Source organism: Candidatus Neomarinimicrobiota bacterium (genome assembly GCA_016784545.1).
Classification (GTDB): domain Bacteria; phylum Fidelibacterota; class UBA8477; order UBA8477; family JABMPR01; genus JABMPR01.
Map to the genome: position 1 here is coordinate 1 of JADHUM010000012.1, position 57,671 is coordinate 57,671.

The following is a 57,671-nucleotide window of genomic DNA, read 5'->3' on the forward strand; positions in this document are numbered from 1 at the left end:
TAGGGCGCTATCCTTTTTATGGCAATACGAAGTACCCCCGTTTTTTGCAAAAACAAGCTCCACCACTTGCAGATTCCTGCAAGCCTTTACTCACCAATACTTTAGTGTCTTTTTAACTCAGTTTTCGGGGGAACTTCAAGCATTAAGAATACTTGCCAAGCTATGGTTCATCGACTATCCTGAACTCTTTGTCATTTTGACAGAGGTTTTTTAAGAATGTTTGCATTAATAATTGGCGCCGCTTGTTGGGGCGCGAAGGATATATATGAAAAGAAAAGCTTTAATACTTTCACCCCTGATTCTCCTCGTTGTTGGATTTATAATTATGAAAATTCTAGTTTCGTTTAAGGCAGAGAAGCCCAAGCGTAATTCTCAGGTCACCCCACGCGTCGTGGCCACATCTGTCGTGTCTCTGGGTGAGGTACCGGCAAAATTGACCACATATGGTACACTTGCAAGTAGTCAACCCGTATCATTAATCAGTGAGGTCTCAGGAACACTTCAAGCTGGTGATATTCCCTTTCAACCAGCACAATCCTTTAAAAAGGGTGAGTTATTATTAAAAGTGGATACGCGTCAGATAATACTGGAGCTAAACAGTACAAAGAGTGATTTATTAACGGCCTTGTCTTCGATCATGCCTGAGATAAAAGTCAGCTCTCCTGCTATATTTCAGGTCTGGCAACAATATTTTGACTCCATCAATTTTGATGATCCCATCGGTGTGCTACCTACTACAGAAGACCAAAGACTCAAGGCATTGCTGGCCAGGTACAATATTTTCAAACTTTACTTCGCCGTCCAGAATCTGGAAATCAGGGCTTCGAAACATTATTTCTATGCACCCTTTAATGGATCCATCATATCCACCCAACTTCGCGATGGCAGCACAGCCGCTCCTGGAAGCAGACTGGGAGAACTTATCAATCTTGATAAGCTGGAAGTTGAGATTCAGGTTCCAGCTAAGGATATTGGCTGGATTCATGTGGGTTCCCCTGTCGTGCTTGAGCCAGAAGAGAATGGTATCAAATGGAAGGGACATATTGAAAGAATCGGCAATATAATTGATGAACGCTCACAATCCGTATTGGCGTATATAAAACTGGATGATACAGGTGACGTGAACCCACTCGCTGGCGTATTTGTAAAGGCTGATATTGAAGCTCGTCTGATTCCTGAAGCAATCAAGGTGGGACGCCGGGCAGTATATGAAGAATCTTATGTGTTTCTTGTAAATGATGGATTCTTCGAAAAGCGGGATGTTGGAATAGCCTTTGATGAAGGCGACTATTATATCATCAATAAGGGACTGAGTCCTGGTGATACACTGGTCACAGATTTACTTCAAGGTGTTTCAGCTGGCATGCCAGCACAATCTCGTTCACGGCTGATTCCCGGGAATAATTGATTCCATGCGTCGCGTCATTGAATTCTTTGCCCGTTATCCAATCTGGACCAATGTTTTACTTGTTTCAGTTCTTCTTTTTGGAGGACTTGCACTGTCCAACCTGCGTTACTCCACCTTTCCTGAAATTGCACCAAACCGCATCATTATCCAGGTTCTATACCCGGGTGCTTCTCCTGAAGAGGTAGAAGAGGGGGTCATTCTCAAAATTGAGGAGAATCTTGATGGTCTGGATGGTATAGAGCGGGTAACCTCGACTTCTTCTGAAAATGTTGGAGTTGTCAACATTGAAGCCATTCGTGGTGCAGATATGGATAAAGTCCTCACCGATGTTAAAAATGCCGTCGATCGAATTGGCTCTTTTCCTGTAAGTGCTGAAAAGCCGGTGGTGTACCAACAAAAATTCAGATCAAGAGCTCTGTCTATTGTTCTTTTTGGCGAAACGGATTTAAAGACTATGAAAGTCTTTGCAGAGAACATGCGGGATGAGCTCCTTGCTTCCCCGGAAGTCTCACAAGTCGCCATACAGGGCTACCCTGGTCTTGAGATTTCTATCGAAGTATCTGAAGCCAACCTGAGACGTTATCAGTTGACTTTTGATGAGATATCAAGACGGGTCCAATCAGAGAACGTGAATCTATCTGGTGGAAAATTTGAGACCCGAGATGAAGAAATCCTCATACGGGCTTATGGACGAGAATATGAGGCTGCCGAGCTGGGGAACCTGGTCATCCGTGGCGATAGTGATGGTAATCTGATTTTCCTTAAAGATGTTGCCACCATTAGGGAAAGATGGGCTGATTCACCGGATAAGACCTATTACAATGGTCATACAGCGGTGGTCCTGAATATTAGTAAAACCCGTGAAGAAAATGTCATCACCGTTGCGGATTTATCAAAAGACATGGTTGAAAAGTTTAATTCTGAAAACTCTGTAATCCAGGCTTTGGTGCTGGCGGATAACACGATCAGTTTGCGCCAGAGGCTTGAACTCCTGATCAACAATGGATTTATCGGGCTGGTACTGGTAATTCTCAGTCTCAGTTTCTTTTTGAATTTGAGGATTTCCTTCTGGGTGGCTATTGGTATCCCATTCTCATTTGCAGGTATGTTTCTGGTCTTGAGTTTTACCGGAATAACCTTGAATGTCATCTCCCTTTTTGGGATGATCATAGTCATTGGTATACTTGTAGACGACGCCATCGTGGTTTCAGAAAGTATCTTCAGTGAGTTTGAGCGCGGGAAAAAGGGTCTTCAGGCGGCCATTGATGGTACCATCATCATGGTGGGCCCAGTAACCACCTCAGTCATGACCACCATACTTGTATTTCTGCCCTTCTTTTTTCTGGATGGATTTTTAGGCCGCTTCATCTGGAATTTGGCTGCAGTTGTGGTAGCCGCACTGATCTTTTCGCTTATAGAATCATTTCTCATTCTGCCAGCCCACCTGGCCCATTCCAAGGGCTTGCATGCCCACAGTAAAGATTCATGGATGCGCAAACGAATCGAGAAGATCATTCATTTTATGACCCACCGCATGTATGCGCCATCCCTGAGATATGCCTTACGCTATAAATGGATCACGGTAACCATGCCCCTGGTCTTTGTCTTTATAACTATCGGTCTCTTTGGTGGTGGATTTATAGGATTTACATTTTTCCCCTTTATTGATGGGGATACGCTACCCATTAATGTCAGTCTTGTGGCGGGAAGACAGGAAGCGGACATCGATAAATTTCTGGCTGAAATTGAAGATGTGGTCTGGTCCGTAAATGAAGAGATGAGTGCTGACAGGGAAGATGGGCTCCAATACATTTTGGGGATAAAAAGGGATATTGGCAGTAACGATTTTGGTGATGCGGGAAGCCATGCAGGTAAATTGACCCTTCAATTGCTGGATGGTGAATTGCGGGGCATGGACAGTTTCGTCTTTGCAAATCGTATCCGCAAGGCTGTTGGGCCAAGACCCGAAGCACAGAAGATTTCCTTCGGTAGAGCAAGCATGTTTGGAAAGCCTGTTTCAGTCAGTCTGCTGGGCAGCAATTTGGATGAACTGAAAAAAGCCAGTGATCTGCTAACCGCCGAACTGCAGCAATTTTCCACCCTGAGGGATGTCTCTCTGGGTTCCAAAGAAGGTCGCCGGGAGATTGATATTACTTTAAAACCACTGGCATATTCTCTTGGACTTACCCTGAGAGATGTTGCCGGACAGGTTCGTCAGGGCTTTTTTGGTCAGGAGGTCCAGCGGATTCAAAGAGGACGGGATGAAATTCGTGTCTGGGTACGCTACTCTCCTGAAGATCGCTCATCATTGGGTTATCTGGATCGTATGCTCATTCGAACCCAAAATGGTCAGGAATATCCCTTCGGTGAACTGGCAACTTACACATTGAAACGCGGGATAACTTCCATCAGCCATCTTGATAAAAAGCGTGAGCTCACCGTTGAGGCAGATCTGGCAGACGGTAGTCTGGATTTACCTCCCATTCTGGCAGAGATTCGGGAAGAGGTAATTCCCCGGGTTCTGGCACAGGTTCAAGGTGTTCATGTCTCGTATGAGGGACAATCCAGAGATCAGGCTAAAACGGGAGCAAGTTTCCGCAGGACTTTCCCACTGGCTTTTATGGGGATGTTTATTTTGTTGATCCTGGTTTTCAGATCCTATGTTCAGGCCATCCTTATTTTCGGACTGATACCATTTGGAGTAATTGGTGCCTTCTGGGGACATGGATTACATGGCATTCAGGTGAATACCCTATCCATCTATGGTATTCTCGCACTCACGGGTATTATTGTAAATGACAGTATTGTTCTGGTTGATAAGATCAACCGAAATTTTAAATCTGGGATGCTCCTCTATGATGCTGTCTTTGACGCTGGGGTGAGTCGTTTGCGTCCCATCCTGCTAACCACCTTCACAACGGCTTTTGGATTGGCACCATTAATATTTGAAACCAGTCGTCAGGCACAGTTTCTGATTCCCATGGCGATTTCCCTGGCCTATGGTTTACTCTTTGGAACCTTCCTTATTCTGGTTGTTTTACCTGCCAGCTACCTTGTGACAAATAGAGCACGAGTGGTATGGATGAAACTGTATCATGGGAAGATTGTGAGTCCAGAAGACGTTGAACCTGCCATGTTGGAATTGACATCAAATGGTTCTAAGCATCTTGAAGACCCGGTGAATTCATAATAGAAATTCGCCCTGAAATGTGAGGCTTACCTGGTCGTTAAACAATTTGACGGTCCGAGGTGAATTGCTGATTTAGTTGGTCATCATTAGCTTAACTCAACAAACATAGACTTTTAACAAAAGAAATAATCACGTCTAGGTGTGTAAGAATCCTTGCTATACATCAATCGTTTTCTATATTTGAAAAATATCAAACGCAGGATGTTATGAATGACAGATAAGATTAAACACGAATTTGTGAATCGCTTTGGCGATGCTTATAAGGATTTTGGACTCCCCATTCTCATGGGGCGAATTGTGGGATTGTTGCTGTACTGGGATAAGCCCATGTCTTTGGACACAATGACTGATGAGTTGCATGTAAGTAAGGGTCCCGTGAGCCAGATATTGCGACGCCTGAGAGATCATAATCTGGTGAAGCGGGTTTGGGTGGGGGGCGATCGCAAAGATTACTACCAGGTTGTGGATCACATCTTCCTCCAGGCATTTATCAATCAGGCCGAGCTATTGCGGAGAAACTTGAGCCTGGCCAAAGAATTTGAAAGAAAACTCCGGAACAATGATAAACCTGAAATGGCAAAATTTAAATCTCGCATGGAAGAAATGGTTCAATTCAACACACAGATGCAAGAATATCTGAACTCATTTATTGATACCTGGCGAGAAGAACAAACTGACACGTAGATCAGATTGAGGAAAGTATGAATAAACTTGAATCAAAAGTTGCAATTATTACCGGGGGAGCGGCTGGAATTGGCATGGCCACGGTTGAAAAGTTTTTAGCAGAAGGCGCCATCGTATCCGCCTGGGATATTAATCAGGAAATGGGTGATGCTCTCATGGCTGCGCTTCAAACTCCTGACAATAGACTTGAATTTCGAGCCGTGGATGTAACTGATGAAGATTCTGTCCATGGAGCCGTGACAGCCATCGTTGAGAAATATGGCCAGTTGGATATTCTGATCAACAATGCCGGTATCACCAGAGATGCGACACTCCTCAAGATGGAAAGCGCTGCTTTTGATCAGGTGATTGATGTGAATTTAAAGGCGGTCTTCATCTGTGGTCAAGCCGCTGCAAGACAAATGGTTTCCCAGGGCTCAGGTGTCATACTAAATGCCAGCTCAGTCGTCGGACTCTATGGAAATTTTGGACAGACTAACTATGTCGCTTCTAAAGCAGGTGTCATTGGAATGACCCAGGTCTGGGCCAGAGAGTTGGGACGCAAAGGCGTGCGCGTGAACGCCATCGCTCCAGGATTCATTGCCACTGAAATGGTCAAAAAGATGCCGGAGAAAGTCATCGAAATGATGGCGGGTAAAGCACCCCTGCAGCGTATTGGTGAACCCTCAGAAGTGGCGGCGGCCTATGCGTTTCTGGCTTCAGACGAAGCTTCATTTATCCATGGCACCACACTCTCAGTAGATGGAGGGTTGATTTCCTGATGGCTGAGCTCCGTAATGCACGTATTCTGTCAACAGGTATGGCGGTGCCTAATCGCATCGTCCCCAATTCATATTTTGATGAAATTCTGGGCGAGAATGTTTCGGAATGGTTGGAAGACAATCTCACCATAAAAGAGCGTCGTTGGCTATCTGAAGGCGAAAGTGTTGCGGATCTTATTGAATCAGCAGCACTCACCATTCTGGCAAAGGCCAAGGTGAAACCAGAAGAACTCGATCTCATTATTATTTCAACGGATACTCCAGAGTACATTTCACCATCGACTGCTTCAATCATTCAAGACCGTCTGAGCGCCACAGGAGCGGGAACCTTTGATTTGAATGCGGCCTGTGCAGGGTTTGTGACTTCAATTGACATGGGAGCCAAATATATCCAGGCTGATCCAAAATATAAATATATCCTGGTTATTGGTGCTTATGGGATGTCTCGCTATCTGGATTTATATGACAAAAAAACAGTGACCCTGTTCGCTGATGGCGCTTCTGGTGTGCTACTTGGTGCTGACCCTGAAGGTGTTGGACATCTACAGGGCTTGCTCTACACAGAGGGACAGTATGCGGACTGGATGGGGATTTATGCTGGTGGCGTGAAAACGCCTGTGACTCAAGAAGTGCTGGGTAACAAAGATCACCTCCTGAAATTTGTTAAAAAGTTCCCTAAAGAACTCAATCCCATCACCTGGGAAAGGATGATTCGCAAGGTTGTTGCCGATGGGGGGCACGATCTATCCAGTGTGAAGCAGGTCTTTTTTACCCAGATTAATATCAACAGCATCAGAGCAACCATGGAGGCTCTTCATCTGCCCATGGAAAAAGCTCAGACTATAATGTCTTATTATGGGTATACAGGATCGGCTTGTATTCCCATGGCACTCAATGAAGCCCACAATCAAGGCAAACTGGATCGAGGAGACCTCATCGTATTTATGGGTTCCGGTGGCGGTCTGGCTTTTGCGTGTTCCGCGTGGATCTGGTAGGGAGTTTAGCATGAATGCAAACACAGATATGGTTTTGTATAGTTGGATTCTAATGATTCTGCTGGCCAGCGGAATTCTTGTGCTGGTTGTTAGAGGGGCCCGAAAAACCAAAAGTATGCAGGACTATGCGCTGGGATCTTTTTTGTTTTCACCAGCTGCAGTGGGAATTTCATTGGCTGCGTCCATGACCAGTGCAGCTACCTTTATTATAAACCCCGGATTTATTGCCATTTATGGTATTTCGGCTGTGATATCCTACGCCGTAGTACTGCCCCTGGCGGCCATGGGGTCACTCGTGATCCTCAGCAAGGGCTTCCGGAAATTTGGTGCCACGGTTAAGGTGATTACCCTCTCACAATGGATGGGCGTACGCTATAACAGCAAAGCCTACCAAACTTTTTTTGCCATTTTGTCCCTGTTGCTCATCACATTCATCGTCCTTATCGTTGTGGGTCTGACAAAGGTGCTGTCAAGTACTTTGGCCATATCGGAAATGGCAGCGCTCCTGGGAATCGTCATCTTTATTTTTGGTTATATGATGTTCGGTGGTGCCAATTCCATGGTCTATACCAACACCATACAGGGATCCATCATGTTGGTGGTTGCATTCCTGCTCTTGGGCTCTGGATATGAACATTTCAGTGCCGGAATACACGGTTTCCTGGACAAGCTGTCCAGCATTGATCCTGATCTGGTGGGCACCACAAACACCAACAGCTTTCTATTTCGAGACTGGTTTGAAATTGGTGTCGTTCAAATAGTAGTGGGTGTCGCCATCGTCTGTCAACCGCATATCATTACAAAAAGTCTGCTCCTCAAAGATGAGAGGAGTGTTAATCGCTTTTTGGTTGTCGCCGTCATAACGGAGCTGATTTTCTTTAGCGTGGTCATCGCTGGATTGTATGCCAGAATTGCCTTCCCCGATCTCTCAGTTGGAGGCAGCGCTTTAAAGATGGATGGCATTATACCAGCCTATGTTCTGAATGAATTCCCAGTGTTTATTGGATTGTTTGTAGTTCTGGGATTGATAGCAGCCGGTTTGAGTACTCTGGAGGGACTGATCCAGAGTATATCAACAACGATGACAGAAGATTTGATAAAACCAGCCCTGATCAAATTCAGAGGGGATAGTCCTGCTGACAACTTAATGATAAAAATTAACCGTCTTGTCATTGTCTTGCTGGCTATCGTTGCCATCATCCTATCCAGGCAACAACTCCTATTTCCCAAGTTATCTGTAGCCATTTTTGCCCAGAATGGTGTTTATGCGTTCTTCGCAGCAGCCTTTTTCCCCATTCTGTTTGGCATGTTTTCGAAACGGACACCACCACTTGCCGCCATTGCTGCCAGTGTCACAGCGGTTGTTATTCACTTCACCATGTACTATGGCAAGATATCCGTCCCCTTTACCCTGGCAACCGGTGAAAACCCCGGAGTGGCCGCTGCTGTAGCCATTGTTCTATCACTGGTGGTGGGATCAATCATTTTCCAGCTAAAGAAGGAGCCCCTGTCTTGACACGACATGCACATGATTGGCTGGCGCGCTGGGCTTATTATACCCCAGATAAATTATTTCTTCGCGAACATGTCAGTGATCGTTCCTGGAGTTATGACCAATTCAATGAGGTGTCCAGGGCCTGTGCCAGATATCTGCAGCAGGAGATGAAGCTCACCAAAGGCGACCGGATGGCGATATACTCCCGCAATCGCATGGAATATTTCATGCTCTATTTTGCAGCCATCAAACTTGGGGTCATTGTAGTACCTCTGAATTTTCGATTAACCCCAGTTGAATTAGATGTTTTGCTCACAGATGCGGAACCCCAGCTTATGATTTTTGAGGAAGACTATTCTGAGCAAGTCAACATGCTGAAATCCCTGCCCGATAGCTGTCAGAGAATGAATATTGAATCGCTTGGTTCCTACCTTGACAGGGAAGAAAATGCTTCTGCAATTGAGTTCGCCAATACCCCGATTGATTCTGAGGATCTGGTCATGATTCTCTATACTTCTGGAACCACTGGCGTACCCAAAGGTGCTATGATCACCCATAAAATGCTTTTCTGGAACTCAGTGAATACATCGCTGCGTCTGGATATTAATTCAAGCGATCATACTCAGGCCTATGCACCCCTTTTTCACACGGGAGGCTGGAACGTTCTCTTTACGCCCTTCCTACACCATGGAGCCTCTCATACTATCCTGGAAGGCTTTGACCCAGATATCATTTTGGAGTTGATCGAAAAAGAGGGGTCAACGGTTCTATTCGGTGTTCCAACCATGATGCAAATGTTGGCAGATTCACCCAGATTCCATACCACTGATCTTTCCAGCTTGCGCTATGCAGTGGTGGGAGGCGCTCCAATGCCCATTCCACTGATTGAAATCTGGCATCAAAAGGATGTCCCCATCAGGCAGGGTTACGGTCTCACAGAGGTGGGCCCCAATTGCTTCTCATTGAATCAGGACGCAGCCATCAGCAAACAGGGGAGTATTGGATTCCCTAATTTCTACATGGATGCCCAGGTCTTGTCTGAATCTGGAGAAGAGGCAGGCATGGATGAACCAGGTGAACTCTGTTTACGCTCGCCAGTGGTCACATCGGGGTATTGGCGCAAACCGGAGGAGACCAGGAACGCTATTGATGATGGGTGGTTTCATACGGGTGACATGGCCCGAAAAGACAAAGATGGTTACTTTTATATCGTTGATCGCAAAAAGAACATGTTCATCAGCGGTGGTGAAAATGTGTATCCAGCTGAGGTTGAGGCAATCCTGATTCAACACCCCCATATCAAGGATGCCGCCGTAATTGGAATCCCAGATGAGCAATGGGGTGAAGTGGGTCTCGCCTTTCTTGTCGCAACAAGGGAAATTGAGATTGCAGAGGTCAGGGACTTCTGTCTGAAGTCGCTGGCAAAATATAAAACACCAAAACAGGTTTGTTTGATCGAAGCGCTACCATTGAATGACTCTGGTAAGCTGGATCGCAAACATTTAATAGAAATGTACAAACAACAAAAGGAGACAAGATGATGAAAAGATACACAATCCTGATGGTTCTGATTCTGGGACTACTGTTCGTGATGGGCTGTGAAGATGATTCAGGCACAGACGCCAATAACAATGATGTAGATGTATGGGTCGGCAATTGGTTAAGTGCCGGACCAAATGTGGCTGTGATCCTCTCCACATATTTTCAGTATGACAGCGTGAAAGTTGAGCTTGCTGAAGACAACACAGTAACACTTGAGACCCATGTTATTGGTGGCGCCTGGACATCTCAGGGAGGTACTTATGTACTCACTGAGTCAAGTGATTCTGAAATCGATGTCATTCAGCTCATTTATACAGCTTTTGAGCAAGAAGGTATCATCCAGATCAGTGGCGATACGCTAACACTGGAAGCCGTTCAGACGGTTCCAGATATTGCAGCAACGGTTCCAACACCTGCTGCAGGTTTTGGCGCAGACCCAACTCTGGGGACTTGGAATATTCAGACCTATATCCGTCAGGACTAAGGTTTTTTAATGTCGGGGTGTGATTTTTACACCCCGACAACATTTTAGGGAGAATGATATGCGCAAGATGCTTACGCGTGCATTGCTCGTGATGGTCCTTGCTCTGACCAGCTTCAGTCAGGCGCTTCCCATATGGACTGAGGGCAAGGAAACCATCAGAGATAAGAACGAATTGAGCTTTATCGGGTATTATCTCACTCGATATGAGGCTATTAATGTGGCTCCTACCAATGAGTTTCTTAAGGGTCAGGTTGTGGGACGTTTTTATGGCGGAAACACAACCAAAAGCTATTCCGATAGATATTCCAACTATGTTGAGCAACGCTTTTTAGGAATGTTGTCCTATTCACCACGCCTATTTGATGGCTGGGCACGTATGCGCATGTCATTTGAGCTGGATTGGACCTGGGGTGATGCCAATTATGGTGCGGGTGGAAATTTTGGAGGTGCTTTTGGTGCAGATTTTGTGAATCTGCAAACCCAAAACCTATTTATGGAATTCCATCCCAACAAAAAATGGTATGTGAATCTGGGACTGCTGCGTTTTTATGACAATACATCTGTTCCCTACTACACAGGTACCAGCGAGCTATTGACCACAGGGTATAGACTTTCTCTCTTTGCTTCCGATGCGACGGGTCTTTCGGCACATTATTCTCCCAATACCTATCAGCATTTCAAGGCTGGGGCCTATCAGCTATATGAAAACAATGTAGAACAGAATGATGATGTGTTTCTCTTTGAGTTTGATGCTGAACAGGATGTATCCATCAAAACCACACTTGGACTCACGGTTTATCATCTCAGGGATTATGGAAGTTCTCAGAATGGAGCTGGTGAAGGAGGTGTATCAATCCTGGGACAGGGGTTGAATTCATTGTTAGCGCCCTATAATGGTGTATTTCAATTCAATCTGGGGAATGAAACCTATACTGCAAATCTCTGGTGGATCGGGACACACTTTGATAGTGATCCCATGCTGGAGCAGGGGCGTTTTGGGATGAGTGGATTTGCTTATACCACACGTGGCCTGGTTAAAACTGATACTCGGGAAATCGACGTAGCTGGGTATGCGGCAAATCTTCGTCTTGCCTATAAATATGGAAAGACCAATCGGGACAATATTGTCCTGGATGGAATATTCTCAACAGGGGATACAGAAAACGTTGATGATGGGAAGTATACCGGCGTGCTCACGGGTAACAACTGGACCGCGCCTGGTGCTGTGTTCTTTGGGACTGGACTATACCTGTTGCTGCCTCACGGTGATGTGGTGAACCGCTACTATGCTTCAACCATCGATATCCAGAATATGGGTTATGGTCTCGTTGCTGGTGTGGGTCGACTCTCCTATGATGTCATCCCATACAAATTGAAAGTCGAAGGAAATCTAGGCTATGCCATTGCTCCAGTTGCTCCATTTGGTGGAGGCAACGCCATGGGTTTTGAGGCGAATATTGGTGTGACCTATACACCCAAAGTTTTCTTTGATATTGAGATGCATGCTGCTCATTTGAGTCTGGGAGATTTTTACGATTCTCCCTTGACCAATGGTGGTATTTCTGAGCGCCCCGCTGATCCCTGGACGCTAATTCTGCTCCTTAAATGGATCATGTTTTAGGAGGCATCATGAAGAAAATTATACAAATATTCGTTTTTATATCAGTGATTGGAACACTCATGGGTGCCGGAACAGGATCTTATTATAAACTTCCCAACCTTGAATTTGATGAGCTGGATTATGGTTTTCCTGTTAAGAATATTCAGATCGGGAATGTAGATCTGGCATATGTCGAACAAGGGGAAGGCCCCCAGACGATAATGCTGATTCATGGACTGGGGAGCTATGCCCGGGCCTGGACCAAGAACATTGAGGTGCTTGCCCAAACCCATAGAGTCATTGCTGTTGATTTACCTGGCTATGGACATTCCAGTAAGGGCTATTACGATTATTCCATGTCCTTTAATGCTGATGTGTTAAGACATTTTATTCAGAAATTGGGCTTGGGGACAGTGATCGTTGGAGGACATTCAATGGGTGGTCAAATTGCCATGACCCTGGCGCTTGAAAGTCCCGAGCTGGTGGAGAAATTGATTTTGATTTCCCCAGCTGGTTTTGAACGTTTTAATGAGGGCGAATCTGCCTGGATGAAGAACGTCATGACCCCTGAATTGGTGAGGGATACGCCCGTCCGAGCCATTGCCAAAAATGTCAGTATTAATTTTTATGACTTCCCTGAAGATGCAGCCTGGATGATTACTGATCGGATTCAGCTGCGAGGTGCTGCAGACTTTTATGACTATTGCTATGCTGTATCAAAGAATGTTGAGGGCATGTTGAGGGGTGTTGTGTGGGATAAGTTGGATCAAATCAAGCAGCCCACTCTGGTTCTGTTTGGTGCCAATGATGCACTCATTCCAAACCGATTTTTACATCCTGGCTGGACCAAAGAAATAGCTGAAATAGCCAATGAAATACCAAATAGCACGGTGACGGTTATTCCAAGGTGTGGACACTTTGTCCAATTGGATGCACCGGACGCTGCCAATAAGGCTATTTTAGAATTTATAAAATAAACAGTGCTATATCTGGAAATGGAGCCGCGTCGGTTTGCACTGACGTGGCTTTTTTTATTGGGGAGAGTTTGGCGGCCAGGGTCGCTGGCTTTCAGCATTGATCCAGGCTTTAACCCAGTCTGGTAATTCACCGGTCCAGGTATTATTCGGAAACTCCTTCATGACCTGCTCAGCTGGGACCAATCCATTGTTCGAAACAACCCCAGCCTTGATGAGGGCCGAAGAACAGATGGTTTCTCCCTGACACATTTTCTGGAGAAAATAGAACCAGCGCCCATCGTGACCAATGACCTCACTGTGTAATTGAAACTTTTTCCACAGGGTTATTCTGCGCCGGTAGCGAATACTGGAGCCGCCAACTGCAAAACCCCATTTCTTTTGTGAGATGAGCTTCATCAAGCCGCCTCTTACCCCAAGATCATAACGCCCCAGGTCCATAAGGGTCAGCTGTCTCCCATTATTGATTTCTCCATAGTGGTCAATATCAGAAAACCCCGCTCGAAGATTTAGAATACCGGTATCACCGAAATTCAGTGAGCTACGATGTTTGGCTGAGAGAATGGTTTTAATGGTTCTGAGATAGGGGTACATGGAGAATTCCTTAGAAATTTATTTAGTGACTCAGGCATGCTAACTCCTGGCAACTGCTTCCCAAGAAATAATTAGGATTAAAATTGATTAATTAGCGGGGATACAAACTCAAAAGGGAGAATTTTAAAAAAAGCAGCAGGAATATCAGTCTATATCATCGCCAACAGCTTATTCTTTTGTTTCTTGAACTCTTTTTCTGTGATGAGCTGTCTGGAGTGCATTTGATGCAGCGTTTCGATTTGCCCAATTAGATACTCAGTAGTTGCTTCCTGGGCATCTGGATTCAGAGACATTCCGATACGATTGAGTAGCGTCTTTTTGGCCCGTTCAAAATCCTTTTCAGTTATCAAACCACGTGTCATCAGGTCATTCAAGGCAGCAATGTCTTCTGCCACACTTTCGACTGTGATGGTGACCAGATTAGTCGGGTAAGTAGTGGTCGATTGGGTGGTGACCACGACAGGTCGATTATATCTATAATACCCATAATATCCATATGCTGAGTAGTAGTTATTGTAGTGGTGGGGGTAATAGGAGTGGTGATAGTTCCTCACAGGGTGATGATGATTTCTTCTTGATCGAGGACCAGCCTGCAACATGACCGAAAGGATGAGTAATAGGACAATAAGTTTGCTAAGTTTCATAATACACCTCTTTCTATGTAATCCCTTTGACCCCAGAAGTTCCTCATTGGTTAATTTGAGCGAGGCTCGAGACTGCTTTGATAAGCTCGACGGGCAATATGAGCACCCCCCAGTGCACCTACAGTTTGTGGGTTTTCGGGAATATTCAAGGTAAGTCCCAGCTTCTCTTCCAACAATTTTACCAGACCCTTATTATGGGCAACCCCTCCTGACAGGGTGACTTCGCCTTCAATACCAATCGAGGTGACCATGCTCCAAATCCGGTTCACAATAGACCGCTGCAAACCATGTACGATATCTTTTCGCGGGGTATTTTTGGCCAGGAGGGAGATGACCTCACTCTCAGCGAAGACCGTGCAGGTGCTACTAATTGGTGCAGATTCTCCCTCAATATTCAGAGGGCTGCTCAATTCATCCAGATCAAGATCCAGACGGTTGGCCATGACCTCGAGAAAACGACCTGTTCCAGCGGCACATTTATCGTTCATGGTAAAATCAAGCATACGACCCCGTGAATCTATCTGTATAACCTTGCTATCCTGACCACCAATATCAATGACAGTGCCTGTTTTTGGAAATAGTTGATGCGCACCGACTCCATGGCAACTGATTTCAGTGGTTTTTCCAGTGGCAAAAACCACTGAGGCACGTCCGTACCCTGTAGCAGTGATTCTTGTGATGCGATCCCGGGTGAGATCTGCCAATTTTAGAGCAGCGTCAAAGGCTTCTTCAGCTGCTGCGGACCCATTCACACCAGTGGGGATGACAATTTCAGAAAGAACTTTTCCTGAAAGATCAATGATGGATACATCAGTGCTGAGTGACCCTACATCCACGCCAGCGAAATAAAGATCAGCCATGTTTTGATCCTTCCAGGGTTTCACAAAAGGCTTCGAGCCGAGTGTGGATCTGCTGCTCGGACCATACCCGCTCATCTGCGATGTCTGCATCCAGAATAACAGCAGGTAGATCAAGATCAGCAGTGATGGCCTTACGCAGATCAAATTGACCTACCGAATAGGGTTTGCAGCTGCGTGTTGAATGCATGACCATCCCATCCACCGCATAGGTCTTGATCATCTTTTTCATCAAATCAAGACGGTGCTTCAAATTGTTGTTCAAAATGATTTGCCCATACGTTTTAGCCATGGAAGTCCAGGGGTCTTTCACATCAAGATATCCTGTTGTCTCAGCCCAGGCATTGGTATAGGTGGCAGTCACAAAATTCATTTTTCTCTCAGCAAAAAATGTAGCTAAAAACCGAACCTTATACCAGATGGCAATATTATCCCAGATCAAGCGATAACGTTCATTACTGATAGCGCCAATTCCCTGAGAAACTCGAGTGTCGATCTCCTCCATCAATATATGGTAGTAATCTTGTGCCACAGGCAAACCGCGCAGGGATACAATGGGAGCAAGATGACCAAAGGCGTCAAAGATGGTCATGGGCGCAGGTTGAGCCTTCATGGCATCCAGGATGGCACCCCAGGTCCTGGAGGTTTCCATGGAGCGTTTGAGGATATCCTCAAAAATATTTAGATAAAATACTCGTCCTGAAACCCGCTCAAGGATGGGGATCATATCCTGTAGTTGTTGAGCCATATAATTGATATCGGCTTCAGTCTGCTCCGTAGTAACAAAGGGAGCATCGAAATGAATCAGGGGAATGTCAAGTTCATGAGCAATGGCCTTATACCAGTAGAGGACGGTCTGACAGATGTTGTTTGAACAAAATAACAAATCCGGTTTGGGCAGTTTCCCGGCTGGTGTTTTACCGGACAGCATATGTCCCAGATCGATACGGGCATACGAACATAAATCTTGGCTAAATCCACTTCCTTCGGCGATTCCACAGTATTCAGCGCCCTGTTTTTTGGCTCCTACCAGTGCCGAATGGTTCTCAGGATAGATGGTATAGAAATCAAAAGCTCTCAGGAGTTCCACGGGAGCACCACTGGTGACCCAGGCGACTTTTTTTACGCCAGGAGCATATCTGGAGAGGAAATAATGGCGACTGAGAATCTCTTTCAGACGCTTATTGGATTCCAGGGGTGGTCCAAATGCCTTGGGGATGGGACGGGGTCTCCGCTTTCTGAATTCTTGAAGCGCCATGAGAGCGGGAGCTCCATAATCTTTCATGATTTTATATTTTAACTCTGCTCTGATACTCATGACGCAACCATCTCAAATAGAATTTCAGTAAACGCTTCGATACGGGTTTTGTCTTGACCTGAGATGTGGTTTTCCAATTCTGTTTCCAGGGTTAATACAGGGATATTTCTTTCTCTAAGTGTTTTCACCAGGAAACGATGATCGAATAGCTCAGGCTCACAGAATTTTACCATATCGAATAGTATGCCCTGAGCCTGACTTTCATTCATACGACTATTTAGATAGTGTAGCCTTTCATCCAGGTCACCTGCCCGCGTGGAACAGGGTGGCAAGATAAAGAAACGATCGGTTAAATATTCCAGAGGTGAACCTGGGGGATCCATGGCAAACGTTGGAAGGCGTCGACTGACGGCCAGTAAATCATCTGCAACAATACTCACACCCACTTCATCGAGAAAACCCAAAATTTCTGGGTTTGGTGGCAGGATTCCTGACACCATCATTCGTGCTTTTGAAGAATCAGCAGGCTGTTCCAGAATATCCACAAGCTCAAGCAGGGTCAAATAGTCAATGGGGAGCAGGTACTCCTGAGCTCGCATGAGCTTGAAATACTCCTGGTTATTCAAAGCCAGGCGATCCGTCATGCGGGCTTGTTGGATTGACAAGAGGTGTGTATCGATTTTATGACTCAGGACACAGGCAGCCAGCAGTTTTTCAGGATCGAGACGTCCATAGCTCGCCTCCAAGGTGGATTGGAAATTTTTGAGGATATCCTGGTAATATTTTGTCGTCGTATTGTTAAAACTGCCCTTGGGATTATAGAAGGTGTAAACCGGAAGGGAAACACCGATAAGATCTTTGACCTGAGTGCCCAGGTTTTGAAGAGAATCGCAGGTATGTGGAAAGAGGTATCCTGCATTGATGACATGAGGCTCTTTGAGGATAAATTCCAGGCTTTTTTTTACAATGGGGCAAATGGTAGTCTGTAGATGCGCGTTGGCGTGGAGTATTTCTCCTGGTGGATCCCAGATTTCAGCGGCATGAATATGGAATGCCCAGAGCAGCTCTCTGGGATAGAGGGCCGGCAGCACAGCCATGATTCTCTGACCTTTTTGGGCTAGTCCTTTGAGGTATTCTGATCGGGTTGGTATCATCATATATTGCAACTCATTCAAAATAACTACCAACTTCAGTTGGTAGTGGATAGATGTATTGGCTCACACCATAAAACCGTTTAAACGGTTTGTCAAAATGGGTGTCTCCTTAGTTCACCTGACTGAAGTCAGGTGATATTGATGAAACTTATTTCCTGAATTTACGGACAAAACCTTCCACCTCAGGAACGCCCCCCTGATAAACAAGATAGCCATTATAAGGCTCTCGTTCAGTAATATCATCATTGATTGGCGTGAGCATAATCTCTTTGATTTTAACTGGATCCTCGGTTTGTCCCAGTGCCCAGCCCAGTTTGACCCAGGCGACCTCTGGCAACATATTCCCCAGAGGGGTAACACCCAGGGCCATCATATCCCGACCAGTATCATAGACAAACATGTGAGCATATCCCCAGATTGTCTGAAGGGTCATAAAGACGGAGACACCCTTGTCTCTGGCTCTCTCCAGGGCAGGATATAATTCCCGATTAACATGTCCAAGACCGGTTCCTACAATAACAATTCCCTTGTACCCAGCAGCTACCAATGAATCCACAATGTCGCCCTTCATGTGAGGGTAGTAATAGAGCATGGTAACGTTCTCATTGAAGGTGGGAACAATTTTTACAGTCTTGTCCTTGCGCCGATGATTGTAGTCCGTTTTTATCATTTTGAGACCTTCACGGGTCACGGTGGCAGCTGGTGTATCACCTATGGTCCGAAATGTAGATCGATATGAACTATGCATTTTTCGGACCCGGGTACCACGATGCAGGAAGCCATATTCATCTGAGGTGGGTCCAAACATACACACCAGCGTCTCTGCAATGTCACCATGCCCGGCAGCGTAAGATGCGTGTATCAAATTAAGAGCCGCATCGGATGAAGGTCGATCCGATGAGCGTTGAGATCCCACAAGAATGATGGGAATGGGCGAATCCTGAACCATAAAGGAAAGTGCCGCCGCCGTGTGATGGAGGGTGTCCGTTCCGTGGCCGATGACAATACCATCCGTGCCGTTGGCGATTTCTTTGCCAATGCTTTCTGCCAGTATCTTGTACTGATCCGGCCCCATATTTTCGCTGAAAACAGCGAATAATTTTTCAGTATCAATATTGCAAATATCTGCCAATTCAGGGACAGCACCATATAATTCACCAGGCGAAAAGGCCGGGATAACTGCACCGGTTCGATAATCCAGTCGTGAGGCTATTGTCCCCCCGGTCCCAAAAAGTTTCACATTGGGTTTATCATCTGAATAGGGGAAGGCTTTTTCAGGAATTTTATAATTGGCTTTCTGATAACCCGTTTCAACCATTTTTTTAATGGTCACAATATCAATGCCAATATTATAGCCGGTTTTAATTTTCAGTACGATGTGCTGATCATCATCATTTTCAGAGCGGGGGAGCACAGTTCCATCAAAGGTGCCCCGGGTGGTGTGAATTTCAACCTGACCCCAGACGCGGACACTGAATTTCTGCAGTGTTGCTAGAGCATCGCCTTTATATCCTTGGAAAATGTCATCACTCATAGAATCATTTCTCTCTCTATTTAAACAATGAAAAGACTTTTTAACCGTCCATCTGCGCTCCAAGAGCTACGCCGGACAAGCAGAGATCTCGAAGAACGCAAAGGTTTTTGATAGGTCAGAATCAATAGTCTATCGTTTTCGCACAAAACATTCTTTGCGTACTCAGCGCCCTTTGCGGTTAGCCTGTTTATCATTTAATTATCGTCTCGATCTGTTGTCTCAGGGCAGCCATTGCCACATTCCCGATGGCTTGATGATGAACCTGACCCATAAGCCATTTTATATCCTCTCCTGATTTATCTTCTGATGTATTTGCCTGATACTTATCATACAGAAATTCTATTGGAGCGACAATTTCAGTCATGTCTCGTTGCTTGAAATGGATACTGGTAAGCACAGAACTGAATTGCATATCAGGAAATTCATAGATCACAGGCATCATGTATTTAGCGATTCCTGGTTCCAGCTGCTTCTCCTTGATATAGCGAAACAGCTCATAAATTTTCTCATAGAAGAAGTTTTTATGCACTTCGTATTTTCCCTCAATGTTTTTGAAGGTATGCCCCAGAAATGATCCAATGAATTTGTGCGAATACCCATAATCCTTACAAATCTGCTCGATGAGGGGGACCATGTTTTTGCTCAGGAGGTATTTCCAGGTGTCCTCAGGTATGCCCCACGCTTTCATCTGGGCATAGCGATCAGCAATGTCCGGAGGTAGATTTTTTCCAAGCCCGTCAATGAATTCTACGGTCAGGGGAATAGGTGCTGAATCCGTATCGGGATACATACGATCACTTCCCGGGAGAACTCTTTCAAAAATGGTGGTGCCATCTGGAAGCGATTTCCGAGTTTCTTCAGGAACACCTTCAAAGGACATTCGAATTCGTTCTTCCACGGTTTCCAGGGCCGTGGGGATGTCCTCTGCTGGTCCCCAGAGCACAATCTGTGCATCGTTTTTGTTAGCTCCCAGCCACTTTGAGATATTGCCTAACTCTTCATCACTCAGGAGTGGATCAAGGCTTTCAGAATGGGTCATATTGGGTCGTTCAATACAGGCGATGACCTTCAAGCGATGACTAATTTCATGGGCAAAATGGTGCCCGGGCTGTAAAAAGTGAGAGAGAATTCCCTTCAGTTTTGGAAGGTTTATGGCGATGACTTTCATTCTCTGATTCAGCTTTTCTCTCAGGGGAGATGCCAACAACTCTGGCATGGAATAGTCGATCTCTTTGTGGCTCATTTTCCATTTATTTTGTTGAATACCCCGATCATGGATGAGCGTCTTAATGTTGAGCAGCGCCCATTGGCGGAAGGCTTCATTGTGTGAAAGCTCTGGAATCCATTTGTTGTGGGCCACCCCTTTTATTTCGACCCTGCTGCCACCAGCACAACTCACATTGACATCTTCGCGCCCAGCACCCATTCCAGTACGGACTTTATCTGTGCTGCGATTCAAAAAACGGATGTACTCAGCTGCTTCAGCCAGCTCATCTGGTGTTTCCATATCGGGATGGGTCACGGTTTCGATGAGGGGCATACCGAGACGATCGGTTTTGTAAATCCGCTCATGACCAACATCAGAAATTTCACGGCATGAATCTTCTTCGATGCTGAGCTGGATGAGACGCACTTTCTTATTTTTTAGTTGAATCTCTCCCTCGACGCCAAGAATGGCCGTTCGCTGGAAACCGGTTGGGATACTGCCGTCCAGGTACTGTTTTCGGGTGATGTGGACTTCACCCACAATATTCAGTTTGGAGAGGAGTGATATTTTTATGGCAATTTCCAAAGCCTCTGGATCAATGTGGAAGGGGGGTGTATCATCAACTTCATAGGTACAGGCATTCCTGTTGTTGAGACGATAGGTGATGTTTTTACGGGTCTTGAATTCCATAAGGGCCGTACCATCATATTCACCTAATTCACTCAGGGTGGGACGCATGTGGCGGATAACTTCAGCATCAAAATCATCATCAGAATGGTAGATACCAGCTGGACAGCGGCAGAACAGCTTACTTTTTGTTTTGAGTTGTTGATGAACTTCCAACCCTGATTTAAAACCAATCCGTTTATAGTCTTTTGGTTTGGCTTTTTGGCGCTCCACATAACCAATGGCTTTACGGGTCGCCTCATAATTTTTTAATGCTTCAGTTTGTTTCATTATCATCAATTATCCTATTACCAGACTATTCTCGAACGGTATCAATCAAAGCATGGATAGTGCCATTTTCACTGATTCATGAAGGGAAAGAAGATAAAGGGGGACGCGAGTGATTCAATAAGATGTTATCAGATGTTTTTGAAAGTTCAGCAGGCCGATCTGGGCTCACGGCGATTATCCGATAACCCAGTGCAATCATCTCAGCCTCTATTTCTAACAGGTGACCCAACTGTAAATTGCAGTATGGTCACCAGCCCCCGCGATAATAAATCAATAAGATCGGTTGGTTTTGGAGGAAGTTGTATAAATCTATGGATTGGTGTTCTGTGTCGGTTAGCTGAAAGTGGGGGAATGGATCGCCGATAGCAGGTGATTCGTTGATTTCCGATACAGATTCTTGAGCACAGACACAGGTGGCCATAAAAGCAGTCAACAGAACTGAGAGGATGTAAGATTTTGGAATTTTAAACATGGGGTCTCCGTTATTTATAGCTATCCTAAAATAGGTGGTCCCCGAATTGAAAATGTATTCTACGCGACATTTCTAATAAGACAAAGGGGATGTCTCAGAGCCTTCGATGGCCCCCTATTTTGTTTTTTCTCCGGTATACACCCGTCTCTGCTTGTTGAGCTACACCGGGCAGGCGGATTTTCACCGATAGGAACAGTCAATGGTTACCCAAACAGATGTGTTTTGGATTGTATCTTGCTGAATTGTCTGCATCTCAACATAGACCCGGTTTACTCTATACCTCTATACCTTCGACCCTACAAGAAGAGGCCGCCCCTTTGGGACAGCCTCTTTGATAAAAAAATGAACGACTCGTGAATATTTAAGCGTTTTTCAGTTGCTTCCTTTGTGCCCGTCGAATTCCTAGGTCTGCAAGGAGACTGTAAAGAGAGGGCACTACAAACAAAGTGAGGAAAGTTGCTGCTGTCAATCCACCAATCACAGTGATGGCCATGGGAGCACGCATCTCGGCACCTTCACTTCCGTCTAAAACCATGGGGAGCATACCAAAAATAGTGGTAAGGGCAGTAATGAGAACGGGGCGAAGTCTTGTGGAACCAGCTTCAATGATGGCAGCGGTTGCCTCGACTCCCTTCCGTCGTAACTGATTGATATAATCCACTAACACAATGCCATTATTCACCACAATTCCTGTAAGCATGATGAAACCGATGAAACTGGTAAGACTGATGGTGACACCGGAAACAAGAAATCCAATAACAACACCAATCAATGCCAGAGGTATGGTAACCATGATGACCAGGGGGTGAATCAGGGACTCAAATTGTGATGCCATGACCATGAATACGAGTAGGATAGCAAGGGCCAGAGCCTGGCCTAAAGTAATGAAAGTATCAATCATTTGCTCATATTGACCCCCGTATTCCACAAAATACCCATCAGGTAAAGTCGCCTGAATGGGTTTGAGGATTTCGATGATCTCCTCCATAACCGATCCCAGATCACGATCCAGAATGCTGGCGCTCACCAGCACCACGCGACTCTGATTGTCACGGACGATCTTTACCGGACCCTCTTCCCTCGTAATGCTGGCCACCTGGGCCAAGGGAATTTGTGTTTTCATGGGGGTTGTCAGTTTGATCTGCCCGATATCGCGAATAGAATTGCGCTGATCTTCCTGGAATTTTATCCGCACATTGGTTTCGTCACCGGCAAAGCGATAGCGGGTGGCTACCTGACCCAGAGTAGAGGCCTTAATGGTATTGGCTACTTGCCCTGATACCAGTCCCATGCGGTTAATTTCTTCTCGATTCAGAGCAATGTGATATTCAGGTTTGGCTTCTTCCATGGAAGATTTGATATCAGTAACGCCTTCGATGTCGGCAATGATGGCTGCTACTTCCTTGCTGATCTCTTCCAGGACTTTAAAATCTTTCCCGAAAACCTGGATCTCCACATCGGCTCCGCCGCCACCCATGGCTGCTCCAAAGTCAATACTCTGGATAGTAACATCACGCATGGCTGGAATTTCACCACGAATTTTTTCACCGATGGAAGTGGTTGAAAGTGATCTTTCCGATTTTGGTTTCATGGCCAGCATAATCATACCTTCATGAGAACCCGCATTGGCCATATCACCACTCTGGCCGCGATCTTCTTCATTGACGCCGTTTGATACAATCACGGTTTGGACAGCATCTTCTGAAAGGGCGATTTTTTCCACTTGTCTCACGGCCTGGTCTGTTTCTTCCAGGGCGGACCCTACAGGCAGCTTGATCTTCATCATGAGCATGGCTTGATCCATCTCAGGCATGAATTCAGTGCCAACCACTGGAATCAGGGCCATGGAAATAATAAACAACGTTGTGGCAGCTCCCAGGGTCTTCCAGCGATGCTGGAGAACCACAGTAAGCGCTGCTGTATAGACAGCTCTTAAACGGACGATCCAGGATTTATCTGCCTTGAGGGTGTAATCTACCTTGCTCCTCGGTTTGAAAAAGACAGAGGCAATCATGGGCACCATGGTGAGTGAAACGAAGAGAGAAGCCAGCAGTGAGAAGGAAATCGAAAGGGCGAGACCTCGCACCAACTGCCCAGCCGTGCCTGAACCCATGGCCATGGGCAGAAATACTGCCAGGGTTGTCAGTGTAGATGCGGTAATGGCCATTCCAACTTCTGAAGCGCCCAGGCGGGCAGCCTCCTTACGGCTTTTGCCTTCTTCAAGATGGCGAAAGACATTTTCAATAACCACGATGGCATTATCCACCAACATGCCTATACCCAGTGCCAATCCTCCCAGCGTGAGAAGATTCAAGGTGTAGCCCACAGCATAGAGGGGTATAAAAGTAACAATAATGGAAACGGGGATGGCGACTCCCACAGCAATGGTGGGGCGAATATTTCTCAGGAAAAAATAGATCATGAGCATGGCCAGAACACCACCCAGCAGTGCGGTTCGGCCCGTACTGTTTACCGTGAGCTTCACACTGGCGGACATATCCATGCCGATGTGCATCTCAATATCTTCAGGTAAAACCTGTTGGAGTTCAGCGAGTTCAGCCTTTACAGCATTGGCAACTTGAACTGTGTTTGCTCCGGATTGTTTGGTAACAATCATCATGACGCCGGGTTTGGACTGGACCCGCATTTCAGTGCGCAGATCAGAGACGGTATCTTTTACCTTCGCAATTTGCCGAAGCTTAATGGGGTTTCCAGTTGGGGAAATACCCACGACCAAATCTTCAATCTCCCTGAGAGAGGCAAATTCGGCCCGGGTGCGCACCAGATAATCCATGTGATCTTCGACGATGCGGCCAGCAGGCATATTGAGGTTTTCAAAACCAATCATCTGGATGACCTGATCCAGTGTAATTCCTGAGGTTTCCAGGGCATGTTGATCGATTTCAACCTGAATTTCTCTAACCTCAGGAGATTGAACAATGACAGAGGCCACCCCTTCGATACGTTCCAGGCGATACCCCGCGGTTTCGTCCATATATTCGGCCAGTTCATTCAGGGGTCGTTCTTTACTGGTGACACCATAAAAAAGCAGGGGCAGAGCAGACATGTCAAATTTCATGACCAGGGGTGTCTGAATGTCGTCAGGCAGGAAGTCTGCAAACATAGCCAGCTGATCCCTGAGATCCTGGGCAGCAAAATCGAGATTTGAGCCACTCTCAAATTCTACGGCAATCATGGACATGCCTTCCACGGTGGTGGAGACAACACCCTTCACACCGGAAACTGAAGCGATTGCCTGTTCAATGGGTTTTGTAACGATTGACTCAATATCTTCGGGGCTGGCGCCACCATAAACAGTGACCACAGACACCATGGGGAATTCAACATCTGGGAGCATGTCCAGGCCCAGTTTGGTGAAGGAAATGATACCACCCAGGATCACAATCAAGGTGATCATGGTGACGGTGATCTTACGATCGACGGATAGATCAACAATTTTCATAGCTGACTCCTAGTCCTCTATCTGGACAAGACTGCTGTCTGTAAGGATAAAGGCTCCACTGGTAACATATTGCTCCCCCTCTGAAAGACCAGAACCAATGATCAGCTCTTCCAGACTCTCCTGAAGCACTTCAACATCGCGTTGATAGGCGATGTTTTCCTCAACAACGAAGATGTGGGATCCATTAATGACAGAGTTCCGGGGAACCACCATGACATTTTCAATTTCCTCAATGGATATATCCACCTGGCCAAAAGTTCCGGCACGCAGGTTGCCGGTGCGGTTATCGAACTGGCACTCAACAAAAAATGTTTTTGACAGGGGGTCAGCTGCCACGCCTACGAGAGTAACCTTACCTGGAACCGCTTTATCCAGATAGCCCACTTGTAAAGTGGCATTTTGACCTTTCTCGATGCTCATAATTTCCTGAGAAGTAATCTGCAGCTCGACTTTTATGGAAGAGACATCTTGAAGTGTAAAAACAGGCATCATCACAGCGGGACTGAACAAGTCCCCCTTGTTGAAGCCTTTTTGCGTGATCACACCGTGAAAAGGAGCCCTTAGCGTTGCCTTGTCGAGTTGCATTTTAAGCAAATCCAGACCAGCGTTGGCTTGATTCTTTTGTGCCTGGGCTGCATCCAGTCCCAGTTTCATTTTTTCATATTGCTGTTGGGATACTGCATTTTCGCTGTGCAGGGTTTGAACCCTTTCCCAGTTTTTCTGTGCATCTACCAGGTTTGCATTTGCTACTGACAGGCCAGCCTGGGCTTGTTTGTACTGAAGGGACATCGTGCTGATATCCATTTGGACCAGCCATTGTCCTGCATTGACAAAGTCTCCTATCTGTACATAGAGCGCTTCAATCTTTCCAGGAATTTCGGGGATGATTCTAGCAGTCTGGATGGCAAGAAGTGACCCATTATAGGAGAGTGAACTAACAAAAGTTTGGGATCGTGCTGTATCTACCTGAACGGGAACTGCTTTTCTAACCCAGTCTTCACTGGCTTCAGTGTTTTCATCCTTATTGCAGCCCATAAAAAACATGATGATGAGACTGAGTATAATCGTGGATTTAAGAAATTTCATTGAGAGATAACTCCTTGCTTGTGGAGGGGTTCGCCGATGACCTTTTTGATGCTGGCTTCAGCGAGTGTGTAGTTGAAAAGAGCCTGTAAATAATTTGCCTTGGCTGCAGTTAAATTGATTTGAATCTGATTGGCCTGCAGGTTGGTGATGGTGCCTTCCCGAAATTGAATTTTTGCCAGACGGGCTGCTTCTTCAGCCTGCCCCACTGTTTTTTCCTGGGAAAGTATATTTTTTTCCGCTTCCATGAGACTCAGGTAAACCTGTTCAACTTCGAAGAGGATACCGTCTTTCATGGCTTCATAACCATGATTTAATTGTCGCTGAGCTATCTTTGCCTGACGGACTTTGGAATAGCGTGTACCCCCACTAAAGATTGGATAGCTAAAACCAACCGCCACCATATAGCTGTCATTCCAATCGTCATAAATGTCAAGATCATTTCCTGATTTTGAATAGGAATAACTCAGGGCTATAGCGGGCAGAAAGTCAGATCGGGCCATATTCACATTTAATGAGCTCAGGGATTTTGAGAGTTCCATTTGATGAACCTCAGCTCGGTTCGTCAATGCCTCAACTTTGAGTTGATCAATATCGTATTGCCCTGGATTGTACGACATCACATCGCTGAGCAAAATTTCAGTTTCTGCTTCTACACCGAGGAGCATCTTTAAGCCGGCATGTGCCATAGCTACACCATTCTCGGCCTGGGTCTTTTGTGGTAGGAGGTTGGCTGCCTGTACCTCGGCTTGCAGAAGGTCTAATTTGGATATCATACCCTGCTCATACAACAACTTGGATATCTCATAAAACTCTAGAGCTGTGGCATAGCCCTCTTCAGCGACTGAGAGAAATTCTTTGGTTACCAGCATCCCGAGATAGGCCTGGATGACATTAAAGGAGAGGTTATTCCTTTCCTGCTCATATTGGGATTTGACAAGGGTGGCCCCTTTTGAAGCCATAAGAGTTCCCAATGCGATTTTTCCACCGGTAAACAGGGGTTGAGTGACCCTCACATCATATTGATAGTCCATGGTGAAGTCCAGCTCCAAGGTTGCTGGGGCACCGGGGGCTGCAAAAGGATTCTGGATGACTTGAACCTTCTCATCCATGATGCGGGTCCCCTGCAGATTTACTGAAGGTAGGGCGGAGCCAATCGCTTGATAGAAGCTCTGTCTGGCATCATTGATTTTTTCCTCGGCAATTCGGATATTTGGATTCCGTTCCAGTGCCAGTTGAACACTTTCCTGGATGGAAAGCTCCATCTGATTTTGTGCTCCCAGCATGGCAGGAAGTAGCAGAATAAGATTAAATTTTTTCATTTGTAGATATTCCATTTATGAAAAGGGTGGTGAGTTGTGATTTCACATACTCCAGGTCAATGGCTTCGGCAGCCATCAGCCAGGATACCAAATGAAGATTCACTGAACCGATGATGCTGCCAGCTAGGATGATTGCCTGTACCGGAGTATCATCTTTCATTCCTTTTTCTAATGCTTGAGAAATCTGATCTATTTGGGAGTGTTGCTTCTGGATAAGTTCTTCTCTGAGCCCTGAATTTGAAGTATGCATGACTTTCCCCTGTTCGGTGATAAGCAGTTGAAAGTAGTGCTTGTTTTCTGTGAAAAACCGGAACTGTGCATCGATAAGGGCAAAAATTTTACCCTCAATATCTTTTGAACTCTTGAGATCAGCCAGGAGGGTCGCCGAAAATCGATCCATTTTTTCTAGTAAAATGGAGAAAAACAGGTCTTCCTTATTCTTAAAGTAAAGATAGAGAGTACCCTTGCTCCAACCGCATTCTTCGGCGACGGTTTCCATGGTTGTGGTGTGATATCCCTGTCTTGCAAAGATCTGTTCGGCTGTCTGTAAAATCTCCAGCCGATGTTGCTCTTTACGTTGTTCTCTTTTTTCTGAAGCTATCATTTAAACGTATCTCCATTATTTCTGACCGGTCAGCAATATATTGACTGACCAGTCACAAAAAAGGATTATCGGACCAGCTGAGATGAATTTTTAAGAATATTTTTCTAATACTTAACCTTTTCTCGTTAGCGCTGTCTAACTATTTTAACTGTACTGGAATAACATTTTTAAAGGAAGAGTTTATGCATCGAAGTAACCGCAGAAAATTGTATCTGATATTGATCCTCTCTCTCTTAACGACAAGTTTCCTTGTGGCACAGGGACACGGCGGACCAGGGGGTCCCGGTGGCCCTCCAGGGGGCGGACATGGTGGCCCAGGAGGGGGTGGTCACGGGGGAGGCTGGGGTAATCATGACAGCACCGGAACCGGTGGTCCTGGCGGTGGTGGATGCGATAGTACTGGACACGGCGGTCCAGGGCATGGAGGACACCATGGCGGTGGACATGGACATTGGGGTCATGGTGATAGCACCTCCTATGATAGTATTGATGTGAGTGGTGTGATCAGCACATTCATCGACACGGTGCGTGCTGGTGGAAGACACGGCCGACGGGATAGTAGCATGGTTGAGCGTACTGGCTATTTACTTGATGTAGATGATGACGCGGTTGCAGATTATCGTATCGTGCGTTTAAGAGGACTGGCACGCCATGATTCAAACTTTGTTTTTCCTGTGGACGGAGATCAGGTCGACGTATCTGGTTTTCTGGTACCATCTGAGGAAAACCTTGATAGAATAATTGTACGAGATCTCATGATTGGGGGAAGTGATCTATTTGGAGCACTGCTATCTACCAATCCTACGATGACAAATGTTCAGCATTCATTGCAGAGCAGAAATTACCCTAATCCATTCAACCCAAGCACCACAATCGAGTTTGTCCTGGAAACTGCAGGACATGTTTCCTTGAATATCTATGATATAACAGGTGCGAGGGTAGCCAGTCTGGTGGATGAACGGTACAACGCAGGGCTACATTCAATTCAGTTTCACCCTGGAACCTTGAGTGCTGGAACCTATCTCTATGTACTGGAATCTGGTATGCAACGTGAGGTCAAGCGCTTGGCTTATCTGAAGTAATCAATCCTAGACGTTTAGTAAAAAAGCCCGGGTACGTTTATCTGGGCTTTTTTTGAAGCATAAAAAAGGCTCCATAATTGGAGCCTTTTCGATGCGTCAACCAGACGAAGGAAGATTGACTATTTTATAAGCGTTAATTTTTGAACATCCATCCTATCGCCACTGATAATACCCACCAGATATAGACCGGAGCTGTAACTACTCATATCGAGTTGAAGATTGTGATTTCCAGCTGATAGCTGTCCTTCGCGAAGTATAGCTAGCTCTGTCCCGGTGATGGAGTATAGAGCAATTTTAGTCTGCATCTGCTCTGGAATCTCGTATTGGATTGTGGTGGTTGGATTGAAGGGATTGGGATAGGTCCCAGTAATTCTGAATGCCATGGGAAGACCAGAGGCGATTCTGTCGGTGCTAGAATATGTCAGCACCTCAATCCAATCTGAATTGCCCACAGGATTTTCAGCTCTCAGACGATACTCCCATTCTAGGCCATTGGCAAAATAAACGTCGGTATCTGTAAACATGGCTTCTGCAGAATCAGGATAAGCTAGAGTCGACCACTCGCCAGTTGAATCGGCAATAGTCACCCTTCTTTGTAGATGATATGAAAATTCATTATTGGTTGGATCATCTGTCCAGGTCAATTCAATTCTTGAGCCATCTTCATCATTATAGAGTTCTGACATAAGGTCTGTTGGAGCTGTAGGTGGAATGAATTCGAGAATAAAAGGGGTGAGAAAACCAGCCAATCCAAATGCCGTTCCAACGATGATTCGTCCATCATTGGTGATATCAAATGCATAATCGAAGTACCAATCTGCGAACTGATCTTCCAGGCCGAGATTTGCCAGACTATCTTTCAGAAAGATGATTCCACTTTCTGGAGTATAGATAATGGCATCGCTCATGGGTGAAGAAAGGTTTTCCCGGGCAAACCCAACAATAGTTCCGTCATCTGTAATTGCACTGGGGTATACCCCAGATCCTAATAAGTCATATCCCTCCATTACTCCAAGTTCTACAATTCCAGTTTCTTCGGACCAGATGAACAAGCGATTTGGCGAGATACCACAGATCAGCTCACCGTTGGGACTGACGCCATAAGCTTCACCAACTACCTCTGGGTAATACCCACCCAGCGCCCCTAGAAAAGTTAGATCATACTCTCCTGTGGTATCATTACGAAACCAGGCGTGAGCTGCCCGATCGGTATACTGGCCTTCTAGCTCCATTGAAGCGAAGCCAACAATGACAGATCCATCAGCACTCATATCATTGGGTCTACTGCTATGCTCCAGGCCATAATCGGGGAGATATTCACCATCAGGATCTTCTGGTGTCCAGAGGAATGCTGTCGTGCGGTAATTCGGTTGCCAGGCCATGCCTGATATGATCATGGTGTCTGCTGCAATGCTCCATGCGGATGAATAATACCCGGAATGAAAGAGCTCCTGCTCTTCGATGGGTCCAATGATGACCCACGCTTCACCATCTGGTTCGTGGTAGGCTGCAGCCACGACATCGGTCAAGCTATCACCCATCATCATTGGAAAAGCAGCAGTACCCACTACCACACCATCATCGCTCATCCCTCGGGCATAACCGCCGCCCAGGTGTCTTGTTCCCCCATCAGGCGTCCAACTGAATGCTCCCGGGAAATAATAGCGACCGCTAAAAAGGGTTCCATCTGAGTTGACGTACGCCATACCGCCACCCCATTGACTTGGGAGGTCATCGACGGTGGTAAATCTCACAATCTCCGGGTCGTCTGCGAAAAGTGCAGATGTGAGGATCATGAGTGAGATCAGAAAATGCTTCATATTCATTGTATCTGGGTCCTCTATATTATTTTATCAATGTAATTTTTTGTACATCCATTTTATCACCATTGATGATCTGGACCAAATAAAGGCCAGAACTATAGCCACTCATATCAAGCTGAAGATTGTGATTTCCGGGTGAATGCTGTCCTGCGTGAAGAACAGCTAGCTCCGTCCCAGTAATGGAGTACAAGGCAATTTTGGTCTGCATTTGTTCAGGGATACCATACTGTATGGTTGTAGTAGGGTTAAAGGGGTTGGGAAAAGCACTGGAAATCCTTAACTCTGTTGGAAGTCCTGAAGCAATGTCTTCGGTGCTAGATGCCGTCATGATTTCAACCCATTCAGATTCTCCCACAGGGTTTTCCGCCCGTAGACGGTATTCCCATTCCACACCATTTGCAAGATAGATGTCGGTATCTACATACTCGCTTTGGCTGGAGTCAGGATAGGCTAAGGTGGACCAGTTGCTTGTAGAGTCCGCATTTGTCATACGTCGTTGCAGGTGATAGGTATATTCATTGTTAGTGGGTTCATCATCCCAGAAGAGTTCGATTCTTTCTCCATCCTCATCATTCAGTACCTGAGAACTCAAATTATAAGGTGCTGTTGGTGGAATAAATTTTACGATAAAGGGTGTCAGAAATCCACTGGGACCGATTGCAGAGCCAACCACGACCTGACCATCATCAGAAATCCCATTGGCCTGGTAAAAGTACCAATCTTCGATTTCATCCTCAAGGCCCAGAGATTCAAGACTGTCCTTGAGAAATACGATTCCACTCTCAAGTGTATAAATGGTTGCCTCACGTCCAGCTTCCCAGGCGACTGCTGCAGCAAAGCCAACAGCGGTCTGCTGGTCATTAATGTCCATCGTAGTAACTTTGGCAGTTGATGGGTCATGGTCAGGATGGTATCCAATTATCTGGAAGCCATCTTCCTCTGTCCATATAAACATGGCACCCCAGGACCAGCCACTGATGTACTCGCCGTTAGGGCTGACACAATAAGCTTCACCCTCAGCGCTCACATCTGGATTATACGCACCGAGAAAGGTAAATTCATACTCACCTGTCGCATCATCTCTGATCCAGGCATGGGCTGAGCGACTAACAAAATTAACACCGGGGTCACCCTGGGAGGCGAATCCAGCGATGACACTTCCGTCAGCACTGATGTCATTTGGGCGGCTGCTTTGATCCAGTCCATAGTCCTCAAGAAATTCGCCATCTGGGTCTTCGGGTGTCCAGATGAACGCTGTGGTCCTATAATTTTCCTCATGCCAGTACATCCCTGCAATAATCATCGTGTCTGCAGCAATAGCCCAGGCTCCCTGGTAATGCAAAATGTCAAATGGTTGCGTCCCTTGAATAGGACCAATCATCACCCAGTCCTCACCATCCCAGTAGCAGGCTGCCTCTACGTCAGTAATGGTATCCCCCATCATCATAGGAAATGCCATTTCACCTGCGACATAGCCGTTTCGATCCATCCCGCGGATTGAATAGCCACCGATATGTTCAACGCCTTCATCCTCGGTCCAGATAAAGCCACCACCCCAATAATAGCGTCCTGCAACCATTGATCCATCAGCATTTGGGTGAAATAGGCTACCACCGTAGCCATCTATCAGACCATCAACAGTTGTGAATGTTACAATTTCCGGGTCATTTGCCTGCAACAATGAGCTCATCGTCAAAAGCAGAACAAGAGTTTTTATTTTTTTCAAATTTTCCATTCCTACGTACTATTTAATAAGGGTAAGTTTTTGAACATCCGTCATATCACCACTGATAATCCGGACCAGATAAACACCTGAACTGTAGCCACTCAAATCAAGCTGAAGATTATGATTCCCGGCTGTTAGCTGTCCTTCGTGAAGGACAGCTAGCTCTGTCCCAGTAATGGAGTATAGGGCAATTTTGGTCTGCATTAGTTTAGGAATGTCATATTGGATGGTAGTGGTTGGATTGAAAGGGTTGGGATAAGCTCCGGTAATGCTAAACTCCGGTGGAAGTCCCGTAGCAATTTCATCCGTGCTTGATGCAGTCATGATTTCTACCCAGTCAGACTCACCGACGGGATTCTCCGCTCTGAGACGGTATTCCCATTCAACACCATTGGCAAAATAGACTTCTGTGTCAGTATACATGTTTTCGGATGAATCAGGATGTGCCAAAGTGGTCCAGTCGCTGGTTGAGTCTGCAATAATTGCTCTACGTTGAAGGTGATAGTTGAACTCATTATTGCTCGGATCATCAAACCAATTCAATTCGATTCTAAGACCATCCGCATCATTATAAAGCTCTGAGGCTAAATCTGTTGGAGCTGAGGGAGGTATAAACTCGAGAATGAAAGGTTGCATGATTCCAGCCAGACCTAATGCACTTCCAACAATAAAACGACCATCAGGAGTGATTGAACTGGCTTGGAGTAATTCCCAGTCTTCAAAATCATCCTCAAGACCAAGACTCTCTAGGCTATCCTTTAAAAAGATGATTCCACTTTCCTCGGTCCAAATAATAGCAGTACGTCCCCATTCACTATGTATGGGTCGTGCAAAACCAACAATGGTTGTATCAGAGGAAGCTGCCATTCCGGTAGCGCTGGCCCGGGTTGGATCATGTCCGGGTGCGATTCCAAGGTTTACCATCCCATCACTGGAAGTCCAGACAAACATTTTTCTGGGACCAGATCGGCCTACTATAATCTTTCCGTTTTCACTGCAGCCATAAGCCTCACCACCCCACCATCCTTCATCCATACCGAGTGCACCTAGAAATGTTAATTCATATTCTTGCGTCAACTCATTACGAAACCATGCATGAGCCACCCGACCGACCTGGATATTTCCAGAATCAACCTGTGCCCAACCGACAATGACGCTTCCATCAGCACTCATGTCATTGGGACGACTACTGGCCATATAGCCGTTGTCTGGAAGTAGTTCACCATCTGGATCGTCTGGAGTCCAGACAAAGGCAGTGGTTCTAGAATTATCATGCCAGTACATCCCGGCAATGATCATTGTGTCTGCTGCAATGGCCCAGGCGCTTTGATAAAAATTCGGATCATCAGGGAGTGTTCCGGCAATAGGACCAATCATAATCCATTCTTCACCATTATGATAGCTGGCGGCATTCACTTCAATCAACGTATCACCAAGGAGCATAGGGAAGTAATTGCTACCGATTAACGTTCCGTCATTTGCCATGTCGCGAATTGCTGAGCTGACAACAGGATCAAGCCCAGCCTCATCAGACCAACGGAAACCACCACCAAAATAATTGGTACCCCCGAAAAGACTGCCGTCTTCACTTACCCAATTCATTTGTCCACCCCAGGGGTCAAGGAGGTCGCCAACTATGGTGAATTTTACAATTTCTGGATCCTCAGCCTGTAAAAAAGAGCAGGCAGCCATAAGCAGAACTACAAATGAAGAGCGTATCATTAGTGATATGAGACCCTTTTTATTTGATGAGTGTCAGTTTTTGAACATCCATGTTATCTCCACTGATAATCCGGACCAGATATACCCCTGAACTGTAGCCGCTCAGATCAAGCTGAAGATTGTGAACACCTGGTTCCTCCAATTTGTCACTGAGAACAGCTAACTGACTTCCCGTAACTGAGTAGAGAACCACCTGGGTATTCATTCGTTCAGGAATTGAATAGTTGATGGTCGTACTGGGATTAAAGGGATTGGGATAAGCACCAATAATGCTGAATTCTGAGGGTAACTCCTTAAGGTCTTCATCAATATTTGAAGCTGTCATGATTTCCAGCCACTCAGATTCACCAACGGGATTCTCAGCTCTCAACCGATATTCCCATTCCACACCGTTGGAGATGTAGATCTCGCCATCACGATAGGTGGTGTGACTGGAGTCTGGGAAGGCCAAGGTAGTCCACTCACTTGTGGAATCCTGAATGGTCACACGACGTTGGAGGTGATAATTAAACTCATTGTTGTTGGGATATTCAGTCCAGCTGAGGTCGATCCAGGTACCATCTGCGTCATTGTATATTTCTGAGATTAAATCCAGGGGCGCTTCTGGATAGATGAATTCAATCATGTAAGGTGTTAAGATGCCACTGAGTCCAGCACCGGACCCTACAATAACTCGTCCATCATCGGATATATCATTTGCCTGAAACAATGCCCAATCTTCAAGAAAATCATCATCATCAACCAATACCTGCAGGCTGTCTTTAAGAAATGATATTCCGTTCTCCGGGGTGTAGATAATCGCTGAACGAGTCCAGATCCAGGTCTGGTTCTGGGCGAATCCCACCGCTGTACCATTATCGATGATCTCCATGGGAATCACACCGGCGGTTTCTGGATTGTGACCTGGTGCAAAACCAAGGTCCTGCATACCTGTTTCTTCAGACCAGACAAACATGGAGTTGGGGGACCAACCACAGACAAGTTCACCATTGGGGCTTACCCCGTATGCTTCACCAGCAACCCAACCACCTTGATCACCGTTGAACCCAAGGAAGTTCAAATCATACTCACCCGTTTCCTCATTGAGAACCCAGGCATGGGCAGAACGATCAGTATACTGTCCATCAACCTCGATTGAAGCCCATCCAACAATGACACTTCCATCGGCACTCATGTCATTGGGTCGACTACTCAAATCCAGACCGTTGTCTGGAAGTAATTCACCATCGGGATCTTCTGGGGTCCAGACGAAGGCAGTGGTTCTGTAGTTCTCATGCCAGTACATACCAGCAATGATCATGGTATCAGCTGCGATAGACCAGGCTCCCTGGTACATGTATGGATCAAAAGGCTGGGTACCCTGAATGGGTCCTATCATAATCCACTCATCACCATCATAGTATGCAGCCGCTTCAACGTCTGTCAATGTGTCGCCCATGATCATGGGGAAGGATGTTTCACCGACCAGGACACCATTGTTGTCCATGCCCCGGATGGCATATCCTCCGGCGTGGTTGAGACCTCCATCCTCAGTCCAGGTGAACCCCCCTCCGAAATAGTAGCCGCCGGCGTGTTGGGACCCATCACTGTTTGTCCACCAGAAACCACCACCATATGGGTCAGGGAAGTTCTCTACAACAGAAAATCTTACAATTTCTGGATCTTCAGCAAACAGGGCTGAGACCACAACGGCAAAAAGCAAAACCATTTTTTTCAATAACATTTTTCTAATAGCCTTATACTTATTTAATGAGGGTAAGTTTTTGAACATCCATCTTATCACCACTGATAATCCGGACGAGATAGACACCAGAGCTGTACTCGCCCATATCGAGCTCAAGATTGTGATTTCCAGCTGTTAGCTGTCCTTCGCGTAGGACAGCTAGCTCAGTCCCAGTAATAGAGTACAGAGCAATTTTAATCTGCATCTGTTGTGGGACCTCATAGTTGATCGTCGTGCTGGGATTAAAAGGATTGGGATAGGCTCCGGTAATACTGAACTCGGTTGGAAGACCAGATACCATTCTGTCTGTACTGGACGCTGTCATTATCTCCAGCCATTCTGATTCCCCTACAGGGTTTTCAGCTCGTAAGCGATATTCCCACTCCACGCCATTGGCAAAGTAGACTTCGGTGTCCGTGTACATATTGTCTGCTGAATCAGGATGAGCCAGTGTTGCCCATTCGCTTGTGGAATCGGCAATGATGACTCTACGCTGGAGATGATAGGAAAACTCATTATTTGAGGGATCGTCAGTCCAGCTTAGAAAGATTCGGGGACCCAGATCATCATTGTATAATTCTGACATCAAATCTGTGGGCGCAGAAGGGGGGATGAACTCCAATACAAATGGGGTCAATATCCCATCTAACCCTGCACAAGAACCTACAATGAAGCGTCCATCATCTGAAATTCCATTGGCCTGGAAAAAGCCCCAATCTTCAAAATCATCCTCCAGCCCAAGGCTCTCCAAACTGTCTTTCAGAGTAATGATTCCACTTTCTGGAGTATAAATGATTGCTTCGCGGGTCCAGACCCAGGTTTGGGGTTGGGCGAAACCAACTGCAGTGCCATTGTCAATAATATCCATGGGGATAACACCAGCGGTTTCTGGATTATGTCCGGGCAAGTAGCCAAGATCTTGCATTCCGGTCTCCTCAGACCAGATAAACATGGCACTGGGTGACCAACCACACACCAGCTCTCCATTAGGGCTAACCCCGTACGCTTCTCCACCAACCCAGGGCTCATGGCCACCCAAAGCACCAAGGAAGGCCAGATCATATTGGCCAGTCAGGTCATTGAGAAACCAGGCATGGGCTGCCCGATCAGTATATTGCCCATCCTCGTCCACAGCTGCCCAGCCAACAATGACGCTGCCATCAGAATTCATATCGTTGGGTCGGCTACTCAGAAGTAAACCATTGTCAGGGAGTAGTTCACCGTCAGGATCTTCAGGTGTCCAGACAAACGCAGTGGTCCTAAAATTTTCATGCCAGTACATGCCGGCAATAATCATCGTATCGGCAGCAATCGCCCATGCGCCCTGATAGTGATAGGGGTCAAAGGGTTGGGTTCCCTGAATGGGACCCATCATGACCCACTCTTCACCATCAAAATAGGCTGCGGCTTCTACGTCAGTAAGGGTATCACCCATGATCATTGGAAAATAGGTTTCACCAACGATGAGACCATTGTTGTCCATCCCACGAATATAGTGACCACCAATATTTTCTATCCCATCTGCTTCAGTCCAGGTAAAGCCGCCACCAAAGTAGTTACTTCCTCCAAAGATGGTCCCATCGCTATTGGACCACATCATGCTCCCACCCCATTGATCCAGGAGCCCGCCTACGGTAGTAAATTTGACTATCTCTGGGTCTGCAATTGCAGTCGACAGTATCACCAGCAGGTTTAGGATAATTAGTTTCAATGACTTTGATTTCATTTTAGGCATCCTTTATTGCTAAATAAGAACCTTAATATCAACACTCCGCGAAATTAAATACCCGATTAGTCGCTTTGCAAGTGTTAGTTACCCCCCGGGGGGGGCTAAAGAAAACATTTATTGAAAATATTATTCATTCTGGACTAGAGCTGATATTTGGAAATAGGATGAATGTTTACAGTAGCAGGTGAATTACAAATTATCGTTATATTATTATTATTATAGTATTTATGGTTGAAATGTTTCATTAACAAATCAATTAAATCGTGTGAATAATGAACAGAATGGGAGATAAAATAAATTTTATAATTTTAAAAAAAATAGTTGTAGTCCCCCCTCGGGGGGAATATAATTTGCGGTAATTTATTTTAAATGATTTACCCGTAATTCTTACGGCAAGAGAAAAAGGAGAGTGTTTATGAGAAAAAAGCAACCATGGTTAGTGATCGTATTCTTATTGATTGCCTCTGTGAGTCTTCAGGCTCAGTTGGTTGAAGCAATTGATATTTCTGATATGATCTACGTACCGGATGATGGACAGTATGGTCCCTGGGAGATGGACGCAGCCGGGACATACATACTTGGTAATAAAATGCAGGGTGACGAATACAATCTGAAAAAAGTTGTCCGGCATCAAACTTCCCACTTTGTGAACGGTGACAATTACTGGCCTGGATCATGGGGAAGTACAAACTGGCAGGGCAGCGGTGGTCAGGTAAGCGAAGCAAATGCAATTGCAAGTAACGGTAGTGTCGTAGGTAGTTTTACCTGGGATTATTTTGAGTACGATGCTGATGGAGACACCATACCAGATACACTCTTCAATGCCACTATTGCTTCCATCGCAGATGCTGCTACATGGGGAGAATGGAAACCCCTGGGCGGAATCCTTGATGACTCTTTAGCCTATGGCAGTATGAATTTCAGCAAGGCCAAACTCATTAGTGATAACGGGAACGTTATTTTTGGAACTATGGCTTATGCAGATACCAACGATTGGGGAAATGATACAAATTTTGATGTACCCTTTGTTTATCACCTGGACAGTATGCGTCTTGATATGGATTTGCCAGGACTGGAAAGCGGTTCTAATATTGTCGGACTGAGTGGTGATGGATCTATTCTTGTTGGTAGTAGCAAAATTGGTTGGACAAGCTATCCTTTTATCTGGACTCAGAATGAAGCAGGTACCTATGACACGACGCGTCTCGACTCCCCAATTGTCGACATGAGCCAGACTAGAATTAGTGCCAATGGGGAATACATTACTGGTGCTGGACAGTTCACTTTTAATGGTCAACCTACCTATATGATGACCAATGTTGACGGTGTGATTACAACCACTCAAATGGCTGGTCTACCAGGAATGCTTGGAGGCGCCGGTGCAAGATCTGTTGCCAACGATGGTACTGCCTTTGGTCTTTTCCAGGAAGCCGGTGGTCCTTGGGGTGGTCCCATGCATGCCTGGATGTGGCACGCAGAAGGTGGCGCAAAAAGTGTTGGTTATGCAATGGAAGCACTGGGTCTTGAAGCTCCAGAGCCAGGAACCGGACCTTTTAACCTGGTTCAGGTTTTAGCTGCAGATACAACAGGTAAAAAACTATTTTTGAACTGGCAGAATGATTTCTGGGAAGCCCGTTATCACTGGGTTGTTCTCCCTGATGTTGCTCCTCCAGTACATCTTGAGATCGGTTACGATAATGACAATCATGTCATTCCAGCCACACTTGAGCTCGAGTGGGAAAATGTGATGCCACACGCCTACACATATCGCCTGGATGTGAGTTATATGCCTTATGGTGGTACCTGGGGTGAGTGGACAGAACTGGCTAACAACTATGCTGATGATGATTATGATCATGACATCACTGAAGGTGGCTACTATAAATATCGTGTTGTCTCCCTCTATGGCGCTGACGAATCCATTGAAACAGTTTCAATGCCTTATGAAGTACGTCGTCTCATGGACGAACCTGCTATCATCGCCGTATCAGACGTTCCTGAAGATCAGGGTGGCAAAGTTGTCGTAAACTTTGCAGCCTCTGGTTTTGATATTCTGGGTGACATGACCAATGAACTCTACACTGTTGAAACCTTGATTGGTGAAGAGTGGGTAGCTGTTGGTAACACTGCGGCTTATGGTTCAAACGAGTATAATGTACTGATTAACACACTTCATAACTCAACCGATGATGGTGCAACTAACTCACAGGATTATCGTGTCATTGCTGCCCTTGGCGAAGATGTCTTTATCAGTGAAGTAGCTTCTGGTTACTCCACAGACGATATTGCACCTCCAGTACCAAATGGTGTGGCCCAGGCAATTGTGGGTAATGATGTGGTTATCAGCTGGGATCCTGTAAATATCAATGATCTTGGCTATTATGTCATTTATCGCGGAACCAATAGCGAAATGACAGATGGTGTAGAAATTGGCCAGAGTGCTTCAACTGAATATGTTGATGCCAGTATTGATCATTCTGTACCAGGAACCTACTACTACTCAGTAGCCGGTCTTGATATCCATGAGAATCTTGGAGATGCAAGTGATGCTGTCATGGCAACCATTGTGAACATTGACAATGCAGCACTTCCAGAATCATTCGCCATGGATCAAAACTATCCCAATCCTTTCAACCCAAGTACACAGATTAACTTCAGTCTGCCAGAAGCCTCAGAAATGACACTGACGGTTTATGACTTGAGTGGTCGTCAAATCGTACGTCTCGTTGAATCATCCATGTCTGCCGGGTACCATCAGGTGGTCTGGAATGGATTGAATACTCAGGGCGAATCAGTTTCCACCGGTATGTATATCTATCGCATGCAGGCTGGTAACTTCTCTGAAACAAGGAAAATGACTTACCTCCGTTAAGTCTCAAAATGTGAAGGTCCTCGCCTGGAATTAATAAGACGCCACATCTTCCTCCAGTGTTGAGATAAGACCGTTTGAGGGGGGCTTAGTTGCCCCCCTCATTTTAACAAAACCCATCAGGAAAGTAAGCATGACCCAGATTGATATCAGAGACATCATGGACTTGGGAATCTCGGAACGGGAAGCCAAGCTCTATATCGTCATGCTTGAATATAGCGAAGTCAATGCCAACGATTTACATCGCCTCACAGGTGTTCAGAGATCCAAAATGTATTCCATACTCAGCAGAATGGTGGTTCACGGCCTGTGTACTGAACGCATTGAAGGGCGTAACAGGTTTTTTACTGCGCTGAGTCCCAAAACTGTAAAAGACACCCTCATCCGTGAATGGGACGCGGCACATTCAGTAAAGCTTGAAAAAGCAGACTCCCTATTCGAAAAATTATCAGAAACCTTTAATTCAACAGCCGTTGGGCCAGCCCTGAATGCAGTTGAGTTAATCAGAAACGCCGCCAATATTCACAACAGGTATTTACAGCTGGTCAATGAGAGTAAATCCGAAATTCTCGGGTATATGAGACCACCCATTGCGGCCACAACCAAACGCTCACATGACCTTCAAAAAGAAGTTCAAATCAAAGCCCTTTCGCGGGGGGTCGTGCAGCGCGGTATTTTCAGCTTAAAGCATTTAACTGGCCTCAAATTCGAATGGGAAACTCTCGGTGAAAACGATAAAATGAGAGTGGTAGAGAGTCTTCCAGTAAAAATGTTTCTCTTTGATCGACGGATATCGTATATCGGTCTACCTACTGCAGCGGAGAATAATAATTCCAGTTTTTTCATGCTCTATATCGATGATCCAGGTTTTACCAAAGTACTGGTAGAAAGTTTTGAAGAGGTCTGGGAACGGGCTGTGCCTATTGAACATTTTAAGGGTGCCGAAATTAATTCTATCGCCATGGAACATCAATTAAGTCCCAATAGCTAAATTTCAATCCCAGATTCTAGCTACGCACCCGTTTCTCAAGCGGGTTGTTAAATACTCACAAATCTCAAACTCCATCTCCGTCATTGAATACTCCTGAGAATTAATTATTCTATAGCCGAAATTGTGATCAGCAAAAGTAAGGGATGTAATTGTGGCAACAAGCGAGACTAATTTGCGGGAATTGACTGATCTGGGTATCTCTGAGAGAGAAGCAAAGCTCTATTTAGTTATGCTGGAATACGGTGAGGTAACGGCCAATGAAATGCATCGCCTTACAGGCGTTCAAAGATCAAAAATTTATTCAATTCTAAGTCGCATGGTTGTACACGGTCTGTGTAATGAAAGGATGGAGGGGCGTAACCGGTTCTTCACCGCCCTGAATCCTAAAGATGTTAAAGCAACCCTGCAGAGGGAGTGGGATTCAGAGCATTTAAATCGCGTTGAAAAAGCCAATGGAATTTTTGATAGACTTGAGGATAAATTTATAGCCGGCGGGGCAGGTCCATCGCTGAATTCTGTGGAGATTATCAGGAATGCAGCCAACATCCATAACAGATATTTACAGTTGATGAATGAGGTCCAGGAGGAAGTTCTTGCATATGTGCGACCTCCCATTGCTGCAACCACCAAAGCTACCCGGAAAGTCCAATTCGAAGCCCAACAGGCAGCCCTTGATCGAGGGGTAACGCTTCGATCTATATTCAGTCTAGAACACCTTGGAGGCATCAATCAGGAATGGGAAAAACTCAGCGAAAATGACCTGATGCGCGTCACAGACAGTCTACCCATAAAACTGTTTATTTTCGATGGCAAGCGAGTTCTGGCTGGTCTACCATCCAACTCAATCAACGCAGCTAATTTCTTTATGCTCTATGTGGAGGATGAGGGCTTTTGTCAGGTTCTGGTGGAAGCCTTTGAAGAAGTCTGGAAAAAAGCAATCCGCGTGGAAGTTTTAAGTGGCAATAATCTTGAAGGCAACGTAAACTCAGCCAATTAATCAAAGCAATTAGATAAAAAAAACGGGCTCCTATAATGGAGCCCGTTTTTTTAATGATCAATCGTAGGAATAGAGTTACTTGAGTAACACCATCTTGATAGACTGACTATGAGATACGGCTTCCAGGCGAGCGACATAAACGCCAGCAGGAGTTTGTTCTCCACCATTATTAAGCCCATTCCAGACGACTTCGTTCCAGCCAGCAGGAACATTGGCCATTTCCAGTGATTTTACCAGACGACCCGTGATGTCAAAGATTTTCAAATGCGTCGTAGCCATTTCAGGTAGGGCAAAACGGATTGATGTGCTTGGATTGAAGGGGTTGGGAAAATTCTGGGCTACTGTGAATTCAATAGGTAGAGCTGCTTTCTCATCTATTGATACCACACCTGGGACCAGGAACTCTATATGGTCAACGAAAAATCCCATCATTTCATTTTCCGCATCAGACACAAAATGAAATCTAAACCACAGTTTCTCCGTTTCACCGCCACAATATTCAGTAAGGTCAATCTCATGACGACTCCAGCTGATAGCTGTTCCTGTGTGGGAATTCAACGTGGTCCAATTTTCTTGATCAGTGCTCACCTCAAAGGTTCCCACGTCTACACCATCCTCCAATTGATAAAGGGTTCTGTACTTTATTGCCAGACTTTCCATTATTCCTACTTCGATGCCAGGAAGGTAAGTGAGAGAATTATCCATGTTGGGAAGATAAGGAGTCACGCCGCCACTACAGTGCATGGATTGACCATCTTGATATCCTGACGACTCAGAGAAATCCCAACTATCATAATCCCATAAGTTCGGCCGATAGTAATGCCAGAATCGATCAACAACCGTTTCAACATCAAAATTTTCATGAATACTGTTGTTGAAGGCATTCACATCTTCCTCAAAATTAATAACGTCTATACTTAAAACCAGATCACCCTCGACGTTAACAAAGTATGGATCGAAGGTGAATTCCCGGAAATTACCACTCGCTAAAACAGCAACCGCAATTGAGTCAGACCAAACTGCTTCCTCCTCAAAGGTCAATACTGCTTGAATTAAAAAGTCCCAGGCATCTTCACTTCCATAATTGTCTAGAATGATGGATAAGGTATCATGGCTGGCCACTCGATATGAACCATAAAATGAATCACCAGAGATGGTATAATTTCTGATCCCAAGATCGTAGGTGGGGGGTGTGACCAGCAACTCGCTTTTAAGCGTGGCAATTGGAATGAGGTCAGCAGTCGTAAACACGAGATCCGCAGAGTATCCTCCCAGTGTGAGACCTGAAGTTTCCATGGTGTACGGTACCTCAATCGATTGGCCGGCTGCAATGGTCAATTCGTCATCGTCAAAGTCAAACCAGGTGGAGAATGTTTCATAATAGTTTATGGCATTATGACGAATCCTGAAGTCTTCACGACCATTATTTTCCCAGATTGTACCATGGTCGTCCGATACATTTAAGTCATCCATGAAGAATCCAGTTGCTCCTTGATTTGGATCAGAAGAAAGCATAATCCTCAATGTGGTAAATTCAGACCGATATTCAGATAGATCGAACTGGACAGGCTCATAACCGCCATTATTGCCAGCCCAACCAGGAATTGAGTCAACATCAAACCACAGCTCAAAACTGTAAACACTTTCGCAATTGTAGGCTGGAAAATCTGGATAGATCGGTTCATAATTGAGACCACCGTCTGTGGAAACCCACACATTGGCAGCGTCCCATCCGTCCCATGGTGGGCTTTGTGAGGGTTCTTCGATATCCCAATTTGCCATAAATGAAAATGTTGGATTGGTTGATTCCCTTAAATCAAACACAGGTATTTCAAAAATCTGGCAATCATAATTTCCATACATATGCATGTAGTCATCACCACAGTACCAGGATTCTCCATCATAGGCATTGTAGTCGGTAGGGTGCCATGCTGAGGGACGGGAGAATGGATCGAGTGCTTTGACCGTAAAGTCAATATCTTCCAAGCCACCATTGGTAACTGTTAGGTAGCCTGCACCATCCTGTCCAAATTCAAGTTCAGCGCTGACACTTTCTTCAACAACCTGGATACTATTAATGGTAATGGAAAAGGGCAAAGATGCACCGGTAGAGATGCTGCCCTGTGAGGGATTAATCAGGAGTGTAAGTTCAGCTATCTGAGAAGAGGTTTCTGCTCCGATGACAACCTGAAATCCGTCAACCAGTGTATGTGCATCAGCAACCAATTCTGCTGTGATAAAGGAGGGAGATATCTGAATGGTCGGGTCTGTTGAAATCAGAGCTATGCTCGCCGCAGGATCATCTGCAAAGATGGCATAGTTGCGTATGTTGAAACTCAGGGTCGTCGTATCACCAGGAAGAATTTCTTCATCTAAGAATGTTGGATTAGTAGAATATACTTCATGTAGCGCCAGACGCATTTCATTGGGGAGGGAAGGGTTAACATCACTTAATGCTCTGTAGGCATTGACTCGACCATGACCCATGAAATTAGCATAGGAGGGGTTCAAATCGTCAATTCCATCTGCACTGGCAAGATACTGATACAATAACTCAGCATTTGACCATCCAGGTTGGTAGGATTTTAATAAAGCCAGGGCACCTGCAGCCAGTGGACCAGCCATGGATGTCCCTGATAAATGAGTATAGCTATCATCTCCAGGATAGGTGCTGAGCAGCCCACCAAAAGAACCTCCGGGAGAACTAATATCCACTCCAGCACCAAAATTGGAATAGCTGGTTTTGTAGTCAAAATCATCGACTGCAGCGACACTCACCACACCGGGATAATCGCTGGGGTAGTGGGGGTAATTCCCACCGCTATTTCCGGCTGAGGCGATGATAATTGATCCTAAACCAAGGGCATACTCGATAACTTCTTGCCCAGCTACTGTATAGGAATTCCCTCCCCAGCTATTATTGATGATATCTACCCCATTCTCAGCATGATAAATAATTCCCTGAAAAGCGTTATAGACATGCCCTCCATCATTTTCAAAGCCATGGCTGGTTGCCATTATTTTGACATTCCAGGCGATGGATGCTATGCCTGATCCGTTATTGGTGACACCAGCAGCGAGTCCTGCAACGTGGGTTCCGTGATAGTTACCAAGTGCATCTGCCGGATCATTATTTTCATTCCCCTCACTATCAGCATAGATATTCCAGCCAATAAAATCGTCGACATAACCGTTTGAATCATCATCGATACCATTTTCATCACCTGGATCGAATACCCACTCACCCTCGATAAACTCGATGGTGTGGCCATCCCCATCTGCATCTTCACCCAGGTTGTTATAGACATTGTCAACAAGATCGACGTGATCCCAATCCATACCACTATCTACAATTCCAATAACCACTTCAGTTGTCCCGTCTTCGCCCTTGTGGATATCCCAGGCTTCTTCGGCTCCAATTTGGGGCAGGTGTGCCAGATGTGAGTAAAGCGTATCATTGGGTATAGCTTCAAAATAATATCGTGCAACTCCTTCAGCGTATTCCACTCCAGGGGTTTTTTTCAGGTCGGCAATCAGCTGGTTAAGATTGGTTTCGTCACTGGTTTCAAGGAGGTAAATTCTGGTCAGGTCTGGAAGGTCCGATCGCATGAGTTTGGGGTTTTGAGCAAACTGTTGTTTAATGTTTTGGACTGAATGGATTTCAAAAAGATTATCCAACGGCCTCATCCCGGTACGGGACATTGAGCGACCATGGTCAAGCCCGGAAATATTTTTTGTTAGCTTAACCATGACCTGTTTCTCTTCCCAGAGTGGTCGTCCCTGATCATCCAGGGCACCAAGTGGTTGTGAAGAAATACTGGCAAAACAAAGCGTGAAAAATAGGGGAATGCTCAAGAGGATGTGAGTGGTTCTCATGTGTTACTCCAAACTTATAGACGCCACATCCATATGTTCGTCTGCATTGAGACTTACCCATGAACATAGACGGCAGAGGAAGCTAAATCAAGCTTTTTGAATCACAATTTATTACAGGTATATAACAAATTGTATTATTAACAGTTTAGCTGTGGGAGAAATCAGTATTATTTGGACTGAATTTTAGTAGAAATTACTTGAGATGAATGAGTTTACCTGAGTACATTTTTGTGTTCGTTTCCACTGCGATGATTAACAACTGATTCGCCAGGTACAGATTGGATGGGATGTTAATTTTTGCGATGCTTCCAGACTCCTGAGTCAAAGGAACCTGGGCGATTTCCCGGCCTTGAATATCATAGAGCCTGGCCATCTCAGGAAGGTTTGAGATAGGATCAGAGAGTACCATTCGAATCTCACCATGTCCACCTGGATTTGGGTAGATCAGGCAATTTTTTGAGTTGCCAGTTTTCAATTTAGTGAATCGGTTTGTTACATCCGGGATACCCCAGCCATATGAATTGTTGGGAGTTGAGGCGTTGTCCCCCTGATTCTGAAAAATGGAAATGACTGAATCTGGTGTGAGATTGGGATGGGCCTGGAGCAACATGGCCGCCAGACCTGCAATTTGTGGTGCTGAAAAGGATGTTCCATTTCCCCGGATATAACCATTTGAACCAGATGCCATATAGACCAGACTACCTTGAGCTACCACATCAGGCTTGATACGTCCATCATAGGTGGGTCCCCGTCCAGAAAAGTATGAGATTTCTTGTTGTGAATTAACTGATCCAACAGACAAGACATGGGGGCTGTCAGAAGGGGGCCAGATGCTGCTGGCTGAAGAACCTTCATTCCCGGCTGAGTTCACCACCAGAATACCCCGTTCTGCTGCAATATTGGTTGCACGCGAACTGATAGTGGTCTGACCATCCAACGCTGAAGCGGGATAGTTTTCATCAGGGTTGTCAAATTGATCAAAATAGTTAAGAGAGGTAGAAATGATATCAACACCCAGTGAGTCTGCCCACTCAAGGGCCGCTACCCAATTGTCCTCCTCTGCCCGCGATTCGCTGTAGAAATCTTCGGTACGAGCCAGCAGATAGGTGGCTTTATAGGCAGGACCGATCAATTCGCCAGGATAATAGCCAGCGATGGCGCTGAGAACATTGATACCGTGTTCATGTCCTGGACCTGAGGCATCCACTTCCTGATCAATGAAATCATATTGCGCCAGAATATCAAGATTGTCAAAAGCAGGGTGCTCAGTGAGGAACCCTGTATCAAACACGCCCACCAGAATGCCAGTCCCATCATAGCCGAGATCGTGGATTTGAGGGATATTCAACATCTCGTTTTGGCTAGAAGAGGCACCATAGGCCAGAGTTGAACCTCGCACAAGTTGATTCCCAGTTGAAATGGGTTCGAGTCCATCCCTTGGGTGCTGAGCCACAGGCGTGATGGAGCGGACAAAGGATAACCTCTCTAACTCTGACAATTGATCAGGGTTGTCGATGATGACACTCACGGCATTGAGAAACCGGGAGGCATGTCTGATTCGATAGCCTGCAGATCGTAATTGGTCTAGGTGAGATTCTGAGACTTCATATTTACCAGAGGGTGTTTCTGATCCACGCAACACCAGGCGTTGCTCTGCACAGGCAGTCAGCTTTACTTCTGATGAGCTGGCCTCGAACTCAAGAAATATCCAATATGGTGTTTCTGATGCGCAGAGCGCGGAGACAACAAAAAGTAGCGAAGTGAGGCGTTTGACAAACATGCGCTAAAACTACAAGAAGAAGACGGCTTATGAACAACACTTTTTTGTTTCTGTGGAAATTCGAAAATCACTAACAATTTTGGTCCTGGTCATTATTCCACGATTCAGGAGTCTTACTGAAGAAGCAATACCTTGTCACCATAATCCGACAATACTGAGTAATAAGCAATATTTACTTAACAATTTGAGCTGTCACACCTAAATTGAAAGTGTCGGTAGAGGCAGTAAAAATAGGCATTTAATGATGAAAATTATGACTGGCATGACCTTTGACATAAATTAAAGAAAAGATGCTAAGATCAATTTTTACCAAAAATAAAACCCCTGAAGGGCGGAGACACTCCATGAAGAACATAATAATTAAATCATTGTTACTTCTTATTATTCCTGGAATTCTTTTTTCAAAGAGTATATCTGAAGCTTCTATGGCGAAACTCTCAGCCGATCTACGGAGCGTTTTTGTAGAGAAAAGCTCAAAAGATATACATATAATGGACACTCCGCTTTCAAGAATCCGGACAGTAAAAGGTCCAACGCAGGAAGTCTTATATCCTGTTACTATTCGAAGCACCGATATTGAAGCGGTTAAAGCAGCAGGTATAAAAACCAACTCAGACTATCCTGGTTTTTCCACGGCCAGAGTAACTCGCGAGCAATTGCTTCAATTGTCTGAATTAGGCGCAGTCACCAGCGTCTTCCAGGGTGATGTCCTCTATCCCCTAAATGATCTGGCAGTAAGTCTCTCTGGGGCTGATCTGGTCCAGGATGGTTATATAAATAGTACGGCCTATGACGGGACAGGTGTCATCATTTTGGTGGTAGATACGGGGATTGACTTTACCCATCTTGATTTTCGTGATCCTGATACCCCAACCACCAGTCGCATCCTATACATTTGGGATCAAAAAGGAACAACTGGTTCAAGTACGCCAGAAGATCGCGATGGAACTAACTTTGCCGGGCTCAATTATGGTATTGAGTATACCAAAACCCAAATTGAAGATGAAATTGACGGAACCCCAGCCGGAGTTGTACTTCAAACTGATAGCAATGGCCATGGAACCGAAATAGCTGGAGCTGCTGCAGGAAATGGGGCTTCACTTTCTACTAAGAAATACATGGGGATGGCACCTAAAGCGGATATTGTAGTGGTCAAAGCTGGTAATGGCAGTTTTGACGATGCTGATATCAAGAATGCTCTGACCTATGCCCAAAAAATTTCTTCTACAGAGGGGAAACCGGTGGTGGTTAATCTCAGCCTGGGTAGCCAGAGTAATGCCCATGATGGTACCAGTACTCTCGATGCTGCCGTCAACACTTTTACTTCTTCAGGAGACGGACGCGTCGCAGTGGCCGCTGCGGGAAATGCTGGGAACGAGGATATTCATGTAACCGGCGATGTTGCAGCATCTGCAACTGGGAATATTACCATTAGTGTCCCATCCAACACAGGAACGAGTGGTGATTCATTCTGGTTAGAACTATGGTGGAATAATGGTGATGACGTTACCGTAACATTAGTCTCTCCAAATAGCTCTACTCAAACGCGGACGGCTGGTCAGGATCCAGGAGGATATGTATACATTGGAACAGACGGTATAGTAGATATGAATAATATCATTGATTCTGATCATACCAATGGAGACAGGATGACAGAGCTTGCCGTTGCTGACTATACCACAACACACGTGGCTGCTGGTACCTGGACATTACAACTAACCAATAACTCTTCCTCCACAATGACTTATCATGCATGGTTGTACTACAGTTCAATGAGCGCCACCATCACAGGCGGAGATCATAATTCTACTATCACGTCTCCAGGCACCGCCAGTTCAGCTATTACCATCGGCGCTTACACAGCAAGATGGCGCTGGAAGTCTACTGGAGGCTATGTAAATTTTGGAAGTCCTGATGAATCTGATGATCATTCCTATTTTAGCAGTTATGGTCCCAACCGGGAAGGCGGGGTCCAAAAACCTGATATTATGACTCCTGGACAGGGGGTCATTACCACGACATCCACTGATTATACCCCGAGCTCGACCTACGAAATCGAAGCAGATAAATATCATCTGGAACAGGGCACTAGTGTTGCCGCAGGCAGTGTAAGTGGAGCAGTCGCTTTGCTTTTGGATTACGACACCTCACTCTCAGCATCTGAGGTGAAAGCTCTCCTGCGGGATAATGCAGACAGTGATTCTTATACAGGATCAGTTCCCAATAACAAATGGGGGTATGGGAAGATAAATATATTTGAAGCGCTTGCAGATACAATTGGTGGCACCACACTGTATCATGAGACTTATGCCCATGATGCTTGGGGTACTTCGGATCTTCATTTAATTGATAACACGGTGAAGGAGGGGGTGAAATTTACTGCAACAAATGCAGGGGAGATAACGGGAGCTTATTTCATGCCTAATCAGACAATCCCGGCTTCTGGCTCCGTCTCTTTCGAGATCTGGACGAATGTCAGTGGGGTGCCAAGTACAAAAGTGGGATCAACGGTGACGATGAATTGTGCTGATATGGCAAAAAATACCTGGAATTATGTTTCATTGACGGATATCGGAGTTGACATTTTAGCCTCTGAGACATTTCATCTTGTTCTGAACAATACATCTGGGGGTATATTCAGTTTGCGGAAAAGCACCAGTAGCATTAGCAATAATTCCTCCAATGACCTTGGTGGCGGCTGGGCTGCCTTAACAGATCGCGACTGGCGCATGCGGGCCATCGTCTCCAATAAGGCAGCAGTTACCACAAGCGATCTTATTGACACCAGCCTGCCGGTTGAGCTTGCTTTTTTCAACGCTTCCACTGTCAAGGGACAAATGGTCCTGAAGTGGGCTACTGAAAGTGAAACTGAGAATTTGGGATTCAAAATTGAGCGTCGCAAAAATGGTAGTGATGACTGGAAATTCATCGCCGATCATACCAAGGATCCAGGTCTTCAGGGACAGGGCAGTACCAGCTCCAGAACGGATTACATCTATTATGACAAAACCGCCAAACCCGGCGTAAAATATGACTATCGGCTCACTGATATTCCTTATACAACAGCCTATATACCAAATTCCATTGTTCTGGAAGATATTGAATTTCGGATAGGAAAGTTTGCCCTTCATAAGAACTATCCCAACCCGTTCAATCCCGCTACCACTATCTCATACGAGCTGGCTGATCATTCAGATGTTGAGATTAAAATATTTGATGTGAATGGCCGAGAGGTTCAGTCATGGAATCATCAGTCCCAGGATTCTGGGTACTATGAAATGGTTTGGGCTGGTGTGAATCAGTCAGGGAGGCCTGTGAGTGCTGGTCTCTATCTACTTACTGTCCAGGCAGGCAGCCAACTTCAGACCAGGAAGCTGTTGCTACTTAAATAAAAAAAGTTTTTGTGTCCCTCGACTCCGCTCGGGATGACGAATACAGTGGCTCCCAAAAAATAAAAACCCCTCATGTCTTCCTGAGGTGTCACACTGAGCTTGTCGAAGTGCTCTCGAAGGACGTGAGGGGTTTTTATATATGCGATTATCCCAGTGGTTTTAGACGTGCCGTGAAATGACGCAACACCTGGGCCTGATATTCAATCTCATAGCCCTTGATATTTTTCCTATCCTCATACAATTCGATAATATTTTCCGCCACATATTGCATCTGACTATTGGTGTATACCCGACGCGGGATCGCCAGGCGCACCAACTCCAGATCGGGATAAAGAGTCTCACCTGATTCAGGGTCATCATGGGCAAACATGAGACTACCGATTTCCACAGCTCGAATACCAGCGTGGGTATAAAGGGAAACAGTGAGAGCAATACCAGGGAACTGAGATTGGGGGATATGAGGTAAAAAGTTCTTCGCATCAAGATAGATAGCATGGCCCCCAGTGGGGCGTAAGATGGGTACACCGGCTTCAATGAGTCTATCACCCAGTTCTTCCACCTGTGAAATTCTATAGGCCAGATAATCCTCCTGGAGGACTTCTTCCAGTCCTCTGGCAATGGCTTCCAGATCACGACCCGCCAGACCTCCATAGGTTGGGAATCCTTCAATCAGGATCAGACGATTGGTGATTTGCTGAGCAAGATCATCGTCATTGGTAGCAAAGAAACCACCCATATTAACCAGGGCATCTTTCTTGGCACTCATGGTACAACCATCGGCATAGGAGAACATCTCATTGGCAATTTCCAGGATGCTCTTATTCTCATAACCAGCTTCTCTGGTCTTAATGAAATAAGCATTCTCCGCAAACCTACAGGCATCGATATAAAAGGGAATATTATGCTTATGGAGTAGTTCAGAGGTCCCCCGGATATTTGCCATGGAGACGGGTTGGCCACCGCCAGAATTATTGGTAATAGTGAGCATGCCAATGGGAATTCTCTCAGGACCGACTTCGTCAATGAGTTTGGCTAGTTTATCTAGATCAATATTGCCCTTGAAATCATCAATGATCTGGGTGTCTTTGGCAATATCAATGACCAGGTCAGTAGCCTTCCCACCATTGTACTCCACATTGGCCCGAGTCGTGTCAAAATGGTTGTTGTTGGGGATAACCAGACCCTCACGATCCTTAAGGATTGTGGAGAAGAGCAGATTCTCAGCCACACGTCCTTGATGGGTTGGAATGACATGTTTGAAACCAAAGATCTTGTTGATCATTGCCTCAAAGTGGAAGTAATTTTTACTACCGGCATAGGATTCGTCACCCTTCATCATACCAGCCCACTGATTGTCACTCATGGCGCTGGTGCCACTATCCGTTAACAAATCGATGTAGATTTTTTCTGCAGGAATATTGAAGACATTATATCCAGCATCCTGTATCACTGCCAGCCGCTCCCAATCCGTGGTCCGGGCAATGGCCTCAACAGTTTTAATTCTAAACGGTTCTGGTGGATACTTCATAATTCATTCCCTTTAATTGGTGGGTGGAAAAATCTATAATCTAAAACGTACTGGAAAAATGATTTGAAAGGTGACGGGCCGCTCATGGTATTTGGCAGCAACCCAGTCAATGCCATTGATTGCTTTTAAGGCTGCTTCGTCTAGGTCAGGATAACTGGATTTTAATAATTGAACATCACTAAGCGTTCCATCAGCTTCAATGATAATTGCATACCAACTTATTCCTGTTCGATTCATTTCCTGGGCCATTTCGGGGTACTCCAGGATTTGATAAAACCGTTGGAAACCACCCACAGGTTCTGGTCCTGAATCCATGAGCTTGTAATCTTTTTCCAGGAATTCTGGAGGAAATTCTGGGTAGACTTTTTGCCAGGCTTCGAAACGCTCGGTATACTTGGCAGCAAGCTTTGGATTTGCTTCCATTTTTGCAAAGGCCTCGGGATATATCCAGCTTGAACTATCACTGATCTCAAGCTGATTGTAAACCTCTACCAGAAAGGGATAAGCCTCTGGATAAAGGATGTATTGATCCCCTGTGATAACCCGTTCCAGATCCAACCTGGCCTGGGAGAGTTCATCTTTCTGTTTGAAGCGAATGACTCTGGCCGCCCGGAAAAAATAATAGCCCTCATCGGCATTCGCAGGCTCAGGAATATCAATGCCATCAAGCGGGTTATGAGGTGCAATACAATGACTAAGCAAAACTGATAAAATTAATAAAACTGAGGTGGCCATTAGCCGTGATTTGAAATTCATGATCTTCCTATCCTTTCTGAAATTTAGTCTGAAAAAAAATGTCGATGCGCTCCCAAAAACCCGATTCATGGTGACAGTCAGAATGCCCACGTCCTGAAATGGGCCAGTATTCACATTGCCCTGGCCTTGCTGCCGCATTCATTTTCTCTCCTTGAGAGGGCAGGACCACAACATCATCCTCACCATGGATGATCAGAAATGAAGCGTCTGCTTTGGCAATATTATTTACAGGAGCGAATGCTTCATATTTGACACCGATTTTTATTTCGATCTGTTTTAAAATGAGCCATCTGATGAAAGCGGGTAAATGGTGCTTTTTAAATTCATACTGCATGACATCCACGGGGTGTGCGGGTGCTCCTACTGTTACCACAGCTTTGGCGGCGGGCTCTATGGCGGCGGCATAGGTTGAACCGGCACCTCCAATTGATAGACCGATAACACCAATGCTGTCAGTATCAATGTCACGTGAGAGCGTGTATTGTACCGCCGCTTTGACATCTCTCCCGAATTTGTACATGGAGGCATGACCATCACTGTCGCTGGAACCGTGGTGCCTCGCGTCAAAAGCCAGAAGATTATAATTTAGAGGATGTAGGTGTTGGATATATCGGAGCATACGACCCAGGTTCCGACTCCAGCCATGTACCAGGATAAGCGTTGGTGCCTGTTTTGAGTCGCTGGCAGCAGGTATCCACCATCCATAGAGGGATTTATCGTTCTCAGTGGGGAAATAGACTTCCTCAAATGTAACGCCAAGTTTTTCAGGGGTATCACCATGCTTATTGGGCTTGAGAGCATACATTTTCATGGTAAAAAATCGGGTGATGAGGATGAGTAAAACAAGTGTGGCTAATATGCTGGTCCAAAAGCTCATAAGGCTCTCAAACTAAAGTAGTTCCTATTGAAATACTAGCTTAGCGTTGTTTAAAAGGTAAAGGAACGATGCTCTTTTTTCCCTCCGCTTAATCCGTTGACCTGCCTATTACCTTAAATTATCTTAGTCTATTCTGATATTCTATCTGAACTCCTCCCATATCCGTGGGAATCACTTCCGCTCCGAATAGAAGACTGCCAGTACCCCGGGGAATCACTTTAAGGAGGCACCAATTTATGCAAAACAAAAACGCCCAAAGTAAACTTCCATTGACCTTAGTACTGCTGCTGCTGTTTATTGCAGCACCTGCTGATGTCATGGGAGGTAGAGGTCATGGACATGATGACGATGAATATACCATGGAGGTTAGTGCCCTTATGGGACCCGAGGACACTGAATTAACGATTACAATCTCAAGTAGTGATCCTGAAAATTTTCCTGTTCCTGAAGAGTTGGAAAAATTAAAAGTTAAAATAGATCGGGGGGGCCAAGGTCACGGTCACCTCATCGATGAGCGGAATGTAGAGTTGGTCAATGGTCAGATTGTATTCTCCCTGTCCGAGGCTCCTTTGCATGCCAGACTCAAGATCGATACCCAATTCCGACCTGGACGACATAAAGTGAAACTAAAAACACGTGTAGAGGTTACCCTGCGACCAGATCTGATTGTCGAGGATGTTGGCCCCATGGTTGCTTTTGTGGATCAGTCTTTCAGTATTCATGCGAACATCCAGGAACTCCTGGGAGATAATGACGCAGTAGCAAATGTGACTCTTTCTGCAGATGGTGTGAACATGACAATATCAGATGTATTTGTCTCTGCCGGAATGCTTTCGACGGTTGTATTTACCGGTCTAAGTTATGACGAGCCCGCTTCCGTGTCCTTTACTGTAGATATTTCTGATGCCAACCCTGGAGAATATGATCTCACAAATAATAGTTACTCCTTTGACGTTGAAGTAATTCCTCCACCAACACCAGGAGAAACTGAATACAGCATGTCCTATGAAAATTTTGATAGTGTGCTAACTATCTCCACCCTAGAAATTTGCGACACCATTTGGGTAGATGAACAGAGCGGCGACAGAGATGAGTTCTATCTGGAGGGTAGCTCAGAAGAAGCAACCCCGGGTGGCATCCTTGACGTTTCCTTCAGAATTTATGCGGATGGCGCATCGGCATATGCGTTAGATATAGAAGGATTGACACCCTATCATACCCAGGGTGGAATTGAGTATTATGATTATAGTGATGAAGCGACAGGAATATATATTACCTATGACCGCAATCCTGACAATCTAGCCTATTTTAAAATAAATAAGTACTCTGGTCAGGATGTATATATCCGCCGGGTCGATGGCACGCTTACAGAGTATAGCCTATTAGACTATGGTCTCCACATGGATGCACAATTTAGCCTTGAATCTTCCATACTTTTTGATGATGGATTTTCTCTCATGGGAGGAACAGCATCTATGATACTAAATTCTGCTGGACTTTTTGAGTACGAAGATTCATTCCCGCTAAATAATACTGGCTGTGCAAATAGTAGCCTTACCAATTATTTTCGATCAGAGTATATTTTTGGTGAAAATGATGGGATATTGGATCCCACATTCCTTGCTCGGCGAAATCAGGCTGCTGTTACAGCTCCTCTTCTTCCTGAAAAGATTTACATGGCAGACAATTATCCTAATCCCTTCAATCCCAGGACAGCTATTTCCTTTGGACTTCCTGAAGATAGCAGGGTTAGTCTGATTCTTTATGATATCAGTGGGCGTGAAGTCAAAAAACTGGCTGACGGACGCTTTTCTGCCGGTAGACATGATCTGTATTTGGATGGCAGCGAGCTAAGTAGTGGCACTTATTTCTATAGCCTTGAAGCTGGGTCCTTTAAGGAAGTTAAAAGGATGTTGTTGCTTAAATAAGAAAACGTAAATCCGCAAAATGATGAGCCCCAATTTCGGTTGGGGCTCATCAATATCCGGCCTAAAGTTGTCTGAAAACCACCGGTGATGCCTGAGCTTGTTTGGCTTTCAACCGAAAGTCGTAATACTCCTTATAATCCTCAATCTTAATTACAACCTGCACTTTGGTCCTGCGCCAGCTATAGTGGATATCATTGCCTTGGACGGTGATGTGTTGTTGAATTTCCCCAAATGAATTTTTCACATCTACATCAGGAGGTATAGATTCGAGCTCCCAATTGTCGGAGATATGAATATCAATTTCCGAGGAGGAAAGAGAAGGAATACCCGCGAAAAACGGTTCAGTACGTCGGGAGGGGTGTTCACCATACCAGCCTGCTTTGCTGGGAAGTGCTGGATAGACAAAGAACCGACGTCCAGTCTGAGTGGCAAAATGCGGGATACTGCCTTCCACAAAAATAACGAGAGGTGCATATTTGTCATCGAAATTTTCCACGATGAAGGTATCCAGACCCATTCCAGGAGCAGATTCACCAAAAAGAGAAAGGATTGCCTCTCGTTGTTCCCGGGGGACCAGGTTTTGAAATTGA

Annotated in this window: 39 protein-coding genes (1 of these 39 running past the window's edge); 16 read left to right on the forward strand and 23 right to left on the reverse strand. The window is 45.5% G+C overall.

The annotated features are described in order from the left end of the window. The first annotated feature begins 265 nt into the window (after positions 1–265). The 10 genes from ISR87_04220 to ISR87_04265 all read left to right on the forward strand — a co-directional run bounded on the left by ISR87_04220 (position 266) and on the right by ISR87_04265 (position 13,136). Positions 266–1,408, forward strand: a complete 1,143-nt coding sequence (locus ISR87_04220) for an HlyD family efflux transporter periplasmic adaptor subunit (protein MBL7024640.1) — start codon at positions 266–268, stop codon at positions 1,406–1,408. A 4-nt stretch (positions 1,409–1,412) separates the two neighbouring features. Continuing rightward, the gene (locus ISR87_04225; GenBank protein ID MBL7024641.1) at positions 1,413–4,598 is read left to right on the forward strand and encodes an efflux RND transporter permease subunit; all 3,186 of its coding nucleotides are present in this window, start codon (positions 1,413–1,415) and stop codon (positions 4,596–4,598) included. 210 nt (positions 4,599–4,808) lie between these two features. Continuing rightward, positions 4,809–5,282, forward strand: a complete 474-nt coding sequence (locus ISR87_04230; protein MBL7024642.1) for a MarR family transcriptional regulator — start codon at positions 4,809–4,811, stop codon at positions 5,280–5,282. Between the two features lie 17 nt (positions 5,283–5,299). Continuing rightward, positions 5,300–6,043, forward strand: a complete 744-nt coding sequence (locus tag ISR87_04235) for a glucose 1-dehydrogenase (protein MBL7024643.1) — start codon at positions 5,300–5,302, stop codon at positions 6,041–6,043. Beyond that, positions 6,043–7,038 carry a ketoacyl-ACP synthase III gene (locus ISR87_04240; protein MBL7024644.1) on the forward strand — a complete coding sequence of 332 codons (996 nt, stop codon included), beginning with the start codon at positions 6,043–6,045 and terminating at the stop codon, positions 7,036–7,038. Before ISR87_04235 ends, ISR87_04240 begins: the two co-directional genes overlap by 1 nt. 10 nt (positions 7,039–7,048) lie before the next feature. Next, positions 7,049–8,554: a sodium:solute symporter gene (locus ISR87_04245; GenBank protein ID MBL7024645.1), complete on the forward strand. Its 1,506-nt coding sequence runs from the start codon at positions 7,049–7,051 to the stop codon at positions 8,552–8,554. After that, positions 8,551–10,074, forward strand: coding sequence for a long-chain fatty acid--CoA ligase (locus tag ISR87_04250; GenBank protein MBL7024646.1), 1,524 nt, complete (start codon positions 8,551–8,553; stop codon positions 10,072–10,074). The genes ISR87_04245 and ISR87_04250 overlap by 4 nt, the downstream gene beginning before the upstream one ends. Further along, positions 10,071–10,559, forward strand: coding sequence for a hypothetical protein (locus tag ISR87_04255; GenBank protein ID MBL7024647.1), 489 nt, complete (start codon positions 10,071–10,073; stop codon positions 10,557–10,559). The genes ISR87_04250 and ISR87_04255 overlap by 4 nt, the downstream gene beginning before the upstream one ends. A gap of 58 nt (positions 10,560–10,617) precedes the next feature. Continuing rightward, positions 10,618–12,180 (forward strand): hypothetical protein, encoded by a 1,563-nt coding sequence (locus ISR87_04260; GenBank protein ID MBL7024648.1) that lies wholly within the window; start codon positions 10,618–10,620, stop codon positions 12,178–12,180. A gap of 8 nt (positions 12,181–12,188) precedes the next feature. Next, positions 12,189–13,136 carry an alpha/beta hydrolase gene (locus tag ISR87_04265; GenBank protein MBL7024649.1) on the forward strand — a complete coding sequence of 316 codons (948 nt, stop codon included), beginning with the start codon at positions 12,189–12,191 and terminating at the stop codon, positions 13,134–13,136. Between the two features lie 54 nt (positions 13,137–13,190). Here ISR87_04265 and ISR87_04270 read toward each other — a convergent pair whose 3' ends face one another. The 12 genes from ISR87_04270 to ISR87_04325 form a co-directional block, all read right to left on the reverse strand. After that, positions 13,191–13,727 carry a thioesterase family protein gene (locus tag ISR87_04270; protein ID MBL7024650.1) on the reverse strand — a complete coding sequence of 179 codons (537 nt, stop codon included), beginning with the start codon at positions 13,725–13,727 and terminating at the stop codon, positions 13,191–13,193. Positions 13,728–13,876: 149 nt separating this feature from the next. After that, a complete protein-coding gene (locus ISR87_04275) occupies positions 13,877–14,371 on the reverse strand; it encodes an SHOCT domain-containing protein (GenBank protein MBL7024651.1) in 495 nt (164 codons plus the stop codon). 50 nt (positions 14,372–14,421) lie between these two features. Continuing rightward, positions 14,422–15,231 (reverse strand): 2-hydroxyglutaryl-CoA dehydratase, encoded by an 810-nt coding sequence (locus ISR87_04280; GenBank protein MBL7024652.1) that lies wholly within the window; start codon positions 15,229–15,231, stop codon positions 14,422–14,424. After that, entirely contained in the window at positions 15,224–16,546 is a 1,323-nt protein-coding gene (locus tag ISR87_04285) for a 2-hydroxyacyl-CoA dehydratase (protein MBL7024653.1), read from the reverse strand. The genes ISR87_04280 and ISR87_04285 overlap by 8 nt, the downstream gene beginning before the upstream one ends. Beyond that, positions 16,543–17,643 (reverse strand): 2-hydroxyacyl-CoA dehydratase, encoded by a 1,101-nt coding sequence (locus tag ISR87_04290; GenBank protein ID MBL7024654.1) that lies wholly within the window; start codon positions 17,641–17,643, stop codon positions 16,543–16,545. The genes ISR87_04285 and ISR87_04290 overlap by 4 nt, the downstream gene beginning before the upstream one ends. Positions 17,644–17,788: 145 nt before the next feature. After that, positions 17,789–19,174 (reverse strand): Glu-tRNA(Gln) amidotransferase subunit GatD, encoded by a 1,386-nt coding sequence (gene gatD / locus ISR87_04295; GenBank protein MBL7024655.1) that lies wholly within the window; start codon positions 19,172–19,174, stop codon positions 17,789–17,791. Between the two features lie 190 nt (positions 19,175–19,364). Continuing rightward, positions 19,365–21,341: a Glu-tRNA(Gln) amidotransferase subunit GatE gene (gene gatE, locus ISR87_04300; protein MBL7024656.1), complete on the reverse strand. Its 1,977-nt coding sequence runs from the start codon at positions 21,339–21,341 to the stop codon at positions 19,365–19,367. A gap of 244 nt (positions 21,342–21,585) precedes the next feature. Then, positions 21,586–21,810 (reverse strand): hypothetical protein, encoded by a 225-nt coding sequence (locus ISR87_04305; protein MBL7024657.1) that lies wholly within the window; start codon positions 21,808–21,810, stop codon positions 21,586–21,588. A 361-nt stretch (positions 21,811–22,171) separates the two neighbouring features. Next, entirely contained in the window at positions 22,172–25,273 is a 3,102-nt protein-coding gene (locus ISR87_04310; GenBank protein ID MBL7024658.1) for an efflux RND transporter permease subunit, read from the reverse strand. A gap of 9 nt (positions 25,274–25,282) precedes the next feature. Next, positions 25,283–26,359 (reverse strand): efflux RND transporter periplasmic adaptor subunit, encoded by a 1,077-nt coding sequence (locus tag ISR87_04315; protein MBL7024659.1) that lies wholly within the window; start codon positions 26,357–26,359, stop codon positions 25,283–25,285. Then, positions 26,356–27,678 (reverse strand): TolC family protein, encoded by a 1,323-nt coding sequence (locus tag ISR87_04320; protein ID MBL7024660.1) that lies wholly within the window; start codon positions 27,676–27,678, stop codon positions 26,356–26,358. The genes ISR87_04315 and ISR87_04320 overlap by 4 nt, the downstream gene beginning before the upstream one ends. Beyond that, a complete protein-coding gene (locus tag ISR87_04325) occupies positions 27,665–28,282 on the reverse strand; it encodes a TetR/AcrR family transcriptional regulator (GenBank protein ID MBL7024661.1) in 618 nt (205 codons plus the stop codon). Before ISR87_04325 ends, ISR87_04320 begins: the two co-directional genes overlap by 14 nt. Before the next feature lie 182 nt (positions 28,283–28,464). On the opposite strand from ISR87_04325, the gene ISR87_04330 reads away from it, so the two are divergent. Next, positions 28,465–29,364 (forward strand): T9SS type A sorting domain-containing protein, encoded by a 900-nt coding sequence (locus ISR87_04330; protein MBL7024662.1) that lies wholly within the window; start codon positions 28,465–28,467, stop codon positions 29,362–29,364. Positions 29,365–29,483: 119 nt separating this feature from the next. On the opposite strand, the gene ISR87_04335 is transcribed toward ISR87_04330, so the two are convergent. From ISR87_04335 to ISR87_04355, 5 genes are read right to left on the reverse strand one after another with little or no spacing between them, the layout of a single operon-like run. Then, positions 29,484–31,190 carry a T9SS type A sorting domain-containing protein gene (locus ISR87_04335; protein MBL7024663.1) on the reverse strand — a complete coding sequence of 569 codons (1,707 nt, stop codon included), beginning with the start codon at positions 31,188–31,190 and terminating at the stop codon, positions 29,484–29,486. Positions 31,191–31,209: 19 nt separating this feature from the next. Further along, complete coding sequence (locus ISR87_04340; GenBank protein ID MBL7024664.1) at positions 31,210–32,913, reverse strand: T9SS type A sorting domain-containing protein; 1,704 nt, start codon at positions 32,911–32,913, stop codon at positions 31,210–31,212. Positions 32,914–32,931: 18 nt separating this feature from the next. Continuing rightward, complete coding sequence (locus ISR87_04345) at positions 32,932–34,635, reverse strand: T9SS type A sorting domain-containing protein (protein ID MBL7024665.1); 1,704 nt, start codon at positions 34,633–34,635, stop codon at positions 32,932–32,934. A gap of 19 nt (positions 34,636–34,654) precedes the next feature. Further along, complete coding sequence (locus ISR87_04350; protein ID MBL7024666.1) at positions 34,655–36,358, reverse strand: T9SS type A sorting domain-containing protein; 1,704 nt, start codon at positions 36,356–36,358, stop codon at positions 34,655–34,657. Positions 36,359–36,377: 19 nt separating this feature from the next. Then, positions 36,378–38,084: a T9SS type A sorting domain-containing protein gene (locus ISR87_04355; GenBank protein ID MBL7024667.1), complete on the reverse strand. Its 1,707-nt coding sequence runs from the start codon at positions 38,082–38,084 to the stop codon at positions 36,378–36,380. A 418-nt stretch (positions 38,085–38,502) separates the two neighbouring features. Between ISR87_04355 and ISR87_04360 the strand changes: the two genes are divergently transcribed. From ISR87_04360 to ISR87_04370, 3 genes are all read left to right on the forward strand, one after another. Then, positions 38,503–40,959 carry a T9SS type A sorting domain-containing protein gene (locus ISR87_04360; protein ID MBL7024668.1) on the forward strand — a complete coding sequence of 819 codons (2,457 nt, stop codon included), beginning with the start codon at positions 38,503–38,505 and terminating at the stop codon, positions 40,957–40,959. A 130-nt stretch (positions 40,960–41,089) separates the two neighbouring features. Beyond that, positions 41,090–41,947 carry a hypothetical protein gene (locus tag ISR87_04365; GenBank protein ID MBL7024669.1) on the forward strand — a complete coding sequence of 286 codons (858 nt, stop codon included), beginning with the start codon at positions 41,090–41,092 and terminating at the stop codon, positions 41,945–41,947. A 151-nt stretch (positions 41,948–42,098) separates the two neighbouring features. After that, entirely contained in the window at positions 42,099–42,944 is an 846-nt protein-coding gene (locus ISR87_04370) for a TrmB family transcriptional regulator (protein MBL7024670.1), read from the forward strand. 75 nt (positions 42,945–43,019) lie between these two features. On the opposite strand, the gene ISR87_04375 is transcribed toward ISR87_04370, so the two are convergent. Both ISR87_04375 and ISR87_04380 read right to left on the reverse strand, forming a co-directional pair. After that, on the reverse strand, positions 43,020–46,820 hold the full coding sequence (locus ISR87_04375; protein MBL7024671.1) for a S8 family serine peptidase: 3,801 nt from the start codon (positions 46,818–46,820) through the stop codon (positions 43,020–43,022). Positions 46,821–47,013: 193 nt separating this feature from the next. After that, positions 47,014–48,600 carry a S8 family peptidase gene (locus ISR87_04380; GenBank protein ID MBL7024672.1) on the reverse strand — a complete coding sequence of 529 codons (1,587 nt, stop codon included), beginning with the start codon at positions 48,598–48,600 and terminating at the stop codon, positions 47,014–47,016. A gap of 344 nt (positions 48,601–48,944) precedes the next feature. Here ISR87_04380 and ISR87_04385 point away from each other — a divergent pair, with 344 nt between their 5' ends. Then, on the forward strand, positions 48,945–51,992 hold the full coding sequence (locus ISR87_04385; protein ID MBL7024673.1) for a S8 family peptidase: 3,048 nt from the start codon (positions 48,945–48,947) through the stop codon (positions 51,990–51,992). A 145-nt stretch (positions 51,993–52,137) separates the two neighbouring features. Here ISR87_04385 and ISR87_04390 read toward each other — a convergent pair whose 3' ends face one another. Genes ISR87_04390 through ISR87_04400 form a run of 3 tightly spaced genes read right to left on the reverse strand, consistent with a single transcriptional unit; the run spans position 52,138 to position 55,153 of the window. Next, positions 52,138–53,520 (reverse strand): tryptophanase, encoded by a 1,383-nt coding sequence (locus ISR87_04390; protein ID MBL7024674.1) that lies wholly within the window; start codon positions 53,518–53,520, stop codon positions 52,138–52,140. 33 nt (positions 53,521–53,553) lie between these two features. Then, positions 53,554–54,276, reverse strand: coding sequence for an energy transducer TonB (locus tag ISR87_04395; protein MBL7024675.1), 723 nt, complete (start codon positions 54,274–54,276; stop codon positions 53,554–53,556). A 7-nt stretch (positions 54,277–54,283) separates the two neighbouring features. Beyond that, positions 54,284–55,153, reverse strand: coding sequence for an alpha/beta fold hydrolase (locus ISR87_04400; protein MBL7024676.1), 870 nt, complete (start codon positions 55,151–55,153; stop codon positions 54,284–54,286). Between the two features lie 236 nt (positions 55,154–55,389). Between ISR87_04400 and ISR87_04405 the strand changes: the two genes are divergently transcribed. Beyond that, positions 55,390–57,081 (forward strand): T9SS type A sorting domain-containing protein, encoded by a 1,692-nt coding sequence (locus tag ISR87_04405; protein MBL7024677.1) that lies wholly within the window; start codon positions 55,390–55,392, stop codon positions 57,079–57,081. A 61-nt stretch (positions 57,082–57,142) separates the two neighbouring features. Here the strand turns inward: ISR87_04405 and ISR87_04410 are convergent, their stop codons facing one another. Next, positions 57,143–57,671, reverse strand: the 3' end of a protein-coding gene (locus ISR87_04410; protein ID MBL7024678.1) for a DUF3857 domain-containing protein. It continues 1,307 nt past the right edge of the window; the window shows 529 of its 1,836 coding nt (coding positions 1,308–1,836); its start codon lies beyond the right edge, outside the window; it ends in the stop codon at positions 57,143–57,145.

Excerpts from the sequence above, each read along its gene's own strand:
- ISR87_04375 (MBL7024671.1), bottom strand. The coding sequence starts at position 46,820 with ATGAGAACCACTCACATCCTCTTGAGCATTCCCCTATTTTTCACGCTT.
- ISR87_04280 (MBL7024652.1), bottom strand. The coding sequence starts at position 15,231 with ATGGCTGATCTTTATTTCGCTGGCGTGGATGTAGGGTCACTCAGCACT.
- ISR87_04230 (MBL7024642.1), top strand. The coding sequence starts at position 4,809 with ATGACAGATAAGATTAAACACGAATTTGTGAATCGCTTTGGCGATGCT.
- ISR87_04270 (MBL7024650.1), bottom strand. The coding sequence starts at position 13,727 with ATGTACCCCTATCTCAGAACCATTAAAACCATTCTCTCAGCCAAACAT.
- ISR87_04350 (MBL7024666.1), bottom strand. The coding sequence starts at position 36,358 with ATGTTATTGAAAAAAATGGTTTTGCTTTTTGCCGTTGTGGTCTCAGCC.
- ISR87_04305 (MBL7024657.1), bottom strand. The coding sequence starts at position 21,810 with ATGTTTAAAATTCCAAAATCTTACATCCTCTCAGTTCTGTTGACTGCT.
- ISR87_04275 (MBL7024651.1), bottom strand. The coding sequence starts at position 14,371 with ATGAAACTTAGCAAACTTATTGTCCTATTACTCATCCTTTCGGTCATG.
- ISR87_04345 (MBL7024665.1), bottom strand. The coding sequence starts at position 34,635 with ATGATACGCTCTTCATTTGTAGTTCTGCTTATGGCTGCCTGCTCTTTT.
- ISR87_04240 (MBL7024644.1), top strand. The coding sequence starts at position 6,043 with ATGGCTGAGCTCCGTAATGCACGTATTCTGTCAACAGGTATGGCGGTG.
- ISR87_04285 (MBL7024653.1), bottom strand. The coding sequence starts at position 16,546 with ATGAGTATCAGAGCAGAGTTAAAATATAAAATCATGAAAGATTATGGA.
- ISR87_04380 (MBL7024672.1), bottom strand. The coding sequence starts at position 48,600 with ATGTTTGTCAAACGCCTCACTTCGCTACTTTTTGTTGTCTCCGCGCTC.
- ISR87_04400 (MBL7024676.1), bottom strand. The coding sequence starts at position 55,153 with ATGAGCTTTTGGACCAGCATATTAGCCACACTTGTTTTACTCATCCTC.
- ISR87_04335 (MBL7024663.1), bottom strand. The coding sequence starts at position 31,190 with ATGAATATGAAGCATTTTCTGATCTCACTCATGATCCTCACATCTGCA.
- ISR87_04220 (MBL7024640.1), top strand. The coding sequence starts at position 266 with ATGAAAAGAAAAGCTTTAATACTTTCACCCCTGATTCTCCTCGTTGTT.
- ISR87_04265 (MBL7024649.1), top strand. The coding sequence starts at position 12,189 with ATGAAGAAAATTATACAAATATTCGTTTTTATATCAGTGATTGGAACA.
- ISR87_04360 (MBL7024668.1), top strand. The coding sequence starts at position 38,503 with ATGAGAAAAAAGCAACCATGGTTAGTGATCGTATTCTTATTGATTGCC.
- ISR87_04315 (MBL7024659.1), bottom strand. The coding sequence starts at position 26,359 with ATGAAATTTCTTAAATCCACGATTATACTCAGTCTCATCATCATGTTT.
- ISR87_04310 (MBL7024658.1), bottom strand. The coding sequence starts at position 25,273 with ATGAAAATTGTTGATCTATCCGTCGATCGTAAGATCACCGTCACCATG.
- ISR87_04245 (MBL7024645.1), top strand. The coding sequence starts at position 7,049 with ATGAATGCAAACACAGATATGGTTTTGTATAGTTGGATTCTAATGATT.
- ISR87_04235 (MBL7024643.1), top strand. The coding sequence starts at position 5,300 with ATGAATAAACTTGAATCAAAAGTTGCAATTATTACCGGGGGAGCGGCT.
- gatD (MBL7024655.1), bottom strand. The coding sequence starts at position 19,174 with ATGAGTGATGACATTTTCCAAGGATATAAAGGCGATGCTCTAGCAACA.
- ISR87_04330 (MBL7024662.1), top strand. The coding sequence starts at position 28,465 with ATGCATCGAAGTAACCGCAGAAAATTGTATCTGATATTGATCCTCTCT.
- ISR87_04225 (MBL7024641.1), top strand. The coding sequence starts at position 1,413 with ATGCGTCGCGTCATTGAATTCTTTGCCCGTTATCCAATCTGGACCAAT.
- ISR87_04320 (MBL7024660.1), bottom strand. The coding sequence starts at position 27,678 with ATGAAAAAATTTAATCTTATTCTGCTACTTCCTGCCATGCTGGGAGCA.
- ISR87_04290 (MBL7024654.1), bottom strand. The coding sequence starts at position 17,643 with ATGATGATACCAACCCGATCAGAATACCTCAAAGGACTAGCCCAAAAA.
- ISR87_04405 (MBL7024677.1), top strand. The coding sequence starts at position 55,390 with ATGCAAAACAAAAACGCCCAAAGTAAACTTCCATTGACCTTAGTACTG.
- ISR87_04365 (MBL7024669.1), top strand. The coding sequence starts at position 41,090 with ATGACCCAGATTGATATCAGAGACATCATGGACTTGGGAATCTCGGAA.
- ISR87_04260 (MBL7024648.1), top strand. The coding sequence starts at position 10,618 with ATGCGCAAGATGCTTACGCGTGCATTGCTCGTGATGGTCCTTGCTCTG.
- ISR87_04355 (MBL7024667.1), bottom strand. The coding sequence starts at position 38,084 with ATGAAATCAAAGTCATTGAAACTAATTATCCTAAACCTGCTGGTGATA.
- ISR87_04385 (MBL7024673.1), top strand. The coding sequence starts at position 48,945 with ATGAAGAACATAATAATTAAATCATTGTTACTTCTTATTATTCCTGGA.
- ISR87_04395 (MBL7024675.1), bottom strand. The coding sequence starts at position 54,276 with ATGAATTTCAAATCACGGCTAATGGCCACCTCAGTTTTATTAATTTTA.
- ISR87_04390 (MBL7024674.1), bottom strand. The coding sequence starts at position 53,520 with ATGAAGTATCCACCAGAACCGTTTAGAATTAAAACTGTTGAGGCCATT.
- ISR87_04325 (MBL7024661.1), bottom strand. The coding sequence starts at position 28,282 with ATGATAGCTTCAGAAAAAAGAGAACAACGTAAAGAGCAACATCGGCTG.
- ISR87_04255 (MBL7024647.1), top strand. The coding sequence starts at position 10,071 with ATGATGAAAAGATACACAATCCTGATGGTTCTGATTCTGGGACTACTG.